Genomic DNA, 57,671 nt, shown 5'->3' with positions numbered 1-57,671 from the left:
AGAGCGGTGAGGAGGAGTTTTTTCATAGTATGAGGTCTTCTAGCGTTGTGGTTTGGTATGGAGTTTCGGTTGGTGTGGTGGGATCGAATGCATCAAGCGCTTCAAGTGACACGAAGGCTATAGCTCCATGACGTCGCCCGCCCCATGCATCCGTGCGTACTTCATTCGAAGCTGAAGCGGAGGTCCTTGACAATCTGTTCGTTACCCCACTTGAACGAACAAACGCGAGCCACCTCGACCCTGACCGTTTTTGATCCCGTGGTCTGCTTTTCACTGACAGGCACGCATCCGCCCTGAATGGTCACAATTGGGGTGCCTTGGTTCGACAGCGGGAATTCGATGCCCGCGTCCTCGGGAATCGTGTGGGTGAGCGAGACATTCTCAATGTAGTCGTCGGGCGCGGAAAGAATCACGGCGTTGTCGACTGATAGCGTGTAGTAGTCGTGCTGAAACGGCACCTCAGTGATACAGATCTTCGAGGTGTGCTGACCAATAGTTTGTGTCTGGCATTTGGGCGCTGCAGCGAATGCTGGTAGCGCGCCAAGCAGGAGGGAGAGAGCAAAGAGGTTTTTCATATAAGCTTGGTTTTCAGGAAAATGGTGAAGTACGTCCAGCGAAGACGGTTCGTACCGCCGGTGTTCTGCTGAATCAGGTCTTGCAGCGCCCGCGAAGGCGTCGCGAGCATCGACGGATCCTGCACAAGATAGTTACCCAAACTGTCGCTTACCGTCTTCATGCCGGTCGTGTCGTAGACCGCGGTGGCCGGGGTGTTCGCGTTCAACGGCACCACGACGCCCGTCGCGACAATCTCTCCGTACTGGCTGTTGTTGGCCGCACGCATCGCGCTCTCAATCTGACCCGCTGTAATCGGCGATTCATCTGGGTTCGTGATACCTTGAGCTGCCGCATTCGCGGCTATCTGTTGTGCCTTGGTCTTTTCTTGTGGGTGCAACTGCCGGGTATACAGGTTCGACCGGCGTTTACTGAGCGTCCAGTTGAAAGACTGGAAAATCGTCAGGAAAAACGTTCTTCTCTGGAACGATGTGCAGGATCATCAGCTTCGCTATTTCCGCTTCTTCTTCTCGGGTTAATGCTACAAGACGGACATTGCAATTTGTGCCGCCGACCGATTTGTTGGCCGCTAAGGTGACGAAAATGTCCTCGCCGCCACGCCACCACTGAATCCCCAGCGGCAATTTTTCTTCTTGAATGGTCTGCAGAGAATCGGCGTCGATCTGACGACACTCCCCTTCGCCATTCCAAACATGGCACATCCCCGACTGAGGATTCTTCATTGAGAAATTTCGCTGATCGAACAAATGCTTCAACTTCTCAAGCAATTGCGTTGCAGATCCATTTGTCCAAGCTGTGTAGGTAAAGGAAGCCATATCGTTCAGTTAAGGAATTGGTTTCACAAAATTCGAACCGAGTACTTTTGTTGCGGCATTGATAACTGACTGCGGTGTGCCTTCCGCGTAGTAGAAGTAAGCGTCGCAAAGCTGTTCGCCGCCTTGATCGTGCCGCTGTTGGCGACCGTTTGCGCGTTCTGCAGATCGATGTTCGTCGCCGCGATAACCGGGCCGTTATACGTATTGTTCGAAACCCCAACGACGGTCGGCGCGATATTGACGGTTTGATGGCCATTTGCAGCGGTTGAAATCTTGATTGCCGTTCCACCGTCGACCGATATGCCAAATGCATATATACCGCACGGCACGGCAATAAGCGCGGCGACAATCAACCTGATATGAAATTGACGCAGACGCAGGCTCCCGTGGCCTGCGCTGCTTCCCCGTGTGCGGCTAGACATTCCTGTTTTCATGCAACTGTTCGTTGCGGGTTCTCTTGGTCGATTCGTTCAATACGCGCGACTTCTGCGGTCGCAGAATTCGTAAGACGAATAACGACGTTACTAACGAGTACTTTAGAAATATTTGGAAATATTTTTATTACGTTTTGTTTTCATTCATGGCGTGCATTTTGTGGAAGTCCGCTGGGATCCCGGCATTTCACGCCTGCGCGTGGCGCGGGTCGTCAGTGCAATAAACGTCGGCAAGGTGGTCAATCCGCTCGCGGCGCGCAATCAGGTTGAAGCTGGCATCGTGATGGGGATCGGCATGGCGATGTTCGAAGCGGCCGAATTCGATCCGCGCAGCGGGCTGCCCGCGAATAACAACTACGCCGAGTATGTGGTGCCTGTGCATGCGGATCAGCCGGAAATCGACGTCATTCTGCTGGACTACCCTGACTATCACCTCAGTGAGTTTGGCGCCCGCGGCATCGGCGAAATTGGCGTGACGGGGCTGGCGGCAGCGGTGGCGAATGCGGTCTATCACGCTACCGGCAAACGGGTCCGCAGCCTCCCGATCACATTGGACAAGCTGATTTGAGGAGTTCGCCTCACGCAAACAAGTTTGGCCGCAGCGCTTTTCGTAGTGGGTTACGGTCCAACCTTCCGCTGTGCCATGTACGCAAGATAAGCGATGATCAGATCGATCTCGCGATCGCTCAGTTGATCCTGCGGGAAAGCGGGCATGGTCCGGCCGGGCCAGTCTCGAACCGATGCGGGATTGCGAATGTAGCGGCGCAATGCAGCGGGCTGGAAGTATTCGACTGGATTCATCGGCACGTTGAGGTCGGGGCCGGTGTCCGCACTGCCCGCATGGTTGAGCCGATGACAGGCAAGACACTGGGTGATGAACAGGCTTTGGCCCGCGCGAACCGGATCGGTTGCCGGCAGCATCGGATCGACGCCGAGCACCGGCCAACGCGCGGATGGCGAGGGTTGCGTAGCAAGTTGCGCGATCTGGTAAGGCCACTGTTCGCTGCGCACGGATGCCGCTTCCCTGCCGATCCATACCAGGTAAAACGGTCCGGCGCTGACCGGCTTGCCCGGCAGCTTCGGCCACGGCTGAGCCGGGTCCTCGACCGCGAGCCATGCGACGGCTTTCGCAGGATCACGATTGCGCACGAGGTCCATCGGCAGTTGCGCGGCGAAGCCGTCAGTCGCACGTGCCTCGAGCACGCTGTCCGTGGGCAACGTCGCGCCGCCGAGCAGGTCGGCCAGCGGCACTGCGCGATAGGTCGTCGACGTACCGTAGGCCACATCTACCGGAACGTGAATCTCAGCGGCATCCGGACGCGCCAGCAGCGCCCCTTGGCTAAACGACTGGGTCTTGCCGCCTATCCTGAGTTCGATCATGGACTGCGCGGCCGCACACTGCCCGATCACGCCGAGCGTCAGGAGCAAAACCGCAAACAACACGCGCTTCGACATTTGTCCTCCGTGCATTGTTGTTGCCGACGGCGTCGAAGGCAAAATCGCCAAAGTCGTCGGGAAAGGCAAGCCAGCCTTCGTTTTAAAACTCTCAGTATCCGCCCAAGTACCTGGCGAATTGTATTCGCCTGGACGGTTTACGTCGGACATAAACGAAGCGGTGAAGAAAACGTCTGCAAGAACAGCCACACGGAAAAACATTGCGCTTCGGCCGCGCCACCGTTTTTTCATGCCGACCGATCTAAACGATGCCCGCGTGCAATCGTAAGAAGCTTTTTGCTACGTCCTCAACGAGTAATGAAAGTCACTTGATAGTCGTCGTGAGAGGTTGACGTTGATAAAAGGGATCTTGCCCAGCACCGCGAAGCGGAGAAACCAGACGCGGCAGCGGCACTCGGGAACGCATCAGAACTGGGCGGTCAGCTGGAATCCCAACGTGACGCGCGCTGTATTGAAGGTGGCTGGCTTGTACAACGGTGTCCCTGCGAACACGTCATAACCGAGCGCACCGAAATGGCTCGACACACTGCCGCGCAAACCGACGACGGCGCCCGCGAGCTGCGTGCCTGCCAGGAATGCCGTGTTGGGACCGAACACGTGACCGTAGTCAATCCCTGCGTACACGGACTGCCCCGTCTGTCCAATCGGAACCTGCATCTCGTTGCGCCAGTAGAAGCCACGTTCGGCCGCGAGCATCGTCTCACCGTCGAAACCGCGCACGGTGTAGCGGCTGCCGATGGTCAGGTCGTCAATATAGTTCAGCGTGTCGTTGGTGAACTGCCCATGAAAGGTCGTCACGTAACGCAGGTTCTGGTTCGCGATCGCAAACGGCACCGAGAGGTTTGCGTCAAGCACCGCCATGTGAAAACGGTACGTCGGACCGTCGCCCGACGTGTCGGGCATCGCACCTAGCCAGCCGATGCCCTGCCGGTACGCGAGTGTGCCGTCGAACTGCGCCGCCCCGAAGTAGTGACGGTCGGTCAGTCCGGCTTCGACGAACGTGTTGTCGCGGTGCTGCTGCGGAATTTCGGTGTCTTCGATGAAGCTGGCGCCCCAACGTTTGGTCAGTTGGGCCTCGAAGCCGAACACGTCGTCCTGGCTGCGGCGAAGCACGCGCGTGAGCCTGAGTCCTGCCGTCTGCGAATTGCCGCTCGAGACGAAAGTCTGGTTCGCACCCGCGATCTGCTGGTAGTAGGTGTTGGAGTTAGCCGATAGCGTGGCAGTCCAGTAACCCCACGGGATCGAATACGAACCGTTCCAGCCGTGCGAACCCAGGCGCTTATCCCCGAATTCAAGATCCTGATTCGCCCCGACGTTGAATATGTCGTTCAGCCCGAGCGGGTTGTCGATGCCAAGCGACAGATTCCCTTGCAGTTTGCCCGTCGCGCGTTGGCCGGAGTTGTCGATCGAGGCGACGGCCGTCCACGGCTTCGTGCGCTTCACGGTAATTACGACATCACTCTCACCAGGCGTTTCGGTCGGCACGACCTGCATATCAACGTCCTGACTCGCGACGCGCTTCATCTGCTCAAGCCCCTGTTCAAGATCGCGCAGGTTGAGCAGGTCGCCGCCGCGTGCCGGAAATGCCGACTTCCACGTGCCACGCGTCGCGGCGTCGGCAAAGCGTAATTGGTGAATGACACCGGGCACGAGCGAGAGGCGCAACGTTCCTTTCGACAGGTCCTGCTCCGGGACAAGCACGCGCGTGGTGATGTAGCCTCGGCTGAGAATCACCTGCGAGAGGCCCTTGACGATCAGATCCACCCCCTGTTTGCCGACGCATTGACCGCTATAGTGATCAAGCCATTCACGGGCAAAGGCAAAACGGTCCTGCGGCAGCGCCGAGTCACCTTGCGCACGAACGGCATCGGGCAACGTCGCCGGTACGTCCAGGACGAATGACTGGATGCGGAAGCACGGCGCCTCGATCGGCAGATCAGGCCAGCCTGTGGCATTGGGTGTGCCTGATCGGACGGCAGGCGCATTGACGGTCTGAGCGCGTTCTTGCGCCTGACGCTGCTGCTCGATGAGTTGCTGTTGCTGTGCCGCGCTGCGTGCGGCATTTGCGAAATCGGGCGAAGGCGGCGACGTTTGCGCCGAAGCGCCGAAAGCTGTCACCGTCAGTCCTGCCGACAGTGCTATCGCAACGCGTAAGTGTTGCATTGGTCTTTTTCTCTACTGGTTATTATTGATCTGACTGCTTGGCGCTTTTTACGGCCCCCGTTTTGTCGCGGCCTCTGCGTCAGACGACGGACATTTAGGTGCGTAATGCGTTTGCACTGGTTCGTCCAGTCCACTGGCATCGATGTGGTGAACCTCGATCGAACAGCCATGTGACTTGCGTCCTTCTTCCTGCAAAGCCAAGTACACGTCGTAATCCTGCCCTGCGATCGGCGTGAAGGTCATCTCGTGCGGCTTGCAGGACCACGAATAACCACCGTACTTGCTGCTGCCTACGTCGCCGGCTGTACTCAGCGATAACGTGATCGGCTGCCCAGCCGGAACGACGTATTCCCGGATCATGTCCTTGAAACGCAGACCCTCGATCCGCATCCATGGTCGGGGACTCTGTGGCATGCCAATCACAACGCTGCGTGACGAGTATTTGTAGCGCGCCCAGAAACCGTCGTCGACGCTGACCCGCTGCGGGTCGCCCTGCCAACCATTCGAATAGCACGCACCCACTCTGAACGAAGCAGCTTGCAGGTCATTGCCCGACTGGATACGCACACGAGCCGAAACTTGCGGCTGATAGTCTGGAGCCGCAGTTGTGACGTAATGTGAGGGTGTGCAACCGGCAGTGAGGGCGAAGATGCCGCCTGCCGTCAGAACACGGATGAAGAGTGACAAGTTACGTGTCATCGTGCTTCCACAATTTTCAATAGCTCCCTCGATGCGACAGATAAAGTACCGTTGAAATCCAACCCCTCGTACTGCGCGAAAACGACGGTCATTGCCTCGTCATTGATGCCGCTCACTCACATGAAACGCCCTCTCGCCACTGAGTTTTTGGGTCCGTTTTCCATGCCAAAGTCTCTTCCACTCAGAGACTGATGCCATAGCTGCGCGACCTTTGCGCTTCCGTCGGGTGCAATTGACGGCTATACAGATCCGAATTATTTTCCTTCGAGCAAGATGCCTAGTCGTACGAAGAACGCCGCAAGGGAGCCTGGAACAAAATATAGCAAAAAGACCATTCCGAATGATCGATGGTGAAAATCAAGGGTCCGCTCGGTAACCAAAATCATAATTGCCGTTCCGACGACGCCAGCAAAGATCAGCTTGATTGTTAGCCATAACCATCCAAGCAAGAAGACTCTTATGACTGTCTTTGTCATTTCTTTGTCTTAGCAGTGGGTGGAGATAGCGCACTCGTCGCACCGTTATAGCCACCGCTCAGCATTTCCTGGACGCCATCTGCAGCGATTGGATTAAACCATTTGAAAAAGCCACGCCAACAGCAGAACAGCGATTAGGCGCAAGTGAATACATAAAACGACCAAATATATTCGCTCAGCACTGTCAATAGTCGACAACGATCAATGCCTGCACCCCACGCATGTCGATGACCGAGGAGATCTTCCCCCACGAAAACGCCCACCCCAAAGAAGCCGGAGATGTTTCAAGGACACTCTTCCCGAAACATGCGACCATCAGAAATTCATCATGAAACTTCTTTCTTGCTTTTTCGTTTCCTATGTCCCAAGCGTCAGGATCAACGCCATCGGCGTTAAGACACTGAAGCCAAATTTGCTTTAACCGTTCACGAAAAAAAATCGCGCCCACCCCCCAAGTTCTCTGCCCGGAAATGTGGGCACCGATGCTTAGCTGGGTATGGTCTGGTGTCGCCGGCGACCGCTTCGTTGAGACAGAGCGTTCAAGCTGCGCGATTGTCGTCGCACACGAGACTTCAAATCCGTCATCGAACCTTACTTTCCCGGATTGAAGATCGATCATGGCTTTACTCCTGGTATCTTGCTGACAAACGGAATCGCTCTGACTCGTTCTGGCTCGCCCGCGGACGGGTTGTCGTACACGGTACCCGCATTAGCGACATTCACGGTCGCAATCGAATCCGGTGTTATCGAGTTGCCTTTGACACCCGCCAGCCACAACATATCGGCCATCTGTTGTACGGTGCACTGGCCATTGCTCGAGCCTGCCAGCTTCCTAGCAAGGGCCTCCTTCTTGCCAGGAAGCTGGCGGTTGTACATGTTAGTCATCCTTGCGCCCGAATCTCGCGCGGAGCGGGAATTTGTCCGGCCAAAACCAGTTACCAAGCACGATAAAAAAGGAAACTAGGCCAGCCAGTAGCACAAGTTCGCCGAGCAAAGACAACACATCGCGGAACGAAAGAGCAGCCAAGTTAGGCCACGGGTGGCCGCCCAAATAGTGGCCCGCGGCGATTTTTAGCGGCAGTAACAAAAGGACCGCGATAGAAATCGCGCTTGTTAGAAGACACCAGATGGTCAAACGTTTTCGCATAGATCTATTTCCTCTCTGTCTTCGACGGGGAAACATAATTCTGCATAGCACCACTTCCCCAGTTAAGGAGTTCTGATACGCCCGCTCCCACAAACGGGCCAGCCGTCTCCCCTACAGCATCGCCGATCGCATAGCCAGCAGCACTCGACACCGCGTTCGTGCCGGCATTTGCAATTGCGTCTCCCTTACTAGGTGGATTGCTGTTCGTCACAGGCTTAACCAACAGGTCGGCTGCGACAGACGTCGCTACAGTAGCGCCGACAGTGACTGCGACACTGGTACCGTACGTGGCATAGTTGGTCGCGAACGCGCTGCCCGTATCAACAAAATCAAACTCCTTAGTGGGGTCTTTGAAGATCTGGATGCCCTGAGAGGCCGCATTGACCGCTGCACCAGCGGCGCCCGAATATGTACGCATGCCATTGTTTGCCGCGGCGATCACAATAGCAGCTTCCGGCGCAACTAGACCTGCTACGCCGGTCAAGACCGTCCCACCGACGAGCAGCGCAGTATTCTCACTCCGATACATCGCCTGCGTGCCCGGGTTATTCGGATCAACGTTGGCGTTATAGACCAGACAGTCAGTGCTCGCACAGGAGAAATATCCTGCTCCATGCGGGCCAATTTGTGACCCATAGTCGATCGGCGTGCTCGAGTACACGGGCGCTGGAGTCATATCTGCCGTGCTCCAGTAGTACGGGGAATTCTTGCCCCCCGTCTGGCCGATGATGAACTGGATCGCGTCCGCGTTGGCGGTCGGTAACGCCTGCGTGCCAATGGTTGATTTGCCATCGTACATGAACTGCGAGCCCGAATCACCCGTCGACGGATTGTCGTACACGGCACCCGCATTAGCGACATTCACGGTCGCAACCGAGTCCGGTGCAATCGAACTGCCCTTGATCCCCGCCAATCGCAGCATGTCGGCCATCTGTTGTACGGTGTACTGGCCATTGCTCAAGCCTGCCAGCTTCCTGGCAAGAGCCTCCTCCTTGCCTCGCGAATCGAGTTGGCGGTTGTACATATCCGAATTCGACGCGGAGAATGCACCGGCATTGCCACCGACCAGCCCGCCAGCCGCGCCGGCAAGCGCGTTCGTCAGGATGTTCCCAAGCATGTTGTTTGCAATCGCATTACCGGTCGGGTTCGCATCAACGATGGACTGGCTGAGATCGTTCAGCTTGCCTGCCATCGCCGATGACACACCCGCACCGGCTGCACCGCCGAGCGCACTGCCAAAGCTGCCACCACCGAGTCCACCAAGCACGGCACCCGCCACAATGTGCATACCGACGCGATCCGCGCCCCCTTCCGCCCAGTCCGCTGCATCTTGCTTGTATTGCGCCGCCGCATCAGTGTCGCCAAGCGCGTTCGCCGCCTTCGCGCCGTCAAGCGCGGCATTGTGCTTGTAGTCGGCGTATGTACCGACGTCCTTCGCGACCGCTTCCGCTGCCGCAGTGGCCGCGTTCATCACATCAGTCTGATTGCCAAGCACCGTGTTCACGTCAGGCAGCTTCGACACGGTCCCATTCAGGTTCGACGTGTCGCGATTCAGGCTCGCGACGTCTTGCTTCTGGCTCGCAGAATCGGTAACGGCAATCGTGCCCGTGCTCACGCCGCTCTTCGTCGTTGCACTGGAACTGCCGCTCGCCGACTGGCCCAGCATCGGCATCACACCCGACGTACCCGCGCTGAAGCCGCTTGTCGACGAGCTGTAGTCCGAATGATTCTGGATGTCAGAGTACGTCAACGTACCCGTGGTGAGCGTGTTCTTCGACGGATCGGCATCGCTAGCGATGTACGCGCCCTTCAGGTCCGTGTTGCCCTTCACGTTGACGTCGAAACCACCGGAACCCGCCTGAATCCCGGCCTGCTCGGTCACCGCCGCATAGTTGCCGTTCGCACTGCCGTGCTGGCTGCTGAAGCTTGCGCTGCCACCGCCCTGGCTGATGCTGAATCCGCCGCTCGTGCTTTCCTGATGCGCGCTGCTCACCGTGGTGTCCTGCACGCTCGCGATGTTCAGATTGCCGCCAACGTTGGCTGACACGCGGTTGGCGCTTACATCCGAGCCGACGATGTTCGTATCGCCACCCGAGACGATCGACACACTGTTCGTGGCAGTGACGTGCGTATTGTTCTGCGTCGCGGCATCCGAATTCGCATCGCCATGCGCCTTGCTCATCGACGCCGACACGCCGAAGCCTTTGGTGCCGTACGAAACGCCCACACTCGCACTGCTCGATTCGTTCGTGCTGCGCGTCGTATCGGTATTCGTCGTGTTGACCAGATTGACCTGGTTCTTCGCATTGAGCACCACGTTGTTCGCGGTCACGTCGGAGCCGGCAATCGTCACGTTGCCGTTGCCAGCCTGGTTGCCCTGGTCACCTCCACCCGTCGCAATAAAAGTCGCCGTGCCGCCAGCCTTCACGGTCGAGCCGGTCTGCGTCGTCTGGTCTTCCGTGAAGGTATTCTTCGTCTGGCTCGTGCCATAGCTCAACTGCACGCTGACGTCCGGGGCGCCGCCGCCGGCAAGTGAGCCAACCGCGCTGCCGGCGTTACCCACGGCGGCAATCGCGTGCAGGGCCTTCGCGCGTCCATCCTGACTGCTGCTCGCCGCCTGGGTCTGCTGGATCGCACTATTGATCGCATCGCCGACGCTGCCGCCCAGCCCGAGCGTGAAGCCACTCGTCTTCGTCTCTTGCGTGTCGTCGTGATGACTAGTGCCGGTAGCCGCGTCGATTGTGACATTGGCCGCCTTGCCCGTCACATCCTGCGCCGCGATCACATCGCTGCCTGTGATGTGCAGATTGTTGCCCGCCGTCATCGAGACGCTGCCGTTCGTGCTGCCGACCAGACTGCCGTTCTGCGTCACCGAGTTGTCGTGTGTCGTGTCCTTCGTATCGTTGCTGCCGTACGAGATACCGGCACCGCCCGTGCCGCCCAGGCCTGACTTCTGCTCCTCATGGAAATGGCTGCTCTGGCTGGTGTCCTGCGAAGTCGTAACCGTCAGGTCGTGACCAGCCGACAGCGTCATGTCGTTCGTCGAGGCGACGGTCGAGGCGGCCACCGTCAGGTCGTGACCAGCATTCGCGCTCACCGTATCGCCCGCGACTGTCGAACCGACCGAATTCACCTGATGCGAGGACTTCTGGTCGGTGGTCTTGTCGTTCGACATGAACCCGGAGTGGTCGTTGTGCGACCAGCTCTGCGAATCGTGCGTTTCGGTCACCGCGCCGATCGTCACATTGCCCGTCGCGGCGAGCGTGGTGGATCCACCGTTCACACTGCCGTCAGCGGCCGTCGAGCCGGTCGTCGCGCTCGAACCCAGCACCGCGAGATTGCCGCCGCCGGTCGGCGCACCCGCTGCCACGCTGACCTGATACTGCGACAGGAGCGCGCTGGCGGTCGCCGTCTGCCCGGCGCCGAGGGTCAGGTTATTACTGGCGTTCAGGTTGCTGCCCTGTGCGGTCTCGTCGTAGCTTGAGCTCGTGTACTTTGCCTGTGGACCGCCAAGCGACTGCTCGTTGTGCGAATGCGTGTCGGTTGCCGCCGTCACCGTCAGGTCGTTGCCCGCGATCATCGCCGCGTTGCCACCGGCTTTCACAGTCGCATCGGTGAGCGTCGTGTTGCCACCCGATACCGTGGTCAGATTACCGCCCGTCGTGACGGAACTGCCAACATTCTTCGTCACGCTGTCGTGGCCGCCGTTCAGCCCGTCGTTCGTGCCCGCATCCTGTGTCGCGGTGAGGGTCGTCGTGCTCAGGTTGATGTTGCGGCCGGCCCCAACGAACGTGCTGTTGCCGGACTGGATCGCAGCGCCGGCCAGATTCACGTCGCGTTGCGCGAGCACCACCGCGTTGTTCGACGCCGAGATCGTGCCGGTCGCCAGTGCGCTCTGGGAAGACGCGCTTGATGTAAAACCGCCTTCATGCAGCGTGTTCGAGACACTCGACGTCGCCGTTTCGTTGACAACGTCGCGCCCAGCCTGCACCACCGTGTCCACACCGCCGATGCGGCCGCTTACATTGCGCACATCCTGCACAGCGGATACCACCGTCGTGCCGCCGCTGCCGATCACGCCGCTATTGACGATGTTGTTGCCGAGCACTGTCGTCGCCACATCGCCGACGATGTGCCCGCTGTTGTTCACGTTGCCTGTGGCGTTCAGGCTCACCGAGTTGCCCGCGACGATCGCGCCGCTATCCTGCAGGTCGACGGTGTCACCCTTGGCCAGATACAGCTTGGGCACGAGCACGGTCTGCTGCGAACCATCCGGCAGCGTCACGGTTTGCGATACGAGCCACACCATGTCGGTCGTGAGCTGCTGCATCTGCGCGTCGGACAGGCCAATGCCGGGTGTGAGGCTAAAGGACTTCGCATACGCGACGCCGTTGTTCATCAGCGCCGTGTACTCATCCATATTGTCCGAGTAACCCGCAAGGAAGGTACGCCCGGTAAGCTGCGTGACCTGGTTCATCACGAGCTGCTCCTCATAGGAGCCGTCACCCAGGCGTTTTTCCGTGGTCTGCGGGTTCAGCCCGAGCTGTCCGAGCATGTAGTCGCTCGAAACGAATTTCGTGTACGTCGTCAGACGCGGATCGGTTGCGACAAGATACGTCGCGCCCGGCGCCGTCTGGTATGTGAACAGACCGTTCACTGGCAGCTTCAGATTCGGGATGCCTCCCGATGTGCCACCGAGCGTCTGCGGACGCACGGTGAGACCGCCCACGCCGGTCGCCGTATTGACGCCCGCAGTCTGCCCGTTCACGCCGCCCAGTTGCGTACCTGTCGCGTCGCCACCCGTCACGCCCGAACCAGCAACTGTTTGCCCCACACGGTTCACGCTGCCGACATTGATCGTCTCGGCCGTCGTCTGCACTGCGCAGTTCGACGTCGCGATCGCAGGCAACGCGGCCACGGTTGTCGTGCTCTGCGTGATGCCGTCGTCGACGACCTTCGTGTCGGTACTGTTACCGGTCTTCTGATGCCAGAAGTAGGTCGATTGCGTGTCCGCCGTGACGGCCTGCTGCAGCACCGTGCCGGTGTCGTTCACGCTGCCGCCGGTAGCACGCCGCACCAGATTGCCACCCGCGGCCATCGTCGACGATTCGTTGTTGATGGCCCCGCCATCGGCGTTGATACGGATCGCGCCCTGCGCCTGGATGGTACCCTGCGTGCCAGCGTTCAAAAGCCGGTCGGTCGAAGTGGTCGTCGTCGACGTGCGCGACATCTCGACGTAGTCGTGACTGTCCGTACCGAGATCGGTACGCACTTTCACCTGATCAGGACGGATGTTCGTGTTCGGGTTGTAGTCCGGCCAGAGAGTGATCGAGTACGTGCTGCCATTGTCAGTAATGCTGTTGTAGTACTGCGTCGCATTGTTCGTGATGTTGCGCGTCTGCGGGACTCCCTGGTAATGGCAGAAGTCGTGGGAGTTGCACACCTGAACCTGCGGGCTCGACGCGGCGACGTACGTATCGGTCAGCGGCTGCGTAAAGGACAGCGTTTGTGCGTTCGTATCGAGGTTCGTGACCTGCGATTTCGGGACGGTGACCGTGAGCGGCGTGCTCAACCTACCGATGCTCTCCCCACCGATCGCCCCGGCGCTCCAGTACCACTGCGGATAAACCGAACTCTGGTAGTAGGCAAGGTCGTCGACCGACAGACCCGCGGTCCAGAGTGTCAGCGTGGTCGTGCCGCTGTTCTGTGCCGTGCCCGCCTGCGTCGCGACGCCCGTGCGCACGTTGTTGACCGTATGCGCGGCGATGTCGATGTCGCCCGCCGCCTCGATCGTCGCGGCACTGTTCGTGAGCGTTCCCGTCTGATTCGCCAGCATCCCCGATCCGTCGCGCACGCCATCTTTCGCGATCGCGAGACTGCCCCCGCTGTAGATGAGCGCGCCGTCCGAGTTCGTGACCGAATTCGACGCGTAGATGTTCAGGGCCTGCGCGGCCGCAATCGCCGCCGCGGCGCCGCTGTTCTGCACGTCCGTCGCATTGACCTGCACAGTGTTGCCGATCACCGTCCCGGTGTTCGCGAGCGTCGCGCTGTTCGTGGTGACCGAATTGCCCTCGATGCGCCCCGCGTTAGTGAGCGTGCCCGCTGCAGTCACCGTAGTTGACGATGAGTTGATGTCCGCACCGGCCGCGTTGACCACGTTTGCGCCGCTTGCCGTGAGTGCGCCGGTCGCGGCGAGCGTGCCGGCGTTCGTCAGCGTACCGGTTGCGGACACCGTCATGTTGCCGTCCGCGTGCAGGCTGTTCGCCGCATTGTTGGTGTAGTCGCCCGCGACATTGAGCGACAGGTTGCGGCCGGCGGTCATCGTACCGTCGCCTGTCATCGCGCCGCTTGCGGTGACGTCCTGGTTCGCCCGGATCGTGCCGCCCTGGTTCGACAGCAATGCCACCTGCGCCGATACGTTCTGGCCGCCTTCTATCATGCCGCCGTCGTTCGTGACAGTGGCGCCGGACTGGTTGACGTTCAGCGCGGTGCCGCCATAGATCGTGCCGCCTGCGTTGTTCACGCCGTTCGTTACGTTCAGGTTCGTGACCCCCGCGCCGACGAGCCGTGCGCCTGCCGTGTTTGTGAGCTGCTGTGCGTTCACCGTCACGTCGCCATTGCCGCCGAGCGTGCCGCCGGTGTTCGTGATGCCGCTCGAGGACGTTACCGTGGTTGCGCCGTCCCCCGCGTTTTTGAGCTTGCCGGAGGTATTGTCGATGGACGAGGCAGAGACAGCCGCCGTGCCGTGCGCGTCGTTGGCAGACATCGTGCCGTTCGCATTCGAGAGTGCGCCCGCCGTCACCGACAGGTTGCCCGCTGTCTGCGCTGAGCCCGACGTGTTGTCGAATGCACCCTGAGTCGTCGTCGCGAGCCCCGTCTGACCATACAGTGTGCCGCTGCGGTTGACGATGCCCAACGCCGCGTTGATCTGCGCAACGCCTTGTGCGCTCAGCTTGCCGTTGGTGTTATCAACGCTTCCCGACTGTGCGATGAGCGCGCCATTGGTCGCAATCTGCCCATTGGTGTTCGACAGAGATCCGGACGTGACGACGCTCAGTGTGCCGGCGCCCGCGTGCTGAATCGAGCCGCTGTTGTTCGTTAGCGTCTGTGCCGAAACATTGAGATTCGCTGCGTTAGTGGCAATCGTGCCGCCCGCGTTATCGAGCGTGCCGCCGACGGAAACAGTCTGATCGGTGCTGCCATACTGGCGGATACTGCCGCCACCGCGATTGATGAGGTTCCCGGTGGTGGAGAGGGCAAGCTGGTCGCCTTCGATCGTGCCGTCCGTGTTGTCTGCCGACGCGGCCGACACGGTGGTGTTCGCCCCCGAGAGCGTGCCGCTCTGGTTATTCAGCGCGCCGATGACGGTCGCGCCCAGGTTGCCGCCTGCGACAATACTACCGGCATGGTTGTCGAGCGACTGGGCGGACACCGTGGCGTTGCCCTTTGCACTCATCTGCCCGTGGTTGGACACAGTGCCGCCGGTTACAGCGAGCGCACCGTTCGTGACGAGGTTGCCGGCCGTGTTGGAAACGCTCCCGCTACTCGTCACGTTGAGGGTACCGGTTCCGGCGTGCTTGATCGTCCCGCTGTCGTTCGTGAGCGACTGTGTCGAGACGCTCAGGTTCGTCGCGTTGGACGCGATCGTGCCGCCGGTGTTATCGAGTGCACTGCCTGCAGAAATACGCTGATCGGTGCTGCCGTACTGACTGATCTTGCCGCCGCGATTGACAAGACTGCCGGTCGTGGACAGCGCAAGCTGGTCCCCCTCAATCGTGCCGCCCGTGTTGTCTGCCGATGCAGCCGAGATGGTGGTAGCGGAACCCGAGAGCGTGCCGTTCTGGTTGTTGAGTGCACCGCCTATCGTCGTGCCGAGGCTGCTGCCCGCGACGATGCTGCCGGCGTGGTTGTCCAGCGACTGGGTCTGCACGGTCGCACTGCCGGTCGCATTGAGCTGCCCCTGATTCGAGATCGCGCCCGCCGACACGTTGAGTGCGCCGTTGCTGCCGATCACCCCGCCTGCCGCTCCAGTACCCGTTGTGCCCGCCGCGTTCACCAGCGCACCGGTCGTAGTGACCGACAGGCCGTCGCCGTTCAGCGACACGATGCGGCCCGCAGTGTTGTCGAGCGATGCTGCGCTTATTCCAGCATGGCCCTCGGCCTGCATCACACCCTGACGGTTATTCACTGAGCCGCCCGACTGCACATCGAGCGTGGACTGCGACACGATCTGCCCACCAACATCCGAGAGGCTCGCCGAGGCCAGTTGCATTACGCCCTGGCTGGAAAGGGTAGCCGCATCGTTGGTCAGCGCGCCGCTCGCGTTGGCCGACAGTGCGCCACCCGCCGTCGTCGTCGCCTTCGTGAGATTCAGGTCGCCAGCGCTCGCCTTCAATGCGAGGGCGCATTGGCCGACGTCTGGCTGCCTGCCAGGTTCAGCGCTGCGCCCTGGAGGCTCGCGTTGCCTCCGGCGGCGTTCTGGCCGGTTGCCGAAAGGGAGCCACCCGCGATGACCGTCAGGTCACCAGACTGAGCAATCGAGCCATCGGAATTGATCCCCGCGCCCAGTGTGCCGGTCGACACGACACTGCCGGCGTTGGCGGTGAGACCCTGCTGTGCTGCGAGCGTCCCGCTGTTCGACAAGGTGCCACCGGTGCTGGCCGTGACGGACTGCTGTGCATAGGTGGTGCCGCTATTGCTGATGCCGCCCTGCGCGGACAGCACCATATTGCTGCTCGCATTCGTTTTGCCGGAGAGCACGAGCTGGCCTTGGGCCGTGAGCGTCAGGTCGCCCGCCTGCGCAGCGATTACGCCCGCGTTCGAGACACCGACGCCGTTTTCATTGGATGCCAGAAAAATGCGATTGGCGTACATGCCGCCGAGCTGGCTCACGTCAATTGACACACCCGGGGTCGCACCATTGCCAGCGATGGGCGTGGCGGCGAGCGTGCCGTGATCGACCTGGTTGGCGCCCGTCACGACGTTCAGGTTGTTCGCGTAGATCGACGCATTGACCGCCACCGCGCGAGCGATGAGATCCACCTGGTCGACGTTCGTCGCGTTCAGTCCAGCGCCCTGCACCGTGATCTGGCCACCGGTGACATTGAAGCCACTCAGGCTGCCGTTTGCGCCGATGATCGGCGAACCGGTTGTCAGGATGCCTCGTGAGGTGTTGATGAATCCCGCGCCATCCACAATGAGGCCCGAGGAATTCGCGATCACGACTTCGGCCTTGCTACCCGCGACCTCAACGTAGCCGCGCAACTGGCTCGGTGAGTTACTGTTGACCTGGTTGAGAATGATCTTCGCCGCCTGGCCCGGCAGGAGGTTCGAATTGCCGTTGACGTAGCCAGCCTGCTGCGTCTGGACGATCGTCGGTGAGTTGTTCAGGATCACGCCGGCCTTCGGCACATCGAACTGCGTATAGCCGTTGATCGACACCCCCGCGCCAGAGGGACGGGTAATGTTCACCTGCCCGATGCCATTCGCGGTCTGGATCACCGTCGGGCGATTCGCGCCGGCATTGGGGTCCGCCACCACCTGCGCGTCGACAAGTACCGGCAGCGCACCAAGCAGCATCAGCGCCGCAAAGGACGCATGCCGCAGCGCAAACACGCAGATGGTCCTCCGGCCGCATGCAGCGGAAACGGATGTTTCACCATTCTTCGCTTTGCCGGTTCCCGTAGCCGTTTCCGCAACGGCCACCAGCATTCCCCGCGGCTTGCTATATACAAGCCGGTATGCACGATTATTCATTTGTATTTGTCTGATGTACTCGAACGCGCACGCAATTTATCAGAAACAATTGGTAACCAATAGTTTGATTTTGTAACGTGACGTGAATGGGCAACACTGATGCAGAAAGCATCTTCAGCCTATCGACCAGAAGATTTACTGATGTGGCATTGCGAGGCAAAAACTGGCAAGCATGATCTGCCGGCAGCAATCACTCGTCTAGGCGAGTAGTGACAAGGACGCTGCGGCCAAATCACTGAAACCAGCGTTTCGTGAGGTCAAAGTCGCTGGTTAAATGCATGTTATATTCCGGATTAACTGACGTTAATTTCAGTCACTCGCAACACCATCGGGCATGGCCGCGGCAAACGCCGCATGGACATAGTGCGAACGCTGAAATGGTCTGGCCTCCAGCTGAACGGCGCCGTCCGGCAGTAGATTCCCCATGATTGGCCTTGCCCGTTCCAGCCGTAGTTTCTTCGACCGCGACTAACATCCCTCAAAGCTTGTTGTACGCGAACCGGTACGTCTGGTTATTCATTCCTCTTCGAACACCGTATTAATACCGTAGTCAAGGATATCGGAAACGCACCGTGAGTATTGTCAAGACGTGTCAGGTGCGCGACGTCTTAACAAGAATTCACAATCCTCGATAATTATCTGGTTGTGCTGAGCAAAGAGGCTTTGCGTTCGCGAATCAGGACTGAATAGGTGACTCCTAACGCGAGAGACAATGCCAGCGAGTTTTCAGCACAGCATCGGGTGCCTTTATGGCTTCCGTGTTGAACATAATTGAGGTGGTACGATTTCTTGCAGGCAGTCACGCCCGCTAATCGACGAGAAAGGGGATGACGACGGCATTCCTCGTGGCTGGATGCGCGTCGACATCGCGCTAAACGGACCTTGGGATATTTCGGATTGGCTCGATCTGGGAACAGGGGCGTTTGCATACCCAATGCCTGACGATGGGCCTAAAAAGCCAAAAGCCGTTGAATTCTTTTAAATTCAACGGCTTCTCATTCAATTCGTGGCGGAGAGACGGGGATTCGAACCCCGGATAGGTTATTAACCTATACACGCTTTCCAGGCGTGCGACTTAAACCGCTCATCCATCTCTCCGGCGGGGAGCCGAATTATAGCAAACTTCGGGCCCTGCGCCAGACCCATGCGCAAACCGGCCTAAGGATGCCGGATGTAGTCCACCAGCGCCCTCGTATAAGCGTCCGGTTTCCGGTCCACGAGGCTCACCCCGATCGCCACCAGAAACCCCGCCGGCACGCCGAACACGCCCGAACTGATCGGCTCGATGCCAAACCACCGAGCTCCAGCAAAGCCCGTCATCTGCGTGAAGAACGGATACGTCGACACGATGTAGTAAATGCACACCACCAGCCCCGCCACCATGCCCGCCACCGCCCCAAGCCGGGTCGTGCGCTTCCAGAACACGCCCAGCACCAGCACAGGAAACAGACTCGAAGCCGCCAGTGAAAACGCCGCGCCCACCAGAAACAGAATATTCCCCGTATTCAACGAAGCCACATACGAGGCGAACAACGCCACCCCCAGCAACAAAATCTTCGAAATCGTCACGCGCCGCTGGCTCGATGCCGTCGGATCGACCATGTGGTAGTAGACGTCGTGCGATAACGCGTTGGCGATGGTCAGCAGTAAACCATCTGCAGTCGAGAGCGCCGCGGCCAACGCACCGGCCGCGATCAACCCGGACATCACATACGGCAACCCCGCGATCTCGGGCGCGGCGAGCACCACCATATCTGGCTGCATCTGGATCTCGCTCCAGCGCACAATACCGTCGCCGTTCGTGTCAGCAAGACTGATCAGACTCGGCTCGACCCTGCGCCACTGCGTGAGCCACTGCGGTAAATCGGAAAAGTGATGACCCACCAGGTTGGTCAGCATCTCGTACTTGATCAGCACTGCCAGCACAGGCACCGTCAGATAGAACAGCGCGACGAAGAACAGCGTCCAGCCGACCGAGCGTCGCGCGGACGCCACCGAGGTCGTCGTGTTGTAGCGCGTCAGGATATGCGGCAGGCTCGCGGTGCCAAGCGAAAGACACAGCAGCAGCGACAGAAAATTGCGCTCGTGTGTTCGCCTGTCTTCTTCGCTCGTGACGGGAAACGGCTCGTGCATCGGCACCGGTGCGGCCGCGCGCATCAGCATCTCATCGCGGCGTTGGGTCCAGACGATCTGTGCGGCCGCGGCATCGCGTGGAAATTGTTCGATCGCCCGCTCACGCTCCTTGATCTCGCGAAGTGGACCATTGTGGCGTCGCAAGTCCGCGACTTCCTGCGTGAGGCGCAGCTTCTCGTCGACGAACGATTGCGGCAACGTGTCGAGCCGCATCTGCATCAGCTCGGCGCGCCGTCGATAGTCATCGCGTACGGTCTGTTCGAGCGGCGCGTCACGCACCTGCTTCTCCAGGCCTTCGACGCGCTCCATCAAGCGCCCGTAGTTGAACTGCGGCACCCAGCCGAGACCATCCTTATGCGCGATCATCGACACGGGAATCAGAATCGCCGCGATCAGGATGATGTATTGCGCGACCTGGGTCCACGTCACCGCACGCATGCCGCCCAGAAAGGAACACACGAGAATGCCCGCGAGTCCGCAGAAAATACCAACCGCGAAATCCACGCCGATAAAACGCGTCGCGATCAAGCCGACGCCCTGAATCTGCGCGACCAGATAAACGAACGAACACAGGATCGCCGCTAACGCAGCGAGTCCACGCACCGCGTTGCTCGAAAAGCGCGTGCCGAGAAAGTCTGGAATCGTGTAGCGCGCGAGTTTACGCACATATGGCGCGAGCAGGAACGCGACGAGGCAATAGCCGCCGGTCCAGCCCATCAGATACGCGAGACCGTCATATCCGGTCGCATAGATCGACCCGGCGAGACCGATGAACGATGCGGCGGACAACCAGTCGGCCGCAGTCGCCATGCCGTTGAAGACGGACGGCACGCGCCGCCCCGCTACGTAGTATTCGACGAGGTCGGACGTGCGCGACAGCAACCCGATCACTGCATACACCGCGATCGGCACGAACAGGAACACATAGCCGATCCATACGCCAGGGCCAGTGGTCCGTTCGATGCGCCACATCACATAGATAAAAAGCAGGAAGCCGAGCGTATAGAGCGCGTATGAGCGGATCAGCCGGTTCGTGAGCTTCATCGGCTCAGCTTCCGCGCGCAGTGGGCACGGTGGAATCGGCACTGGCACTGGCACTGGCACTGGCACTGGCACCGGCACTGGCATCCGCATCGAAAGCGCGTTGCAGACGGCGGTCGGCGCGCTGCATCAGCAGGATATAAACGACGATCAACGCTACGTAGATCAGAATCGCCCCTTGTGCACCGAAGTAGAACGGCAACCTGAAGCCGTTGAAGCGCATCTGATCCAACGCCGGCGCCACCAGCGGCAACACGAACGACACCACGAAGCCCAACGTCATCAACGTCGCGATCAACGCGAGATTGAAGCGCCAGTATTTCTGATGCGCGCGCGCCATCGCTGCCGAGACCGGAGGGGGTTCGGGCGCGGGATTGAGCGTAGCGTGAGAGGAGTGGTGTGGCGCAGCCATGCGCCTATGTATCAAAAAGCCACCGGGCAGGCAATCGGGATTGTCCGCGCGGTGGCTTTAACTGCCTGACGTGAGTGGTCGATACCTGGGTCCAGCCAAGGGCATATCGTTCGACATACCCTTGCTGCGAACCCAGGCAAACCTAAGCTCAGAGCGACTCGCCGAGCTGATCGAGAATCGCCGGGTTCTCCAGCGTGGACACGTCCTGGGTGATTTCCTCGCCCTTCGCGAGCGAGCGCAACAAGCGGCGCATGATCTTGCCCGAACGCGTCTTCGGCAGGTTCTCACCGAAGCGGATGTCCTTCGGCTTGGCGATCGGACCGATCTCCTTGGCGACCCAGGCGCGCAGTTCGTTGGCGAGCTTCACTGCTTCTTCGCCTTCAGGACGCGCGCGCTTGAGCACCACGAATGCGCAAACGGCTTCGCCGGTGGTCGCATCAGGACGACCCACCACAGCAGCTTCAGCCACGAGCGGGTTCGACACCAGCGCCGACTCGATCTCCATCGTGCCGAGGCGGTGGCCGGACACATTGAGCACATCGTCGATGCGGCCCATGATCGTGAAGTAGCCGGTTTCCTTGTCGCGTACCGCGCCGTCGCCGGCGAGATACAGCGTGCCGCCGAGTTCTTCGGGGAAGTAGCTCTTCTTGTAGCGGTCCGGATCGCCCCATACGTTGCGCAGCATCGACGGCCATGGACGCTTCACCACCAGAATGCCGCCCTGCCCGTTCGGCACGTCCTGGCCGGTTTCATCGACCACTGCCGCCATGATGCCCGGCAGCGGCAGCGTGCACGAACCCGGCACCAATGGCGTCGCGCCTGGCAGCGGCGTAATCATGTGGCCGCCGGTTTCGGTCTGCCACCACGTATCGACGATCGGGCAGCGACCACCGCCGACGTTCTCGTGATACCACACCCACGCTTCCGGATTGATCGGCTCGCCGACCGTGCCGATGATGCGCAGCGTCGACAGGTCGTAGCTCTTCGGATGCACTTTCTCGTCCGCTTCGGCAGCCTTGATCAGCGAGCGGATCGCGGTCGGCGCGGTGTAGAACAGCGTGACCTTGTGCTTGGCGATCATGTCCCAGAAGCGGCCGGCGTTCGGATAGGTCGGCACGCCTTCGAACACGAGCTGGGTGCCGCCAAGCGTCAACGGGCCATACGTGATGTAGCTATGGCCGGTGATCCAGCCGATGTCTGCGGTACACCAGAACACATCCGTGGGCTTCCAGTCGAACGTCCACTTCATGGTCTGCGCGGCCCACAGCAGATAGCCACCGGTGCTGTGCTGCACGCCCTTCGGCTTGCCGGTCGAACCCGACGTGTACAGGATGAAGAGCGGATGCTCGGCGCCGACCCACTCGGGCGCGCATTGATCCGATTCAGCCTGCGCGAGTTCATGCATCCACAGATCGCGGCTTTCGTTCCATGCGATCTTGCCGCCGGTCCGCTTGTAGACAATCACGCTCTTCACAGCATCGCAGCCGCCCATGGCGATGGCTTCGTCGGCGATGTTCTTCAGCGGCAATGCTTTACCGCCGCGCATCTGTTCGTCGGACGTGACGAGCGCGACAGCGCCCACGTCGACCAGCCGTTCATTGAGCGACTTCGACGAAAAGCCGCCGAACACCACCGAATGCGTTGCTCCGATCCGCGCGCACGCCTGCATCGCGACGACGCCTTCGATCGACATCGGCATATAGATCACGACGCGATCGCCCTTCTTCACGCCGCGTTTTTTCAGCGCGTTCGCAAAGCGCGACACACGTTGCAGCAGATCCTGATAGGTGACGTTGGTGACGGTGCCGTCGTCGGCTTCGAAGATGATCGCGACGCGTTCGCCATTGCCGGCTTCGACATGACGGTCGATGCTGTTATACGACGCGTTCAACTGGCCGTCTTCGAACCATGTGTAGAAAGGCGCTTTCGATTCGTCGAGCACTTTGCTGAAAGGCGTGTTCCAGCTTAGCGTCTCGCGAGCGAGGCGCCCCCAGAAACCCTCGTAATCGCGCTCCGCTTCGGCGACAAGCGCCCGGTACGCATCCATGCCGGAGATCGACGCGCCAGCCGCTGCTTCAGCGGAGGGCGGGAAAACACGGCGTTCCTGAAGAACCGATTCAATCGCAGACATCGACAACCCCTTGGTGAAGATGAAACGTAAAACCTGTACCGGCGCGCCTATGGCTCGCCATGTCATGATGGCGCCGCCATCCGTGATCGATAGGCCGCGCGCTGTCTCCAACCCTCGCGCAGCGATCGCCGATCGCTGCGCCGCGGCCCGTTCGCCTTTCACTTTCATTTATGCCGCACTGCAGCACAAATGACTGGCCGACGTTCCGCTCTCACGTTCAAACATAAACTTTGCAACTTACCGGCCACTTACGCGAGGTGCATCGCGTGGCGGGCGAAAACCCTAACTGGATCAGACTAGCCACGCACGGCATGCTACGCGCTACGGTCCGGTCATGCGTGCTGATCGACATACCGATACAAGCGATCCATGCCGAAATCGGGTACATGGGAAGCATCGCGTACGCCGCACCGGCGCCGCACCGTTACGCTGGTTCACACGCCCTCTTACAATGCTAACTGAACTAGCCGTCTGGATTCCAGCTTGAATCGTTACTCCCTGCTTCTCATTACCTCGCCTGCGCAGTGGCAGGGATCTGGCTGGCGAGCCTGAAGGTCAAGCGATGCCGCCGGTGGCCTCGTCAGCGCCGCACTGCCCTCCGCGCCGCAGCAAATTTAACCGACGCTGTACAATAGCGCGCCTGACGCGAGCTTTTCCGGCCTTCCCTGGCCGCGTACCGCGCCGTCTGCGCCTCGTTTGCGTGCTTGATCCGCGCGTCTATTTGCGCTGCGGATCAGCGCATTTAGTCCGTGTTCCGTCACCTGCGTTTCATCTGACTCTTGCCTATGTCCGCTCCGCGCCCCGACTCAGCCCGTCAGCGCCGCCCGCTGCGTCCGCTCCCCGCCCTCATCTTCATGAGCCGCTGGCTGCAAGTGCCGCTCTACCTCGGCCTGATCGTCGCGCAAGGCGTGTACGTCGTCCTGTTCCTGAAAGAAGTCTGGCATCTGGTCAGCGCCTCCATGACGCTCGACGAAACCAACATCATGCTGGTGGTACTCGGCCTGATCGACGTGGTGATGATCTCGAACCTGCTGATCATGGTGATTATCGGCGGGTATGAAACCTTCGTGTCGCGCCTGGGCGTAGAGGGTCATCCGGACGAACCGGAATGGCTCGACCACGTGAACGCCGGCGTGCTGAAGGTCAAATTGTCGATGGCGCTGATCAGCATCTCGTCGATCCATCTGTTGAAGACCTTCATCAGCCCCGATCAGAATTCGACGCACACCATCATGTGGCAGGTCGTCATCCACGTCGCATTCCTCGTGTCGGCGCTGGTGATGGCTCTCGTCGACCGTCTGACCACCCATACACATCCGAAACATTTTCAGGAACCCACGGCGCTGCATGTCGTGAGTTCGACCGGTTCCACTCCCCTGAAGGCGCACGACTGACCGCACTGCCCTGCGAGTCTGATAACAAGCGCCATTGTCCCCACTGAGCTAGCCATCATGACCGTCATCAAACAGGAAGATCTGATTCAGAGCATTGCTGATTCGCTTCAGTACATCAGCTATTACCACCCGCTCGATTACATCCAGGCCTTGGGCCGCGCTTACGAGCTCGAAGAGAGCCCGGCCGCGAAGGATGCGATCGCGCAGATCCTCACCAACAGCCGCATGTGCGCCGAAGGCAAGCGCCCGATCTGCCAGGACACCGGCATCGTCACGGTGTTCGTGAAGGTCGGCATGGACGTGCGTTGGGACGGTGCGACGATGGGCGTCACCGAGATGATCAACGAAGGCGTGCGCCGCGGTTACCTGAACCCGGACAACGTGCTGCGCGCATCGATCGTCAGCCCGCCGGAAGGCGCGCGCAAGAACACGAAAGACAACACGCCGGCCGTGATCCACTACGAGATCGTGCCGGGCGACAAGGTCGACGTGCAGGTTGCGGCGAAGGGCGGCGGCTCGGAGAACAAATCGAAGTTCGCGATGCTGAACCCTTCGGACTCGATCGTCGACTGGATTCTCAAGACCGTGCCGACCATGGGCGCAGGCTGGTGCCCGCCGGGCATGCTCGGCATCGGCATCGGCGGCACCGCCGAGAAAGCGATGGTGATGGCGAAGGAATCGCTGATGGATCCGATCGACATTCAGGACGTGATCGCGCGCGGCCCGCAGGACTGGATCGAAGAACTGCGTGTCGAACTGCACGAGAAGGTCAACGCGCTCGGCATCGGTGCACAAGGTCTCGGCGGTCTGGCTACGGTCCTCGACGTCAAGATCATGGCCGCACCGACTCACGCTGCGAGCAAGCCGATCGCAATCATCCCGAACTGCGCAGCGACCCGTCACGCGCACTTCACGCTGGATGGTTCGGGCGTGGCGAAGCTCGAAGCGCCGTCGCTCGACGCATGGCCGAAAGTCCAGTGGGAACCGGACACGGAAAAGAGCCAGCGCGTCGATCTGAACACACTGACGCCGGAAGAAGTCGCAGCCTGGAAGCCGGGCCAGACGCTGCTGCTGTCGGGCAAGATGTTGACGGGCCGTGACGCTGCACATAAGCGCATCGCCGACATGCTCGCGAAGGGCGAAAAGCTGCCGGTCGACTTCACGAATCGCGTGATCTATTACGTCGGCCCGGTCGATCCGGTGCGTGACGAAGCAGTCGGCCCGGCAGGCCCGACCACCGCCACGCGGATGGACAAGTTCACCGAGACGATGTTGTCGCAAACCGGTCTTATTTCGATGATCGGCAAAGCCGAGCGTGGCCCGGTTGCAATCGAGGCGATCAAGAAGCACAAGGCCGCGTATCTGATGGCCGTGGGCGGCGCTGCTTACCTCGTGTCGAAAGCAATTCGCAGCGCGAAGGTTCTCGCGTTCGAAGACCTCGGCATGGAAGCGATCTACGAGTTCGACGTGCAGGACATGCCCGTGACGGTCGCCGTCGATTCGAACGGCACCTCGGTGCACCAGACTGGCCCGAAGGAATGGCAAGCGAAGATCGGCAAGATTCCGGTCGCGACGGTTTGATCGGCGTTTGATCGGCGGTAACAGCTGAAAAAAATGGAAGCCGGGGCCTCGAACCCCGGCTTTTTTATCATGAAATGAGAACGGTACGCATCACGCACAAAACCTTGCAAATCAAGGCAAAAAACTGTGTTTTTGCCTTGGCTTTTTGTCCTTCGGCGTTTATTGTTCTGGGAAATTCAAGTCTCTAATAAGGAAACCCCATGCAAGGCGACAAGAAAGTTATCGAGTATCTGAACTCCCAGCTCAAGAACGAGCTCACCGCCATTAACCAGTACTTCCTGCACGCACGGATGTACAAGCACTGGGGACTCGAGAAACTCGGCAAGCATGAATACGACGAATCGATCGGCGAAATGAAGCACGCCGACTGGCTGATCGAACGCATCTTCATGCTCGACGGCCTGCCGAACCTGCAAGACCTGCACAAGCTGCTGATCGGCGAAGAAACCAAAGAAATCCTCGAATGCGATCTGAAGCTCGAACAGATTTCGCAAAGCACCTGCAAAGAAGCAATCGCGTATTGCGAATCCGTACGTGATTTCATCTCGCGCGAAATCTTCGTGAAGATTCTCGACGACACTGAAGAACACATTGACTGGCTCGAAACGCAACTGGATCTGATCGACAAGGTCGGCATCCAGAACTACCAGCAAAGTGCGATGGGTTCGGTCGAGTCCTGATCGGACCACGTTGGAACGGCCCGCGCGCCGGTTCATGGGCCTGCTCGTACGCCGTCCCGGTTGGCAGCTCATTTGTCAGGACCGGCGCCGCGCGGGCGGTATACTTGCGCACTTCCCCGTTTTCGTGAGTTTTCCGTGACCGCTGTGCCGCGCGTGTCCTCATCGCCTATGACCGCAGAATCGCCGTCCTCAAGTGCCAGGATTGCCACCTCAGGCGGCGGTTCGCGAGCGCCGGTCGGCATATTCGATTCGGGTCTGGGCGGTTTGTCGGTGCTGCGGGCGGTTCGGGCGCAACTGCCCGGCGAAGCGCTCATCTATGTCGCCGACTCGCTCTACGCCCCCTACGGCGAACGCGACGACGACTTCATCGCCGACCGTACCCTCGCAATCGGACAATGGCTCGCCAGCCAGGGCGCGAAGGCGCTGGTGGTCGCATGCAACACGGCGACCGCACAGTCAATCGCGCTGGTCCGCGAAAAGCTGGCGATTCCGCTGGTGGGGGTCGAGCCCGGCATCAAACCGGCCGCGCTGCAGTCGAAAACACGCGTCGCCGGCGTGCTCGCCACACAAGTGACCTTGCGCAGTGCCCGCTTTCAGGGGCTGCTGGAGCGCTACGCTGCCGATTGCCGTTTTCTTTGCCAGCCGGGCCACGGGCTCGTACAGGCGGTGGAACGCTGCGACGTAGGCTCCGCCGAACTGCGCGCGCTGCTGCGCAGCTACCTGCAGCCCATGCTCGATGCCGGCGCCGACACCCTGGTGCTCGGCTGCACCCACTACCCGTTTCTCTATGCGGCGATCCGCGACATCGTCGGCGACCGGCTAATGCTGATCGATACGAGCGTGGCCATTGCGCGCCAGCTCGAACGGGTACTCGACCAGCACGGGTTGCGCGCCGTCCCGGAAAGCGCCGGCGCTGTTCTGCCCCGCTTTTATTCGACCAGCGACGGCACCCATCAGCAACAGCTCGCCGCGACCCTGCTGCAAATCGATGCCGCAGTCGACCAGGTCGTGATTCCGTCGCGCCGCACGGCAGCGCCGGATTCCCAAGCCGCATAAAACCCCTCGCCACCGCGTTTTTGGGCCGCCGCGCGGCCTTTTTGCACGCTTTTTAGGCGTTTTCGCACCTTCTCCGGCGCTTGCCCGGGATTCCGCTCTTTAGGCGAAACCCTTCTAAGAGTCTGGTTTTGTTACAAAAAATCATGCAGGACGCTTGCCAAACGAGCCAATCAAAATGATAATAGTTCGCATTAACGTTAGCTATGACGCCCTGCCATGATTGTCTGTGTCTGCAAGTCTGTTTCTGACCGAAAGATCCGTGCCTCGATCGCGGATGGCGTCGATTCGTTCGACGAACTCCAGTTCGAACTCGGCGTCGCTTCCTGCTGTGGCAAGTGCGCGGATTCCGTGCGCGGCGTCATGATGGAAAGCGGCGTGTGCGCGAGCCGCTGCGGCTTCGATCATCACTCGCAGGCCATGCCGCTGACGTTTTACGAACGCAAGGCCGCCTGAGTCGCGGCTTGAGGGCGCGGCCCACGCGGCGCGCCCAGAGTGTTCACTGCCTCTCTACCTCATGCTCTGATTTACGCGCGGTTTCACGCGCTGCTTCACGCGTTATCCCACTGCCGTCAGCAAGCCAGTATCCGTACCAGCCAGCTACCCGCTCACCCGTCAAAAGGAGTTCGAGATGGAATTGCTGATTGGTTTCGTGACTACTTTGTTCATTTCGCTGTTGATCTTCCGAACATGACGATGTCTTGTCTGACGTGCCGCATCGACGGCACGCCGCCACGCTAACATGCAGGCCTCGCATCCCGTTTCAGCCGGCGCCACGTCGGCTTCGTCCCCCCGAATGAATGCCCGTGCGTTGGCCGCGACTGCCGCGGTCGCGGCAATTCACATCGCTTTGCTTGCAGTAATCCTGACGCTGCGTCATGAACCGCTGCAACCCGTGATCGAATCGAAGGTGATGACCGCGCAGTTGCTGGCGCCGGCACCGGTCGCCGCGCCCGTCGCGCTGCAATCGATCGCCCCGCCGCCGCCCAAGCCGACACCGCCGGTTCACACCAAACCGAAGGTCCAGCCGAAGCCGACACCTACGCCAACACCCACGCCGTTGCCGGTCGCCGCGGCCCCGTCGCCGACGCCTGTCGCCGCGCCCGAGCCGGCGCCCGCGCCTGCCGCACCGGCGGCGCCTGCCGCTCAGGCCGCGCCGGCAATCGGCCGTCCGACCATGGACATCACGGCGCCGAAGAATGTCTCGCACATCGAGTGCAGCATGATCACGCCGGACTACCCCGCGCTGTCGAAGCGCCGTGGCGAAACCGGTACAGCCTATGTGACGTTCGTCATCGGCCCGACGGGGAAGGTCGAAAGCATCTCGCTCAAAAAGAGCAGCGGCTTCAGCCGTCTGGACGACGCCGCCATCGCCGCCGCGCATGCGAGCTCGTGCAAGCCCTATCTCGAGAACGGCCAGGCCATTCGGGCCACGGCCACCCAGCCTTACAACTTCAATCTGAACGATTGAGGCAGATTTTAAAAACAAGGAATTGCAATGCAAAACTACGGATTGGCGCACGTGTGGGCGCAAGGGGATTTCGTGACGCGCGGTATCGCGCTCGCGCTGTTGATCATGTCGGTCATGTCGTGGAGCGTGATCGTCATCAAAGGCTGGAATGTGATGCGCCTGAAGCGTCTCACGAAGAATGCCGAGCAGCAGTTCTGGCATTCGGACGATCTCGCCGACGGCGTGAAGAAGCTCGGCGCCGAATCGTCGACGCCGCAGGACAATCCGTTTCTCGCGCTCGCGCTGTCGGGCCAGGAAGCAGCCGATCACCATCATCAGACGCAGCCGCATCTGCACGATCGCATGGACGTGTCGGATTGGGTGACGCGCTGCCTGAAGGACACGATGGACGAAAGCGTCGCGCGCATGCAAAGCGGTCTGGCGATTCTCGCCTCAATCGGCAGCACGGCGCCGTTCGTCGGCCTGTTCGGCACGGTGTGGGGCATCTATCACGCACTGCTGGCAATCGGCGCAAGCGGCCAGTCGTCGATCGATCAGGTCGCGGGCCCGGTGGGTGAAGCACTGATCATGACCGCGTTCGGCCTGTTCGTCGCGATTCCGGCTGTGCTCGGCTACAACGCACTGACGCGCGCCAACAAGGCGATCGTCGCCAAGCTGAGCCGCTTTGCACACGGCCTGCATGCGTTCTTCGTGACGGGCGCCCGTCTGTCGTCATCCAAACGCGGCGACGGTTTGCGCCTCGCGCGCGCCAACTGATCGACGAGGCATTCCGATGGCAATGAGCCCCTTCGCCGGCGACGATGACGACGGCCTGATGAACGAAATCAACATGACGCCGCTCGTCGACGTGATGTTGGTTCTCCTGATCGTCTTCATGGTGACGATTCCGGTGATTCGTCACGCGGTCAAAATCGATCTGCCGCATGCGAGCAGTCAGAAGGAAGACACCAAGCCCGCGCAAGTCACGGTCTCCGTCGATGCGGACGGCAACGTCTTGTGGGACGACAAGAAAGTCGACGACGCAGCGCTGCGCGCGAAAATTGCAGAGGCTGCGCAAGCGAATCCGCAGCCGGAGCTGCATCTGGATGCGGACCGCAAGGTCGCGTACGAGAAAGTGGCGGAAGTGATGTCGGCGGCGCAGGCCGGCGGTCTCACGAAGATCGGCTTCGTCACGCAGCCCAAAGGCAAATAATCGCAAGTGATCTGAGCGCAGCAATGCGCCCTTGTTAAGCAGCGTCTGCCGAAAAAACAGAAAAGCCCTTGAAACAAGGGCTAAAAGTAAAAGGCCTTCATCGTCAGATGAAGGCCTTTTTTTTGCGCACTCGGCGCCTTCGGGCGGCGGGATCATTTACCATCAGAAGATGACTGATAGCTCGAGTCACCGCATGCGACAGCCGTGATCGACACGGACAGCGCGGTCAGCCCTATCAGGCCCACTATCATAGAGGCCATGAGTTTTCGCATAAGAGACTCCTTAGCGAAGGGATTTCACTATAGGCCTGTGAGCGCGCGCATTCAAGCAAACCGCCATTGAAAGTACTCATGACAGGCGGCGCTTAAATGCTAAAAGCGATGTTGCCGTGCGTAATAAGTGCTATGAGGCAACCGCAAAAGCGGGCTGCGCGGCGTCTTGCTCGGTGCGCGTCGGACACTCGCCCATGATGTGCTTGCCTTCGTCCGGATCGAGCATTTCGACCAGATAATCGACGAACGCGCGCACAGCCGGCACCATTCCCTGCCGCGACACGAATACCGCGTACAACTGCGGCGTCGGAAAGGTCCAGCCCGGCATCACCGGCGACAATTGCCCCGCGCGCAGCGCGCTGCCGTACATCATCTCCGGCAATGCGGCGATACCCACGCCGGACAGCACCGCTTCACGGATCGTCATCAGATCGGCGGTGACGAGGCGCGGCTCGTGTTCGTGCGCGTGGCGCGTGCCGTCGGGGGCGATCAGCTCGAAGACATGGCGTCCGTCGCCGGTTGGCACGTCGAGCGTTTCGAACCGGCTCAGATCGGCAGGCAACAGCGGCGGCGCATTCTGCTGCAACAGGCTCGGTGCGCCGACCAGCATCTGCTGCGTGCGCCACAACGGCCGCACGACGATGTTGGCGTTCTCCGGCGGAGCGGAGCGCACGCGCAACGCGATATCGATCGAATCTTCAAACAGATCGACCACACGGTTCGTGACGCGCATTACCACACGCACTTCCGGGTAGCGATGCATGAATTCCGGCAGGATCTGCGACAGGATGGTCTGCGAAATCGTCACCGGCACGCTCACGCGCACCGTGCCACGTGGCGACGACCGCAATTGCTGCACGACGTTGACGGCCGCCTGTGCTTCGCTCAGCATCGCCTGACAGTGCTGGTAGAAGAGCTGGCCGGCTTCAGTGAGCGCCAGCTTACGGGTGGAACGCTGCAGCAAACGTACGCCTAGCGACGCTTCCAGCTCGGTGAGCCGGCGCGACAGGCGCGACTTGGAAATGCCCAGCACGCGCTCGGCGGCAGAAAAACCACCATGTTCGACGACCTGCGAAAAATACATCAGGTCATTCAGATTGTGTGAATCGATCTTCATCTCATCGTTCCAGTAATAGAACAATCCATTGCGTGAGGGTGGCTGGCGCCTAGGAAAACGGTCCCTATAATAGCTCTATGTTTCAAAAATAACGCTATTCCCCATTTTTCAAGGTGACTTTTGATGAGCACGACACGCACGATCGAACGCACGTTTCCCGCCGTTCGCACGACCGAAGGCGGCGGCTTTATCGTCCACCGTCCGTTTCCGACCCGTTTGCTGATGGATTTCGATCCGTTCCTGCTGCTCGACGAAATGGGGCCGATCGACTACGCGCCGGGCGAGGCAAAAGGCGCGCCGGATCATCCGCATCGCGGCTTCGAAACGGTCACGTACGCGCTCGAGGGCCAGTTCGGCCACAAGGATTCGGCGGGCCATTCGGGCACGCTGCATGCCGGCGACGTGCAATGGATGACTGCGGGCGCAGGCGTCGTGCACAGTGAAATGCCGGACCCGTCGTTCATGCGTACGGGTGGGCGGGTGCATGGCGTGCAACTGTGGGTGAATCTGCCGCGCCGCGACAAGATGATCGCGCCGCGCTATCAGGAGATACCGTCGGCCAGCATTCCGGTCGCAACGTCCGCGGACGGCAAGGTCCGCGTCAAGGTGATCGCGGGCGAAGCGCTCGGCGTGAAGGCGGCGATCGAAACGCGCACGCCGATCCTGTATCAGCATTTCTCGCTGCAACCGGGCGCGACGATCCAGCAACCGGTGCCGGCCGACTATCGCGTGTTTGCTTACAGCCTGTCCGGCAAGGGCTTCTACGGCGAAGGGGAAGCACGCCAGGAAATCGACGCACAGAAGATGGTGGTGTTTGGGAACGACGGCGACTCGATCACGCTCACAGCTGGCGCCGAGCCGCTCGAAGTGCTGCTGCTGGGCGGCGTGCCGCTGAAAGAGCCGGTGGTGCGCTACGGTCCGTTCGTGATGAACACGGAAGACGAAATCCGTCAGGCCGTGACCGATTACCAGGCCGGGCGCATGGGCGCGATCACCCACTGATTTGCCACATCGGCACGCGCCGCCGCTCATGATTGCGGTGGCGCGGCGCTCATCACCCCGCCCGCGCCGCCGCTGCGCATGGGCACGAAGGCCGGTGAATTCGTTCACAATAGCAATTCATGCCGCGCACCACGCTGTCCAACCGTGATGGATCGTAGTGCGCGGCGATTTCCGTCCCTGCTCAGGAGCGCGCATGGCAGAGTCCACCGTCACCGCCCACATCGGTTCGACGAATTTCCAGGTCCTTTTCGATGACGGCAAGCACACGTGGCTCGCCGACGAACCCGAGTCGCTTGGCGGCGGTGATCGCGGGCCGACGCCCGTCGCGCTGTTGCTGTCGAGCCTCGGCGCCTGTACGTCGATCACGCTGAAGATGTACGCTCAGCGCAAGGGCTGGCCGCTCGCCGACGTGCGCGTGGCGCTGTCGCTTGAAACCGGCGACGCGGGTTCGACCATCGACCGCAAGATCATGCTGGAAGGCGATCTGTCCGACGAGCAGCGGGAACGGCTCTTGCAGATTGCCAATGCGTGCCCGGTTCACAAGATCCTCACACATTCGATCACGATCCGTTCGGGTCTTGCCGTCGCCTGAAGCCATGCGAGCCGCACGCGTCGGCACATTGGCGCGATAGCTCGCCGAGCGCGACAATGGTGTGATTGGCTCAGCTGGGCTGAACGTTATGCAACGCTTTCATAGGAAGCCGTCGTTTTGAATTTCGAACACCTTATCCAGATCAACGACCCGTTGAATCCGTTTGTCGACTCGATGACCCGCGAGCAGTTGTGGGAAGGCCTCGTGCTGCGCGCCGAACAGCCGCAACTGTTCGTGATCGGACTCGATAGTTGCACCATCCTTTCGCGCGAAGGCGACACGCTCGAACGGGAGCTGCACTACGGCAAGGCCACCGTGCGCGACCGTGTCACGCTGCAGGATCGCCAGAGCGTGCGTTACGACATTCTGCCGACCGCGGACTATGTCGGCGGCTCGCTGACCATGACGATCGAGCAGCCTGACGAATTGCAATTGTTCCTGCGCTTCGAATACACGACCACCCTGCCGGTCTCCGACGACCAGGACGCTGTGACGACGCAAGAGATCGTGAAGTCAGCGTATCGCGAGAACGATATCGATACCGTGCGACTGATCCGCCAGTACGTGCAGGCGAGGCAAGAACCCGGTTCATTGCATTGATGCGTGTGCGGGCGCTGCGCCCGCACCATTCAACTATCGAAAGTCGAATCCGATGAATTTCTCTTGCTTGTAAATGGGAATAGTTATCATTTAGAATTAATCCATCGAATCGACCAACAGCAAAAACGAATGACCGATCTCAACCGCTCTTCCACGCTCAGCCTGCGCCGCCCGGCGGCCGCGCTGACCAGCCGTCCGAAAGCATCGACGGCGACGGCAACCGCCGCGAAGCCGGCAGCGGATCACGCCAACGGGACGAGCGAGAAGTCGGATCGGGTCGTGCGCAGCGACGCGCTGCTGCAAGGACATAGCCACGTCAGCATCCTGCATAACGGCGAGACCTACCAACTGCGTGCAACGCGCTTAGGCAAGCTGATCCTGACGAAGTAACATGCAACAACGAGTAGCAGTACGTACCGGGTATTGTGGGGACCACCTCCTCGAGAGGTGTTAGGCATTAGCCAGCCACGACGGCTTGCACGTGAGAACTAGACCCCTTCGTGCAGACACCAAGCCAGTCGTCGCAGCCAGCCAGGCCGCTTTTTTGGTTCTCACCCAATGCGGATACACGAAACGACGTGTGTCGCACATGCAGAAAATGAAAAAGCCGTGGGATGCTGTCATCTCCACGGCTTTTGTTTCGCACGGCGCCGATCGAGTCTCGGCAGCGCATTGAAGCAGCGCATTGAAGCGTTAAGACTTACTTCGAAGCCCAGCCCCAGAACATCAGCCACCATGCGCTATCGACCACCGCCAGCGCCGCCGCGAACCACACCATCGCGAGGCCGCGTTGAACGAAGCGCTCGCTATAGCGACGTGTGACGAGCCAGGCGAGCCACGCGCTCCACAGGTTGGCAATCGCCAGTATCGCGATACGCATATCCGACGCCCACCACAACGACAGATGCTCCGCGCGCAGCAGCGACAGCGTAGTCGCCGACAAGCCGAGGAACACACCTGCGCCGGCAATCGGAATCAGGCCTTGCGTCAAATGATGCAGACGCACGAAGCTGAAGCGCCCCAGCATGCGCGACGCGCCCATCAACAGCACCAGCAGCACCGTGCCGTACACCAGCGCCGTGGCGAGGATGTAGCCGATCACCATCGTGCCGTCGAGCCACGAGAACACGTCGTTCTGCTCGGGGTAATGCGTGAACAGGAACCACGGCGCGTTGGTGTCGAGCGGCCACGAGATGTCATGATCGACCAGCCAGGTGGCGAAGAACATCTTCAGGTCGACGAACCAGCGCGAAGCGGTCCAGTGGAATGCGCCGATCGCGATGCCGAGCAGGCCGTACAGGATCAATGCGGTGTCCCACGGGTTCGCCTGTTTGTCGCCGAGCTGCACGACTTCCGACGACGGCGCACGCCACGTCAGCGCGATCGCGTCGCGATGTCCGCTGCAACGGCCGCACATATGACAGTCCGACGCGCCCTTCATATTGCGCAGCGGCACCAGCGGCGCGCAGTTGATTGGAATCACGCGATGCCCATGTTCGCCGTTCTTGTACGAACGGCGCCACGCGTCTTCATCGACTTTGTAATGGAACGGCGCGAGACGCGCCAGTAGCGAAAAAACCCCGTTGACGGGGCACAGGTACTTGCACCAGACGCGCTTCTCGCGTCCGTACAGCAGGCCGATGATCATCGCCGCGAAGGTCGAGCCGCCGAGCACCAGCAGCACCGCTTTCGGATACTGGTAGACGCTGACCATCTGCCCATAGATGGTGGTGATGCCGAACGCGACGAACGGCCAGCCGCCCCAGCGCATCCAGCGCGGAATCGCCCAACCGCGGCCATATTTGCTGGCAAATTCGGCGAGCGCGCCTTCCGGACACAGCACGCCGCACCAGACACGACCGAGCATCACCATCGACAGCAGCACGAACGGCCACCAGATGCCCCAGAACACGAACTGCGCGGCAAGCGTCAGGTTGGTCCACAGATGCGCGGTGTCGTCCGGCAGCGGCATCACTGCGGGCACGAGAATCAGGAACGCGTACACCGCCACCACAACCCACTGAATGCCGCGGATCAAACCGCCGTGACGCTGCATCCACTGCCCGGCCGCGGCAAGGCGGCCCGGGCGGGTCATAACGGTACTCATGCCGCGCGCCCCGCGGCCTGCTGCGCCGGTTTGCGATTCGCGCGGCGCACCAACAGATAGACAACCAACCAGTACACGGCGTAGGCGACCAGATTCATCAGCGCAGGGTGGGCGCGATAACCGGTAAGCGTCGCGACCAGCGAACCGAAGGTACTCGAGTCGTCGAGGATGGCCGACGAGTTCCACATCTGGTCGATGATCGTCGGCAGAATTTCCTTGTCGATCAGCTTGTCGACACCGGTCTGGAACAGACCCGCGCCGAGGAACAGCAGCATGATTTCAGTGACACGGAAGAAGAGCCGCCACGAGAAATACTTGCCGCCCAACTGCAGCACATAGAAGGTCAGCAATGCGAGACCGAGGCCGATGATCACAGCGAGCATCTGGCTACCATCCACGTGACCCGATTGGCCAAAGCCGAGACCGTACAGGAAGATCACTGTCTCACTGCCTTCGCGCGCGATTGCCAAGGCGACCAGCAAGGCGACACCCCACCAGTTCGAATCGCGCTTGCTCTTTTGCAGCGACTGTTCCATGTCGCGCTTGAGGGACCGGCCGTGCTGCTTCATCCACAGCACCATCTGCACGATCAGCACACACGCAACCAGCACCATTGCGGTCTGGAAATAGTCCTGCGCGTCACCGGAGAGCACTTCGGTGAAACCAACCAGCGCCGCGCCGAGCGCGACCGCCGCGACCACACCGGCCGCGACGCCGCCCCACAGGTACGGCAAACCGCGGCGCGCATCGTCGTCGCCATTTTTCAACCACGCGTACAGGATGCCGACGACCAGCAAGGCCTCAACGCTTTCCCGCCACACGATGAACAGAATCTGACCCATCCAAGCTCTCCCTTCTACCCTGCTACTGCTTTGGCGAACGCGTAACCCGGTTGCTCAAGGCATGCGCTCGCACCCCAAGCCATGACTATTACTTCGCGACGATCACGCCCTGCGCCTGCTGATGGAAATCGTCGAAGAACTTGTACTCGCCCGGCGAGAGCGGAGCGATGACGACGAACGAATCCCCGCCCGGCGCCAGCACTTTCTCTTTACGCAACTGCACGCTTTCGAATTCGGCCGCGCCCTTGCCGGTGTTGCGTATCGCGATCTTGATGCGCTGCCCTGCCGGCACTTCGATGCGCGCCGGATTGAGCTTGCCGTCGTTCATTTCCAGGTTGAAGGTCGGCAGATCCGCTGCGTGCGCGGCCCCCACCGTCAAAGCGGTCATGGCGAGGATCGCGATTTTTCGGTTAATTCTCATTAGCCTTTCCGGAAAACGCGGCGCCGAGGTTCATGCCTGGCGCCGTCTGCTGCATTCATTCATGCGGTTCGCTCCGCGTTTGGCGCGGCAAACCGTGATGATTCGCGTTGATCCGCGTTAATCAGTACCCGCCCTTCTTGCCGATGCCCGCGTACGTGAAGTCGTATTCGAGCGTGATCGGCTTGAACCACGGACCCACGCCGGTTTCCTTGTCGACGTGACGGCCGAAAGCCATGTGGCCGGTTTGCATCGGCGCTTCGACCACCAGCTTCAGGTGGTATTTGCCGGGGCCCTGCAGCTTGACGTTGTCGCCGTAATGCGGACCGTCGTTGGCGACCATCGCCATCATGTCGCCCTTCTGAGTCTGATTCGAACCGGCTTTGGTCAATTCATAGCGAACTTGCAGATACGGCATCCAGTCGCCTTCGGCGAAACCGGTCGGATTGTTCTTGACTGCGTGGATGTCGGCTTCCAGGTGGACGTCCGAATCCGACGCCTTGCGCATCATGCCTTCGGGTTCCATCGTGATCGGCTGCAGATAGACCGCACCGATTTCCATGCCGCCCTGAATCTGGTGCTTGCCGATCGGGTATTCCGCTGCCGTTGCGGAAAGCGCCGCTACCGCGGCCACCGCTGCTGCGCCACCACGCACAAATGAAGAAATCCGCATTGAAACTCCTTGTTTTTATCAGACTGGAATCGAACTCATTGGAACAGTGCGGTGCGCATGCTTTTTAAGCCGCGGTCCCCACGTCCACTGACAGGGGCGACAGACCGCAGACAATCGCATTACGAACGTTAATGCGAACCATTCTCAATATTGGTCGAGTTTATCATTGATCGGCAGGGAGAACAAACGAGGAGACACCCAAAGCCTTATCGGAGCAGGGTCTTAAGGCGGTGTTAAGGGAAGCGCAGGGACGGTGTTGGCGGGGTGCAATGCGCTGGAAAGACAAGGCGCGGCACATTGCCGCGCCTTTCTTCGCGCCTTCCTTGATAAGCAGGAAGAATTTATTCGACGCCGGGCACGTGGTCGCCGACGTTCGCGCCAAATACGCGCTGCCGCAGCAGCGCCAACTGGTCGCGGGTTTGTGCGGCCTTTTCGAACTCGAGATTCTTGGCGTGCTCCATCATCTGCTTTTCGAGGCGCTTGAGTTCCTTGGCGAGCTGCTTCTCGGACATGTCCTCGAATTTCGCCCGAGTCTGCTGTTCCTTCAGCTCGGCGCGAGCGTCGTCGACGTTGTACACCCCGTCGATGATGTCACGAATCCGTTTGACCACGCCGCGCGGCGTAATGCCGTGCTCCAGGTTGTAGGCGATCTGCTTGGCGCGCCGCCGCTCGGTTTCGTCGATGGCGCGGCGCATCGAATCGGTCACCCGGTCCGCGTAGAGAATCGCTTTACCGTTCACGTTACGCGCCGCCCGGCCGATGGTCTGGATCAGCGAGCGCTCGGCGCGCAGGAAACCTTCCTTGTCCGCGTCGAGAATCGCAACCAGCGAGACCTCCGGGATATCCAGCCCCTCGCGCAGCAGGTTGATCCCGACCAGCACGTCGAACGTGCCCAGCCGCAGATCGCGGATGATTTCGACCCGCTCCACCGTATCGATGTCGCTGTGCAGGTAGCGCACCTTGACGCCGTGGTCGGCCAGAAACTCGGTCAACTGCTCGGCCATCCGCTTGGTCAGCACCGTGACCAGCACACGGTCGCCCACTTTGACACGCTCGTTGATCTCGGCCAGCACATCGTCGACCTGGGTACGCGCCGGACGCACCTCGATTTCCGGATCGACGAGGCCGGTCGGACGCACCAACTGCTCGGCCACCTGCCCCGCCGTTTTCTTTTCGTAATCGGCCGGCGTGGCCGACACGAACACGACCTGGCGCATCTTGCGCTCGAACTCGTTGAACTTGAGCGGGCGATTGTCGAGCGCCGACGGCAAGCGAAAACCGTAGTCGACCAGATTCTCTTTCCGCGCCCGGTCGCCGTTATACATGCCGTTCAACTGGCCGATCAGCACATGCGACTCGTCGAGCAGCATCAGCGCGTCGGGCGGCAAATAGTCAACCAGCGTCGGCGGCGGCTCGCCGGGTGCTGCGCCCGAGAAGTGCCGCGAGTAGTTCTCGATGCCCTTGCAGAAGCCCAACTCCTGCAGCATTTCCAGATCGAAGCGGGTGCGCTGCTCGAGCCGCTGCGCTTCGACGAGCTTTCCGTTGCTATAGAAGAACTCGAGCCGGTCGCGCAGTTCGGTCTTGATCGTTTCGACCGCGCGCACCACGGTATCGCGCGGCGTCACATAGTGCGACGACGGGTACACGGTGAAGCGCGAAATCTTCTGCCGCACGCGGCCGGTGAGCGGATCGAACAGTTGCAGCGTCTCAACCTCATCGTCGAATAACTCGATGCGCACCGCCATTTCGGCGTGCTCGGCCGGGAAAATATCGATCGTGTCGCCGCGCACGCGGAACGAACCGCGCTGGAAGTCGGCTTCATTGCGGTTGTACTGCATCGCGATCAGCCGGGCGATGATGTCGCGCTGGCCGAGCTTGTCGCCGGTGCGTAGCGTCAGAATCATCTTGTGATATTCCGACGGGTTGCCGATACCGTAAATCGCCGACACCGTGCCGACGATGATCACGTCGCGCCGCTCCATCAGGCTCTTGGTGGCCGACAGCCGCATCTGCTCGATGTGCTCGTTGATCGACGAATCTTTCTCGATGAACAGGTCGCGCTGCGGCACATACGCTTCCGGCTGGTAGTAGTCGTAGTACGAGACGAAGTACTCGACCGCATTGCGCGGAAAGAACTCGCGAAACTCCGAATAGAGCTGCGCGGCGAGTGTCTTGTTCGGCGCGAACACGATCGCCGGCCGGCCGAGCCGCGCGATGGTGTTGGCCATCGTGAAGGTTTTGCCGGAGCCGGTCACGCCGAGCAGCGTCTGGAACGACAACCCGTCCTCGATGCCTTCGACGAGCGTGTCGATCGCCGTGGGCTGGTCGCCCGCGGGCGGATACGGCTGGTAAAGCTGGAACGGCGAGCCTTCGAACGCGACGAATTTGGATTCGTCAAGCGTCTCGTCGACTTCAGTCAGATGTTGTTCGGACATGGGGGCGGCACCGGGCCTTGGGCAAAGAACTATTCTAACGGGTTGCGGGAACCCGGGCTGAGCGGGTCTGCGTAGGGCTTGCGGGGGTGGAGGGAGGCACGCCAGGCGGTCGATGCAGAGGCGATTTCCCGTCGGCTCTAGGCCGCTGTTCGGCCTTCGGCGGCTTCGCCCCACGCAAATCCGCTACGACGACATGACACCGGAGTGCCTGTTTTTCAAGCAAATAATTCAGTCCAGCAGGCTTTGTCGCCCGAAAAACGCCCGTGAATTCGCTACAATGGCAAGTTGCGCTCGCTCGCCGATGCCCGCCCGCCGTCTGAATTGTCCGTCAGACACCGTTGGCCGGGCCGCCCGCGCTTGAAGCCGCCCTCTTTTCACAACTGCTGCCCATCCATCATGTCTCTGTTCTCCGCCGTCGAACTTGCTCCCCGCGACCCGATTCTGGGCCTGAACGAAGCCTTCAACGCCGATGCGCGCGCCACCAAGGTCAACCTTGGCGTTGGTGTGTACTTCAATGAAGAAGGCAAGATTCCGCTGCTGCGCGCCGTGCGCGACGCGGAAAAGGCTCGCGTCGAAGCCGCGCTGCCGCGTGGCTATCTGCCGATCGAAGGCATCGCTGCCTACGACGCTGCCGTGCAGAAACTGCTGCTCGGCAACGACTCGCCGCTGATCGCCGCAGGCCGCGTCGTGACGGCGCAAGCACTGGGCGGCACGGGCGCATTGAAAATCGGCGCGGATTTCCTGAAGCGTGTGAACCCGAACGCCAAGGTCGCGATCAGCGATCCGAGCTGGGAAAACCACCGCGCGCTGTTCGAAAGCGCCGGCTTCGAAGTCGTGAACTATCCGTACTACGACGCGCACACGCACGGCGTGAACTTCGAAGGCATGCTGAGCGCGCTGAACAGCTACGCCGCGGGCACGGTTGTCGTGCTGCACGCGTGCTGCCACAACCCGACCGGCGTCGACCTGACTGTCGACCAATGGAAGCAGATCGTCGAAGTCGTCAAGGCGCGCGATCTCGTGCCGTTCCTCGACATCGCTTATCAGGGTTTCGGCGACAACATCGAATCCGACGCTGCAGCAGTCCGTCTGTTCGCGGCATCGGAACTGAACGTGTTCGTGTCGTCGTCGTTCTCGAAGTCGTTCTCTCTGTACGGTGAGCGCATCGGTGCACTGTCGATCATCACGGAAAGCAAGGAAGAATCGGCTCGCGTGTTGTCGCAACTGAAGCGCGTGATCCGCACGAACTACTCGAACCCGCCGACGCACGGCGGCTCGGTGGTTGCTGCGGTACTCGCATCGGCTGAACTGCGCGCCATGTGGGAAAGCGAACTCGCCGAAATGCGTGACCGTATCCGCGCAATGCGCAACGGTCTGGTCGAACGTCTGAAGGCCAGTGGCGTGGATCGCGATTTCAGCTTCGTGAACGCACAACGCGGCATGTTCTCGTATTCGGGTCTGACGGCGCCGCAAGTGGACCGTCTGCGCGAAGAATTCGGCATCTACGCTGTGAGCACGGGCCGCATCTGCGTGGCTGCGCTGAATACGCGCAACCTCGACGTGGTGGCTAACGCGGTCGCTCACGTGCTGAAGTAAGGCGTTTTGGAGCGCGAGCGTTTGTTGCCCGCGCTTTGCTTGGCTGTTGCTGCTCGAACTTGAATTGCTTGAGCTGCTTGTAGAAACGGCGCCCTTTCGGGCGCCGTTTTTTATTGATGGACTGTTGCTGGACGTGTGAGTGTCACCTGCCGATTGCGTCCCGCTACCGGCACTACTTTGGCACCTACGGCCGTTTCAGCGGGAATCCCGATGGATATCGTGCGTGACAAACCCTGCGTCGTTATCAGGCATGTCGAGCCAATCGGGTTGCGCGAGCGACTGCCGGATATCGTCCAGACCGCTTTTCCAATGCTCACGCATTGTAGAGAGGCCGAACTGGAAGTCCTTGAAGTGCCCTTCGTATTCCTTCTCCCGATAGATGAGGTGGATCACGTTGTAGCGCTTCGAACACGATAGATCATCCGCCAGCTTGCACCACGGATCGTCGCGCTGGTCGGACGGCACGCGATCGAGCACCTCGCGCAGCACATGCCGGAAACGCTGCGAACGTTGCAGCATATCGGTCACGAGACGTGTGCGGCTCGAGTACTGGATGTCTTTCATGCGGCCTTGAACATCAGTGATGTTGTCCGGCACCGGCCCGACTGCGCTCCACAGATCGACCTGGAACGCGAGCGTATCGCGACGCGGCGTGGTCTGAATCACCTCGTAGAGCGGCGTGTTCGACATCAAACCGCCGTCCCAGTAGAACTGGCCGTCGATTTCGACCGCCGCGAAACCCGGCGGCAACGCGCCTGACGCCATGAAATGCTCAGGCCTCAGTTTCGTATGCGTGTTATCGAAGTAGGCGAAGTTACCCGTACCGCAATTCACCGCACCCACCGACACACGCGTCTCACCAGAATTGATGCGGTCGAAGTCGCAGAGCGCTTCAAGCGTGGCCTTGAGCGGCGTGGTGTCGTAGTAGCTCGCCGTTTGCGGCGGGCCGGAGACGGTGGGCAACGGTGGCGGGAAACGCGGCACGAAAAAGCCCTTTTGCCCTTCCATGATCGCGCCCATCGCCTGAGTCGCCGTGAAGGCCTTGCGAACGGCTTCACTGGAATTGAACAACGCGTGCTCGATAAAGGCCGGCAACGGCGGCCCGAATGCCGGCTGGCAGATCGTCTCCCAGAATTGCAGCAGCCGCTCGACGCGTTTCTCCGGCGGATTGCCGGCAATGATGGCCGTATTCAGCGCGCCGATCGAAATGCCGGCGAGCCAGTTCGGCTCGATGCCGGCTTCGTAAAGTCCCTGAAAGACGCCGGCCTGATAGGCGCCGAGTGCGCCACCGCCCTGCAGCATCAACGCGACGGTTTCGTAGTTCGGCAATTGGAGATTCTTGCCGGGATGCACGGCGGGCGCCGGACCGGCGCCCTCGCCTTCCCCGCCGCCGGGCGCGCCGACGCGCGCCCGCTTGAGATTGCGTTGCGCCATGGGCGCCTCCTTATTGCATGTACCAGCCGTGGCTCACAATAAAGGACTGGCCGGTCAGCGCCGCAGTCGGGAACGTTGACAGGAACAGCACCGTCTGCGCGACGTCTTCAACCGTGGTGAAGATGCCGTCGACCGTGCCACCCAGCATCACGCGCTTGATCACGTCTTCTTCGCTGATGCCGAGCTCCTTGGCCTGCTCGGGAATCTGCTTGTCGACCAGCGGCGTACGCACGAAACCCGGACACACCACATGCGAGCGCACATTGTGTTTCGCGCCTTCCTTGGCCAGTACGCGTGAGAGCCCCAGCAGCGCATGCTTGGCCGTCACATAGGCGGACTTCAGCGGCGACGCTTCGTGCGAATGGACCGAACCCATGTAGATCACGATGCCGCCGCGATCGTCTTTGTACATGTGCTTGAGCGCGGCCTTGGTGGTGAGGAAGGCGCCGTCCACATGGATGGCCTGCATCTTCTTCCAGTCGGAAAACGAATAGTTTTCGATCGGATTGACGATCTGGATGCCGGCGTTGGAAATCAGAATATCGATCGAGCCGAGTTCCGCCGCGACTTTATCTATGCCCTGGTTGACGGCGTCTTCGTTCGTGACGTCCATTGCCACGCCGATTGCCTTGCCGCCGCCCTGTTTGATTTCTTCAGCGACGGCATTGGCGCCGTCCTGGTTCAGGTCGGCGATCGCGACCGCCGCGCCCGCGGCGGAAAGCGTGAGCGCAATCTGCTTGCCGATGCCGCTCGCGGCGCCCGTAACCACCGCAACCTTGCCATTCAGATTCGTGTTCAGTGACGACATCCAGAACCTCCATGCAGTTGATGAGCAATGAGACCACGGACCGCAGGCGGCGTGAAGCCAGCCAAACGGCATAGACCGTTCAGCCGAATGCTGCACTGCGGCCAACGCTGCTATTGTGCATGAACCGTGTGAACTGCATCCGTAAACTGCACATCGAGCCTTATCTCTTTAAACTGGACGTTTCAGCGGGATTCCGGCGGCATCACTACCAAGGAGGAATGCATGAATTATCGACGTCTGGGCCGTTCGGGCCTGCAAGTCAGCGAACTGTCCATCGGCTCATGGGTCACCTACGGCAATCAGGTAGATCATCGTGCAGCGCGCGAGTCGCTCGCAGCCGCGCGCGATGCGGGAGTCAACTTCTTCGACAATGCCGAGGTGTACGCCGCCGGCCAATCCGAAGAAATCATGGGCCAGGCGCTCAAGGAATTGGCATGGCCGCGTGTGAGCTATGTGGTATCGACGAAATTTTTCTGGGGTCTCAACGAAGCGCCGAACCAGTACCACACGCTGAACCGCAAATATCTGCTGAACGCCATCGACACATCGCTCAAACGCCTGCAACTCGATTATGTCGATCTGGTGTTCTGTCATCGTCCTGACCCGAACACGCCGGTCGAAGAAACCGTCTGGGCCATGAGCGACATGATCACGCACGGCAAGGCCCTGTACTGGGGCACATCCGAATGGAGCGCCGACGAAATCCGCGCCGCTTACGAGATTGCTGAACGCCATCATCTGCACAAACCGGTCATGGAGCAGCCGCAGTACAACCTGTTCCACCGCAAGCGCGTCGAGCAGGAATACAAGCGGCTTTACGAGGATATCGGCCTTGGGCTGACCACCTGGAGCCCGCTCGCGTCCGGCCTGCTCACCGGCAAGTACCGCGACGGCGTACCTGCCGATAGCCGTGCGCAACTGCAAGGCTACGACTGGCTGCGCAAGCAGGTCACCGATGCCGGCAAAAACAACGTGGTCGGCAAGCTGGGCGAAGTGGCCGACGAGCTGGGTTGCACGATCGGCCAGTTGGCGATTGCATGGATTCTGAAGAATCCGAATGTGAGCACCGTGATCACCGGCGCGTCGCGCGTCGAACAGATCGGCGAGAATATGAAATCCGCCGAGGTGGCGGAACGGATCACGCCGGAGATCAAAGAGCGGATCGAGGCGGTCATCGGCGACGCCTACGACTGAGCGGGCGCGCCGGACCAGTCCAGACCCGATTGGACCGGTCCGGTCCGCGGAGCATGGCCCGCGCACCATCGGGGCTATGTCACGCGCAACGCACTAAGGAGTGCGGCGCGGCGTCGCGTACAATACGCGACCGCGCTGCACTTCAGTTGTGCTGCCGCATTGCACTCGCATCGCCGAATCCGCCGTGGACCGGCACGCCCTCTTTCAGTGTCTCCTCATCATGCTCAGCTACCGCCACGCCTTTCATGCAGGCAATCACGCCGACGTTCTGAAACACGCCGTCGTGTTGCAGCTACTGCGCTACCTCGGCCAGAAGGACAAAGCCTACTGGTATATCGACACGCACGCGGGCGCCGGCGTCTATTCGCTGAAGGAAGGCTATGCGACGAAAACCGGCGAGTTCCAGACCGGTATCGCCAAACTGTGGGAGCGTAACGACCTGCCGTCGGTCTTCGCGGAGTACGTCGACGAAGTGAGCGCGCTGAATCCTGACGGCCAGTTGCGCTTCTACCCGGGCTCGCCGTATATCGCGTGGCGGCAGATGCGCGAGCAGGACCGCATGCGCCTGTTCGAGCTGCACACCACTGAAATCGACGTGCTGCGCCATAACTTCCGCGACGCAGGCCGCCGTGCAATGCTTTATGCAGGCGACGGCTTCGACGGCATCCTCGCGTTGCTGCCGCCGGCGCCGCGCCGCGCGCTGGTGCTGCTCGATCCGTCGTACGAAGACAAGCGCGACTACACGCGCACGCTGCGCTGTGTCGAAGAAAGCCTGAAGCGCTTTCCGACCGGCACCTACGCGGTCTGGTATCCGCAGGTAAGACGCCTTGAATCGCAGCGCTTCCCCGATCAGTTGAAGAAGCTGCAGGAGCGCAACTGGCTGCATGTGAGCCTGACCGTCAGCAATCCGCCGACCGACGGCTTCGGGTTGTTTGGCAGTGGCATGTTCATCCTGAATCCGCCGTATACGCTGGCGAAAACGCTGAAGGACCAGATGCCCTGGCTGGTCGAGGCGCTCGGCGAAGACAAGGCCGCGCAGTTCAAGGTCGAATATCGCGGCGATTGAACAACGCCCCAGGCCGCACGTGGACGCCTTACCCAGCGGTATGACACGCGCGCGCGGGTAAATCATCCCGCCACCAGTCCGCTTACTTGAGTTGCGCCGCCTTGTGGGCGAAATCGTTGGTATAGGTTGCGTTCAGGTCGATCTTTTTCGGATCGAGGCGGTTATCGAACGACGACAAAGCACGCAATGAGGTCGCCGGACCATCCGCGGGCATCAAGCCATCCGGCGAATACGCGTCGCGCACGTTGTGGAATGCCTCCACGTAGAGTGCCGAATCGTTGAGCAAATAGGCCGGCGGCACCATCTTCAACAAATCGGCGTCGCTCACGGTCTGCAACCAGTGGTCCGCGCGCACGATCGCATTGGCGAGCGCCTGTGTCGTCTTCGGATACTTCTGAATGAAAGTCTCCGATGCGTAGAGCGTCGCCGCCGGCATCGTCCCGCCGAATACCTCCTGCGTGCCTTTCACGGTACGCGTATCGACCAGCACTTTGATCGCGCCGCTACGCTCCAGCTTGGTCATCATCGGGTCCACGTTGGACAGCGCGTCGAGCTGACCGCCGCTCACCGCAGCCAATACCGTGGCGCCACTGCCCACGCCGATCGCCGAAATCTCGTTGCGCTGCACACCTGCCTTGCGCAAAGCCACGGTAAGCACCAGATCCGTCGACGAACCCGGCGCGCTCACGCCAACTTTGGCCCCCTTGAAGTCCGCCAATGTCTTGATCTGATCCGCCTTCGACTTCAGCACCGCGACAACGATCTGCGGCGCGCGGCCCATCAGCACGAACGCGCGGTAGTGTTGCCCCTTTGCCTGCATGAACAGCGTGTGCTCGAATGCGCCGGCTCCCACGTCGGCGCTGCCCCCCACGACCGCTTCCAACGCCTTCGACCCGCCCGCGAAATCTTCGAGTGTGACGTCGAGCCCTTCGTCCTTGAAGTAGCCCAACTGCTGGGCGGCGAGTACCGGCAAATAGTAAAGGCCCGGCAAACCGCCAACGGCCATCGTGAGCGTGGGCTTTTCCGGTGTGTCTTTGGCAAGCGCGACGCCGGGCAGCGTCGCGGGTACGATCAGCGCAAGCAACGTGGCGCAGGTACCGACGGCACGCCGCATCCAGTGAGTAGGCATTTGATGTCTCCTTGTTCTGTTTTCATTGACGCGATGGCGCTGCGTACGATGCATGATCCACATCGTTGGCGAGAGAGTGCGCAACGATTGTCGTCGGACGGTGTCGCGCACGCCATGCATCGAAACCCGAATGGCGTATGTAGTGTCTCGCGCGTTAGCTGAAGACGCGCATGCACATGCGGCAGCACGACAGAGAACCCGCCGCTCGAAGCGTCAACGGATGGGTGGAAAAGAACTACCGGGAGATATCGCGCCGGAGACCCTTATTGCGGCTTATTGCGACCGGGGCACGGGACGAGTTTGCGGCTGCGGTTGTGGCGACGGCGTGCCGCCGCCGACAGGCACCGGGATGTAGGGCGCGACAACGAACGGTATCGACGAATTCGGCGCCAGCTCCGTGGGCGTTGCGATAGGCTGCGCCCCTACGATCGGCTGCCGCGAGAGCGGCGCGGTCTGCAGCACGGTGCCGCTCTGCCCGTCGCTGATGCCGCTCTGCGAGTCGAGTATCACGGGCTTGCGAGCGGTATTGCTCGACGCGGCGAATGTAGCCGATACGGCAAAAACCGTTGTCAGCGAGGCTGCGGCAGTCATGGCCAGGACGGATTTGAGCGAGTGGACAGGAAGCATGGGCGGACCGGTTGAGTTTGAGAATGCCGGATTGCGCAGAAAGCGCCTTACCTTACCGCGACGGCAACCGTCAGGCTAGTCGTTATTGGCCATGAGTCGCCTTGAAGCGCCACTTGCCGTGAAATTCTTGTGGTTCAGATGTGACAAAGCCCCGTCTATACGGGGCTCAACACTTTACTGCAATGGCTGCGCACGAGCGCTGCCGGGTCAAACTTGATGCAGTTGAAACTTACAGCGAGTAGCCGTTGGTTTCGAGCGAGCGGATGCGCTGTTCGAGCTGAACGATATCCGACGACGACGCCAGATAGGCTTCACGACGGCTGCGTTCTGCAGTTTCAAACCAGGTGCTCAGCTTTTCAAGTACGTATGCAAACATGATGTTCTCCAAGGATCAGATTGAATCCCCGGTGAGTTCTGCATCAGGGATTTCCCGTAAAAGGGTTAACCCGGATTATAGCCTTATGGTGCAACCTTGCTAGTGAAATGCCCGCATGACGTGCATTCCGTTTTGGAATGGTGCACGCTCGTGGTGCACTTAAGTCGTTGATTTATCTAAATTCAAGACGGCTTTTTTGCGACGATTGATACTGCCCCATATTAATTTGCACCATTCAGGTGCTTTTTGAGGCTCGGTTGCGATAACGCCCTCGACAGGTTGCACTTCGCGCTTTCAAATCGAGTGACAACCCTTCCCCGACACCAGATCGGTATCGGCGAGCCGCTCGATAATCGGGCAATCCGGGCGCTCGTCGCCGTGACAATGGTCCGCCAGATGCGCCAATGTGTCGCGCATGTCGGTCAGTTCGGCGATGCGGCGATCGAGCTCCGCAACGTGCTCCAACGCAATCGTCTTCACTTCGGCACTGGCGCGCGACCGGTCGTGCCACAGCGCCAGCAAGCGGCGGATGTCTTCGACCAGAAAACCAAGACGGCGCGCCTGCCGGATAAAACGCAGCGAATGGACCTCCTGCGGCCCGTATACGCGATAGCCGGCGCTCGTGCGCGCCTTCGCTGCCAGCAGGCCCACGCTTTCGTAGTAGCGAATCATCTTCGCCGTGACGCCCGACGCACGGGCCGCTTCACCGATGTTCATGACTGTTTCCCCAGGGTGTGCGTCGATCGTACACCTTCCCATAGTGGGAAGGTCAGCCACTCAATTGCGCATCGGCAGGCATAATTCAAGCATCGCAACATTCATTTTTTCAAGGCAATCCCGATGACGATCGAATTCCAGGTAGAAGGCATGAGCTGCCAGCATTGCGTGGCGGCGGTCACGAACGCAATCCGTGAACACGATGGCGCCGCTAAAGTCCAGGTCGATCTGGCATCCGGCCGCGTGGCGGTCGAATCGGCACAACCGGTTGACACGCTCAAAGCCGCAATCGACGAGGCCGGTTACACGGTGACCGGCGTGACCAGCGGCCCAGCCCGCTAAGCGAGCGACCGTCATGTTCAAAGTTGCGGTCATTGGTGCTTCCGGACTGCTTGGCCGGGCTCTCGTCGACGAACTGGCACAGCAGGCAGATTGGCAAGTTGTCGCCACGGCGTTCAGCCGGCCGGGGCCGAACACGGTCGCGCTGGATATTCGCGATGCGCGGGCGGTCGAGCAATTTGTCGAGCGCGAAGCACCGGACGCGCTCGTGATTGCCGCGGCGGAGCGTCGGCCTGATGTATGCGAGCACGATCCGGCGCTCGCCCGGGCGTTGAACGTCGATGCGGTGCGCACCCTGGCCGCGGCGGCAAAGCGGCGCGGCGCTTGGGCGCTCTCGATCTCAACCGATTACGTGTTCGACGGCACGCACCCGCCCTATCAGTACGATTCCGCGCCCGCGCCGCTCAATGCCTATGGGCGCAGCAAACTCGAAGGCGAGCGAGCGCTGACGGAATCCACCGATCTCGGCTGCATACTGCGTTTGCCGCTGCTCTATGGGCCGATCGTCGATTGGGCAGAATCGGCGGTGACGAGTCTCGTGCCGGCGATTGCCGCGTCGGCTTCACGCGAGGGCAAGGCCGCCGTCATGGATGCATGGGCGATTCGCTTCCCGACCTTTACACCGGACGTCGCGTTCGTGATCCGGCAGATGCTCGAACGGCATGCGCGTGGCGATGCGATCTGCGGCATCGTGCAATGGTCGGGGGATGAGCCGATGAACAAGTATGAAATCGCCGTGCGGCTGGCCGAAGCGCTGCAACTCGATGCGCAACTGACGCCAAAACATACGCCCACCGACGCGACGCCGCGCCCGCATAACTGCCACTTGGCGTCGGACCGGCTCGAGGCGCTCGGCATTGGCCGCCGCACGCCGTTCGACGTTGCGATCCGGCAAGTGCTGGCCGCATTTCCGTGGCGGGGCGAGACGGCGGCGTAGCTGCCCGGCAACGAGCTTGATAACGACGGCAGGTACTGCTCGCGTTTCTACGGCCCGGCGACACGCCAACCTGCCGTCGGGTCCGCAAGCTTAACCACAGTTGGTCCGCATCAATGAAAATCGCGGCTCGCCGTAGCCAGTTCGCCGAGCCAGTCGCTGTGATCTTCAAGTCGATGCGCGACGAGATGGATCACCTCGCCCTTCTGTTTCCGTTTCGCGTTGCCCGCTTTATTTGCGTTCATCACATTGCCGGCGCTGTCACCGCCGGTAGAAACGCCATCGTCACGCTGCAAGACGCCATACACCGCCAGCAATGACGAACCCAGCAGCACCTTGCGTTGCTTTTCCACCAGCGCCGGCCAGACGATCACGTTGATCGAACCGGTTTCGTCTTCGATGGAAACGAACACGGTGCCGTTTGCCGTGCCCGGCCGCTGCCGCACAGTGACGATACCGCAGGCGCGCGCCAGCGTGCCGTGTCCGCACGCGGCAAGTTCTGCCGCCGTGCGAAAACGCTGTCTGGCAAGACGCTCGCGCAATAGCGCGAGCGGATGACGATTGAGCGTGAGGCCGATGCTCGCGTAGTCGTCGACGATCTCGCGACTTTCGGCTGCCTGCGGCAATGCCAGCGGCGCTTCCGCGATCGGCGCATCGCGCAGCAGCTTGGGTACCGTGTGCTGCGCGGTCACCTGCCACCACGCTTCGCGCCGATGGCCCGCAATGCTGACCAGCGCGTTCGCCGCGGCCAGCGCTTCGAGATCGCGCCGCGTCAATGCCGCGCGACGCGCCAGATCGTCGACGTCAGCAAACTGTGCGTCGCTACGAGCCGCCATGATGCGTTCGGCCGCTACCTGTGAAAGACCTTTGATCAGATGCATGCCGATGCGTACTGCCGGACCGCGTGCACCATAGGTTTTCGAAGATTGAAATACGCGTGCGGTCAGCTGTTTTGCCGCACGCCTGATCGTCCGGGCTAATGTGAAGCGCCGCAACGACAAGTCACGGAATTGCTGTGCGGACAATGCGCCCTGCTGACGACGCAAACAGGCCTCGCTCGATGAAATCCGCTGCCCTTCGCGACCACGTTGTTCGAAGGTCGACTCCCAATCGCTCAAGGTCACGTCAGGCGGTAATACCTGGACACCGTGACGCCTGGCATCCTGCACGAGTTGCGACGGTGAATAAAACCCCAACGGCTGACTGTTCAGCAATCCTGCAAGAAAAGCGGCCGGCTCATAACGTTTCAACCACGCGCTGAGATAGACGAGCAAGGCAAAGCTTGCCGCGTGGCTTTCAGGAAAGCCATATTCGCCGAAGCCTTCGATCTGTTTGCAGATGCGCTCGATGAACTCTTTTTCGTAACCGCGCGCCGACATGCGGTCAGTCAGATCCTGCTGATACTTCGCCAGATTGCCGCTGCGCCGCCATGCGGCCATCGCGCGCCGCAATTGATCGGCCTGCTCACCAGTGTAGAGCGCGGCAACCATCGCGAGGTGCATCACCTGCTCCTGAAAAATCGGTACGCCGAGGGTGCGCTCGAGCACGGGGCGTAACTCCTCCTTAGCGTAGTCCACCGCCTCCAGACCCTGCTTGCGGCGCAGATACGGATGCACCATGCCGCCCTGGATCGGCCCGGGCCGCACGATCGCGACTTCGATCACAAGATCGTAGTACTTGTTCGGTTTCAACCGCGGCAGCATGCTTTGCTGCGCACGCGATTCGATCTGGAATACGCCGATCGTATCGGCATGACCGCACATCTCGTAGACGGCGCGATCCTCGCGCGGAATATCCTGCATCCTGAATTTCGGCAAGCCGCGCCGCAAGGCGACGAATTCCAGCGCGCGCCGGATCGCCGACAACATGCCGAGCGCCAGTACGTCGACTTTCAATAGTCCGAGCGCATCGATATCGTCCTTGTCCCACTCGATCACGCTGCGGTCTTTCATCGTCGCGTTCTCAATCGGCACGAGTCGCGACAGCTTATCTTTCGCAATCACAAAGCCGCCGACGTGTTGCGACAGATGACGCGGAAAGTTGCGCAACTCTTTGGTAAGGCGAATCAGATTCTGCGTGATGTGCGAGTTGGCAGCGAAGCCCGCTTCGGCCAGATATTTGGCGACCGCATCCGTGCCGTCCCACCATTGCTGCGATTTGCTCATCCGCTCAATCAATGACGCTTCGAGTCCCAACGCCTTGCCGACGTCCTTCAGCGCACTGCGCGCATGATAGGTGATCAGCGTTGCAGTGAGCGCAGCGCGATGGCGACCGTACTTCCCATAGATATATTGAATCACCTCTTCCCGACGCTGATGCTCGAAATCGATGTCAATATCAGGCGGTTCGTTACGCGCGCGCGAGATGAACCGTTCGATCAGCATGTTCATGCGCACCGGATCGATTTCCGTCACGTGCAGGCAGTAACATACGATCGAGTTGGCTGCCGAACCACGGCCTTGGCACAGTATGTTTCTGGAGCGCGCGAAGCTCACGATATCCTGTACCGTCAGGAAGTACTTTTCGTATTTCAGGTCGGCGATCAGTTGCAGCTCTTTTTCGATCTGATCGATTCGTTTGAGATCCATTCCTTTCGGCCAGCGCTCCATCGCGCCGGCCATGACCAGTTTGCGCAGATAGCTTGATGGCGATTCACCGGCGGGCACCAGTTCTTCCGGATACTCATACTTGAGTTCGTCGAGCGAGAAGCGACATAGGGCGGCGATACGCAGCGTTTCTTCGAGCGTGTCGCGTGGATACAGTTTGCCGAGCCGCACGCGAGTGCGCATATGCCGTTCGGCATTGGCCTCGAGCGCGTGACCACACGCCGATAGCGGTGTGACGAGGCCGATCGCGGTCAAGGTGTCCTGTAACGGCTTGCGCGATCGCACATGCATCAGGACGCCCCCTGCTGCCACCAAAGGCAAACCACTCGTTTTTGAAATCATTCGCAATGCGTCGATCTGAAGATCGTCGCTGCCGGTTTGCCAGAGTTCGAGTGCGATCCATGAGCGTTGCGGCGCGAACGATGCCAGCCAGTGCGCACAACGCAATGTGTGCGAGAGCGTCGCCGTGCGCTGCGGCACTAGGATCAGGACGCAATCGGGCAAGGCTTTGAGATGCTCTAGATGCGGTAGCGAGTCGGTGAAATCGGATGGACCGAGGCGATAGCTGCCTTTGTCCGCACGCGAACGGGCCAGCGTGATCAGTTCGGAAAGATTGCCGTAGCCATTGCGGTTGGTTGCGAGCGCAACCAATGTGCAGAACGGTTCGCCTGCATCGTCGGTCAGATTGAGTTCACTGCCGATGATGAGGTGAGGGATTGGTTTTAGTACCTCGTGGTCAAGGGTTTCTTGTTTTGAGGCTTCCTGTTTTGAGGCTTCCTGTTTTGAATCCGCTGGCGTTGTAGCCGCCGGCTCTGCTACTTCTTCTAATGACGTTCCTGCCTGCGCGGCTTTCGCTTTGTCTTCGCGCTCCTTCTGCTGGCGGTCCCGCTCCTGCCTGATTTCTCTCACCGCAGTGTGTGCGCGTACGACGCCCGCCAGTGAGCATTCATCGGTGATCGCGAGCGCGCTATAGCCGCACGACATCGCCTGCTCGACCAGTTCATGCGGATGCGAAGCGCCGCGCAGAAACGAGAAATTAGTCAGGCAATGCAACTCCGCATACGGCGGCAATTGGGCCGCAAGCGCCTGCTCTAACAAGAATGATGGCTGAGAATTTTCCATGATGCTCAGCCGAATAAACCCTGCAGATACCACTCGCCACCAAGACGTTCCCGGTACACCCAGAACATATGGCCACGATCATCTGCCGCAACGTAGTAATCCCGCTCAACGAGGTTACCGTCCCACCACCCTGCTTCAATCCGTTCGGTACGCGTGAGCATTTTCAGCGGCCGACGATAGATCGGCCGCTGGTCGCGCATCATCAGGCGCAGCGGTTTGTCGAGCATCCAGACGGGGCGAGGCTGCGATGGCAATGCACTGTCGGGCAGATCGAGTGAGGTTTGAGCATCGGCCGGTTGTATTACGAATAGGCGGCTGCTTTTAGCGTCACTCGCTTTTTCGGACTCGCGGGATATGTACTCTGGGTGCTCTGGATGTGCTGTGCGTTCCGCCTGTTCCGCTTGTCTCGCCGCATCGTCGTCTGCGCGCACGCTCTCCAATGCAGCGTGCTGCAACTCATCGGTCAGCCAGGTTTTATCCGCTTTGATTTTTGTCTTAGTCTTCGCAGACGAACGCTTCTTGCGCGAAAACGCTTGCGCCTGGTAGGCCTCGACGCGCATTGCCCGCTCGGGCCGATGATCGTCCTGCACCGACATCTGCAACACGTTCTCCGGCCCCAAACGCGCGCTCAAGCGTTCAAGCAGACGTGCAATCGAATCGCCGTCTGATTCGGGCATTGGAAACAAAGTGTCCGACCGCCCTGCATACTCGCCGATCTGATCCGCGACCAGCTTCAACTCGATCACGGGCGCCACCAGAACCGTCTGATTCAACTTCTCACGCAACAGCCAGATCAGATGCTCGGCATCACGCGACGGTATGGCCCAAGCGACCTTCAGACTCGACGTCTTCGGAGCATGGCGGGATGCCAATTCATGTTCGAGCAACAACGTATATCCACTGAGCGCTGCATGATGCGCGCTCAACCATCCGGCCAGTTGCACAATCAGCCGACGCGCGGCAAACAGTAATGCATCGGCACTATCGACCCGCGACGGCAACTCCAACTGAGCATGAAACGATGCCGGCGCGCGGAACGATTCGCGCGGATCCGGGCGCGCACCATACGCCTGCGCCAGCAGATCCAGAATGCCGCTGCCGAAACGCCGCACGACACCCGACCTTGGCAATTGCCGCAAATCGGCCAGCGTCGCGCAACCGACATGCGTAAACGCATCGCGATCCGCCTGCGAAACCGGCAACAACAACACGGATAAGCGGTCGAGGACCCGCGCAAGCGACGTTTCCTTTATCACATGCCAACGATGCCCCTGCCGATCGGCGTGCGCCTGAGCCAACAACCACGCTCCCCAGGCTGTCGGTGCACACGCGATGCGCGCCGTATAGCCGAATTCAGCCACCGTCGCGGACACCCGAGACAACAACGCGCGCAAGCCGCCAAACAACCGCAAGCCGGAGCCGACTTCCAGCAACAAGGTATGCGCGTGCCCGAGCGACACCTTCGGTGTGTACGTCAGCAAAGCGAGCGCCATCGCTTCGAACGCCTGAGTTTCGCGGGCTGTGTCTGCGGCAAGCATCTTGAGACCGGGCGCCAAGGCCAATGCGTACGAGCGCGACTGACCCGCATGCACCCCGGCACGCAATGCGTCGAAATCCGGCATCAGGATGTGCGCGTGGTCGGCCAGCGCATAGCAACGCGCCTCGGTGACGCTGTCGACCCCCGGAGGTTGGCTTGTCTCGCCGGATTCACACCGATTCGGCTTCGCGGGCGAACCATCCGGAAGCGGTTCGAGAGGCTTCACCGCTTCCAGCGACAAGAGTGGCAATGTGACTGCGATCCACAACATGTTTGATCTCTCGTCCTTGATTGCTACCGATTCCGCTTTCCGGCAACAAGACGCTTTGTAATGGCAAAATGAGACGCAGGGGTTCCGCTAGCGGCGGGCCGCGGCGCTTGAAGATGTCGATCGAAATACCAATCTCCTGCAACCATTGACGACGATTGATCGTCTGCGCATTGGCCGGCAAGAGCGGCTCGCAGATCATCCGCAATGGCGCCGGCGAAGATTGCGTGGCTGCCTCGACAGGCCGGATCAAAAATGCCAACGATGCCGACTCCTGAGCCGCCACCTGCAGACGCCGAACCTTATCGGCGCGCGCATTCGGCAGCCATACCAGCACTGCGCCGATGCCATCCTGCTTCAACGCTTGAGCAGCGGCCCACAGAGACTGGTCTTCACTCGAGCGCACCCATAAGACGCGTTCGACATCGATACCCCAGGCCCTCAATGCCGAAGCACAGGGCTGGTAAGGGGGCGCCACGAGCATGACGTGCCGTTCGGCTTGTGCCGTAAGATGCCGAAGCGCGCGGGCCAGCAGGCGCAGTTCGCCGACTCCTCCGTGCTCAATCAATAACTCTGTCAGGCCGCCGGCCGACCAGCCCTGCCCAGGCAGCAGTTGATCCAGCGCAGCATAGCCGCTGGAAATCACCCGCGAGTCCGCCTCGGCAAGCTCATTGCCCTGCCACACCTGACGCCGCAATTGCGACGACAACGCTGTCGTCGCCAGATGAATCGCTGCTGCCATAGACACGCTCGTTCAATAGGGAATACTCCACCCTGCCCGGCATCGGGCACGCATGGGGTGACGAGTTTTCACTGTATATTTATACAGTATTCTGTGGCGGATGTTAAGGCAAGGCGATGCGACGAAGCGCGCGCAGGAGGGAAATAAAAAGGGGTGGTGAAGCTATTTTTGTTGCAGATTTTTCGCCTGCGGGAGAGCTACCTTTTGGCGCTGCCGCTAGGCAAAGGGCCCGATTTCACGTGCTCCGGGAGGGATGAGAAGAGCAGAGAGCCTGCGCATGCATGCCGCGGAATGGACAAGAGCCAACTGGTTACGCGACCGCGCTGCGGATCGGGAAGGAGTGATACCGGCAGGACAGGAGCCGCACCGGACAGGGTCTCACGGTGGCGATGTTTTCAGATGGCTGGTTTTTGCCGCGTAAACGCAGAAACCCCACCTTTTCGGGGTGGGGTTTCTGGTCTTGCAGGGGAGCCTGACGATTACCTACTTTCACACGGGAATCCGCACTATCA

The 57,671-nt window shown here is 60.5% G+C and carries 50 protein-coding genes and 1 tRNA gene (1 of these 51 running past the window's edge); 18 read left to right on the top strand and 33 right to left on the bottom strand.

Going from position 1 to position 57,671, the window contains the following annotated elements; genetic code table 11:
- The 5 genes from P3T25_RS39040 to P3T25_RS39020 form a co-directional block, all read right to left on the bottom strand.
- A protein-coding gene (locus P3T25_RS39040) for a hypothetical protein (protein ID WP_171928127.1) crosses the window boundary here: on the bottom strand, positions 1 to 26 show its 5' portion. 535 nt of this gene lie to the left of the window's left edge; the window shows 26 of its 561 coding nt (coding positions 1–26); its start codon is at positions 24 to 26; its stop codon lies beyond the left edge, outside the window.
- Between the two features lie 135 nt (positions 27 to 161).
- On the bottom strand, positions 162 to 575 hold the full coding sequence (locus P3T25_RS39035; protein WP_154565546.1) for a hypothetical protein: 414 nt from the start codon (positions 573 to 575) through the stop codon (positions 162 to 164).
- Complete coding sequence (locus tag P3T25_RS39030; protein ID WP_154565545.1) at positions 572 to 841, bottom strand: hypothetical protein; 270 nt, start codon at positions 839 to 841, stop codon at positions 572 to 574. Before P3T25_RS39030 ends, P3T25_RS39035 begins: the two co-directional genes overlap by 4 nt.
- Positions 842 to 980: 139 nt before the next feature.
- A complete protein-coding gene (locus P3T25_RS39025; protein WP_154565544.1) occupies positions 981 to 1,388 on the bottom strand; it encodes a hypothetical protein in 408 nt (135 codons plus the stop codon).
- A gap of 23 nt (positions 1,389 to 1,411) precedes the next feature.
- Entirely contained in the window at positions 1,412 to 1,822 is a 411-nt protein-coding gene (locus tag P3T25_RS39020; protein WP_171928105.1) for a hypothetical protein, read from the bottom strand.
- Positions 1,823 to 1,934: 112 nt separating this feature from the next.
- On the opposite strand from P3T25_RS39020, the gene P3T25_RS39015 reads away from it, so the two are divergent.
- Complete coding sequence (locus P3T25_RS39015; RefSeq protein ID WP_233468981.1) at positions 1,935 to 2,390, top strand: molybdopterin cofactor-binding domain-containing protein; 456 nt, start codon at positions 1,935 to 1,937, stop codon at positions 2,388 to 2,390.
- A gap of 50 nt (positions 2,391 to 2,440) precedes the next feature.
- Here the strand turns inward: P3T25_RS39015 and P3T25_RS39010 are convergent, their stop codons facing one another.
- The 12 genes from P3T25_RS39010 to acs form a co-directional block, all read right to left on the bottom strand.
- On the bottom strand, positions 2,441 to 3,277 hold the full coding sequence (locus P3T25_RS39010; protein WP_171928126.1) for a c-type cytochrome: 837 nt from the start codon (positions 3,275 to 3,277) through the stop codon (positions 2,441 to 2,443).
- 405 nt (positions 3,278 to 3,682) lie between these two features.
- A complete protein-coding gene (locus tag P3T25_RS39005; protein WP_171928125.1) occupies positions 3,683 to 5,440 on the bottom strand; it encodes a ShlB/FhaC/HecB family hemolysin secretion/activation protein in 1,758 nt (585 codons plus the stop codon).
- A 48-nt stretch (positions 5,441 to 5,488) separates the two neighbouring features.
- A complete protein-coding gene (locus P3T25_RS39000; protein WP_429362458.1) occupies positions 5,489 to 6,139 on the bottom strand; it encodes a hypothetical protein in 651 nt (216 codons plus the stop codon).
- Positions 6,140 to 6,799: 660 nt separating this feature from the next.
- Complete coding sequence (locus P3T25_RS38995) at positions 6,800 to 7,234, bottom strand: hypothetical protein (RefSeq protein ID WP_154565539.1); 435 nt, start codon at positions 7,232 to 7,234, stop codon at positions 6,800 to 6,802.
- Positions 7,231 to 7,491 carry a hypothetical protein gene (locus tag P3T25_RS38990; RefSeq protein ID WP_154565538.1) on the bottom strand — a complete coding sequence of 87 codons (261 nt, stop codon included), beginning with the start codon at positions 7,489 to 7,491 and terminating at the stop codon, positions 7,231 to 7,233. The genes P3T25_RS38995 and P3T25_RS38990 overlap by 4 nt, the downstream gene beginning before the upstream one ends.
- Before the next feature lies 1 nt (position 7,492).
- Complete coding sequence (locus P3T25_RS38985; RefSeq protein WP_171928124.1) at positions 7,493 to 7,762, bottom strand: hypothetical protein; 270 nt, start codon at positions 7,760 to 7,762, stop codon at positions 7,493 to 7,495.
- Between the two features lie 4 nt (positions 7,763 to 7,766).
- On the bottom strand, positions 7,767 to 16,157 hold the full coding sequence (locus P3T25_RS38980) for a hemagglutinin repeat-containing protein (protein ID WP_429362455.1): 8,391 nt from the start codon (positions 16,155 to 16,157) through the stop codon (positions 7,767 to 7,769).
- Complete coding sequence (locus P3T25_RS38975; protein ID WP_429362453.1) at positions 16,154 to 17,518, bottom strand: filamentous hemagglutinin N-terminal domain-containing protein; 1,365 nt, start codon at positions 17,516 to 17,518, stop codon at positions 16,154 to 16,156. The genes P3T25_RS38980 and P3T25_RS38975 overlap by 4 nt, the downstream gene beginning before the upstream one ends.
- 1,007 nt (positions 17,519 to 18,525) lie before the next feature.
- Positions 18,526 to 18,616, bottom strand: a tRNA-Ser gene (locus P3T25_RS38970).
- 60 nt (positions 18,617 to 18,676) lie between these two features.
- Positions 18,677 to 20,695: a sodium:solute symporter family protein gene (locus tag P3T25_RS38965; RefSeq protein ID WP_171928122.1), complete on the bottom strand. Its 2,019-nt coding sequence runs from the start codon at positions 20,693 to 20,695 to the stop codon at positions 18,677 to 18,679.
- A gap of 4 nt (positions 20,696 to 20,699) precedes the next feature.
- Positions 20,700 to 21,104 (bottom strand): DUF4212 domain-containing protein, encoded by a 405-nt coding sequence (locus P3T25_RS38960; RefSeq protein WP_171928121.1) that lies wholly within the window; start codon positions 21,102 to 21,104, stop codon positions 20,700 to 20,702.
- Positions 21,105 to 21,252: 148 nt separating this feature from the next.
- On the bottom strand, positions 21,253 to 23,235 hold the full coding sequence (gene acs, locus P3T25_RS38955; protein WP_171928120.1) for an acetate--CoA ligase: 1,983 nt from the start codon (positions 23,233 to 23,235) through the stop codon (positions 21,253 to 21,255).
- A gap of 785 nt (positions 23,236 to 24,020) precedes the next feature.
- On the opposite strand from acs, the gene P3T25_RS38950 reads away from it, so the two are divergent.
- The 8 genes from P3T25_RS38950 to P3T25_RS38915 all read left to right on the top strand — a co-directional run bounded on the left by P3T25_RS38950 (position 24,021) and on the right by P3T25_RS38915 (position 30,606).
- Entirely contained in the window at positions 24,021 to 24,629 is a 609-nt protein-coding gene (locus tag P3T25_RS38950; RefSeq protein WP_171928119.1) for a TIGR00645 family protein, read from the top strand.
- A gap of 57 nt (positions 24,630 to 24,686) precedes the next feature.
- Complete coding sequence (locus P3T25_RS38945; protein WP_154565531.1) at positions 24,687 to 26,210, top strand: fumarate hydratase; 1,524 nt, start codon at positions 24,687 to 24,689, stop codon at positions 26,208 to 26,210.
- 200 nt (positions 26,211 to 26,410) lie between these two features.
- On the top strand, positions 26,411 to 26,890 hold the full coding sequence (gene bfr, locus P3T25_RS38940) for a bacterioferritin (RefSeq protein ID WP_154565530.1): 480 nt from the start codon (positions 26,411 to 26,413) through the stop codon (positions 26,888 to 26,890).
- 168 nt (positions 26,891 to 27,058) lie between these two features.
- The gene (murI, locus tag P3T25_RS38935) at positions 27,059 to 27,946 is read left to right on the top strand and encodes a glutamate racemase (RefSeq protein WP_171928118.1); all 888 of its coding nucleotides are present in this window, start codon (positions 27,059 to 27,061) and stop codon (positions 27,944 to 27,946) included.
- A gap of 216 nt (positions 27,947 to 28,162) precedes the next feature.
- A complete protein-coding gene (locus P3T25_RS38930; RefSeq protein WP_097391932.1) occupies positions 28,163 to 28,399 on the top strand; it encodes a (2Fe-2S)-binding protein in 237 nt (78 codons plus the stop codon).
- A 286-nt stretch (positions 28,400 to 28,685) separates the two neighbouring features.
- Positions 28,686 to 29,414 (top strand): energy transducer TonB, encoded by a 729-nt coding sequence (locus tag P3T25_RS38925; protein WP_429362449.1) that lies wholly within the window; start codon positions 28,686 to 28,688, stop codon positions 29,412 to 29,414.
- Between the two features lie 27 nt (positions 29,415 to 29,441).
- The gene (locus P3T25_RS38920; protein WP_054042128.1) at positions 29,442 to 30,170 is read left to right on the top strand and encodes a MotA/TolQ/ExbB proton channel family protein; all 729 of its coding nucleotides are present in this window, start codon (positions 29,442 to 29,444) and stop codon (positions 30,168 to 30,170) included.
- 16 nt (positions 30,171 to 30,186) lie between these two features.
- A complete protein-coding gene (locus P3T25_RS38915) occupies positions 30,187 to 30,606 on the top strand; it encodes an ExbD/TolR family protein (protein ID WP_054042130.1) in 420 nt (139 codons plus the stop codon).
- 402 nt (positions 30,607 to 31,008) lie between these two features.
- Here the strand turns inward: P3T25_RS38915 and P3T25_RS38910 are convergent, their stop codons facing one another.
- A complete protein-coding gene (locus P3T25_RS38910; RefSeq protein ID WP_154565527.1) occupies positions 31,009 to 31,995 on the bottom strand; it encodes a LysR family transcriptional regulator in 987 nt (328 codons plus the stop codon).
- 123 nt (positions 31,996 to 32,118) lie between these two features.
- Between P3T25_RS38910 and P3T25_RS38905 the strand changes: the two genes are divergently transcribed.
- The 4 genes from P3T25_RS38905 (at position 32,119) to hemP (ending at position 34,579) form a co-directional block, all read left to right on the top strand.
- A complete protein-coding gene (locus P3T25_RS38905) occupies positions 32,119 to 32,997 on the top strand; it encodes a pirin family protein (protein WP_171928116.1) in 879 nt (292 codons plus the stop codon).
- 193 nt (positions 32,998 to 33,190) lie between these two features.
- Complete coding sequence (locus P3T25_RS38900) at positions 33,191 to 33,589, top strand: OsmC family protein (RefSeq protein WP_154565525.1); 399 nt, start codon at positions 33,191 to 33,193, stop codon at positions 33,587 to 33,589.
- A 117-nt stretch (positions 33,590 to 33,706) separates the two neighbouring features.
- A complete protein-coding gene (locus P3T25_RS38895) occupies positions 33,707 to 34,189 on the top strand; it encodes an SRPBCC family protein (protein WP_154565524.1) in 483 nt (160 codons plus the stop codon).
- Positions 34,190 to 34,318: 129 nt separating this feature from the next.
- Positions 34,319 to 34,579 carry a hemin uptake protein HemP gene (gene hemP, locus P3T25_RS38890; protein ID WP_171928115.1) on the top strand — a complete coding sequence of 87 codons (261 nt, stop codon included), beginning with the start codon at positions 34,319 to 34,321 and terminating at the stop codon, positions 34,577 to 34,579.
- 310 nt (positions 34,580 to 34,889) lie between these two features.
- On the opposite strand, the gene P3T25_RS38885 is transcribed toward hemP, so the two are convergent.
- The 5 genes from P3T25_RS38885 to uvrB form a co-directional block, all read right to left on the bottom strand.
- Positions 34,890 to 36,296 carry a 4Fe-4S binding protein gene (locus tag P3T25_RS38885; RefSeq protein ID WP_171928114.1) on the bottom strand — a complete coding sequence of 469 codons (1,407 nt, stop codon included), beginning with the start codon at positions 36,294 to 36,296 and terminating at the stop codon, positions 34,890 to 34,892.
- Complete coding sequence (locus tag P3T25_RS38880) at positions 36,293 to 37,138, bottom strand: FTR1 family iron permease (RefSeq protein WP_171928113.1); 846 nt, start codon at positions 37,136 to 37,138, stop codon at positions 36,293 to 36,295. Before P3T25_RS38880 ends, P3T25_RS38885 begins: the two co-directional genes overlap by 4 nt.
- Positions 37,139 to 37,226: 88 nt before the next feature.
- Complete coding sequence (locus P3T25_RS38875) at positions 37,227 to 37,559, bottom strand: cupredoxin domain-containing protein (protein ID WP_154565520.1); 333 nt, start codon at positions 37,557 to 37,559, stop codon at positions 37,227 to 37,229.
- Between the two features lie 121 nt (positions 37,560 to 37,680).
- Positions 37,681 to 38,229, bottom strand: a complete 549-nt coding sequence (locus P3T25_RS38870; protein ID WP_054042141.1) for an iron transporter — start codon at positions 38,227 to 38,229, stop codon at positions 37,681 to 37,683.
- Positions 38,230 to 38,570: 341 nt separating this feature from the next.
- Positions 38,571 to 40,664 carry an excinuclease ABC subunit UvrB gene (gene uvrB, locus P3T25_RS38865; RefSeq protein ID WP_154565518.1) on the bottom strand — a complete coding sequence of 698 codons (2,094 nt, stop codon included), beginning with the start codon at positions 40,662 to 40,664 and terminating at the stop codon, positions 38,571 to 38,573.
- Positions 40,665 to 41,060: 396 nt separating this feature from the next.
- Here uvrB and P3T25_RS38860 point away from each other — a divergent pair, with 396 nt between their 5' ends.
- On the top strand, positions 41,061 to 42,260 hold the full coding sequence (locus P3T25_RS38860; protein WP_171928112.1) for an amino acid aminotransferase: 1,200 nt from the start codon (positions 41,061 to 41,063) through the stop codon (positions 42,258 to 42,260).
- Between the two features lie 195 nt (positions 42,261 to 42,455).
- Here P3T25_RS38860 and P3T25_RS38855 read toward each other — a convergent pair whose 3' ends face one another.
- Both P3T25_RS38855 and P3T25_RS38850 read right to left on the bottom strand, forming a co-directional pair.
- Entirely contained in the window at positions 42,456 to 43,694 is a 1,239-nt protein-coding gene (locus P3T25_RS38855; RefSeq protein WP_154567269.1) for a DUF3734 domain-containing protein, read from the bottom strand.
- A 10-nt stretch (positions 43,695 to 43,704) separates the two neighbouring features.
- Positions 43,705 to 44,502 (bottom strand): 3-hydroxybutyrate dehydrogenase, encoded by a 798-nt coding sequence (locus P3T25_RS38850; protein ID WP_154567270.1) that lies wholly within the window; start codon positions 44,500 to 44,502, stop codon positions 43,705 to 43,707.
- Between the two features lie 222 nt (positions 44,503 to 44,724).
- Here P3T25_RS38850 and P3T25_RS38845 point away from each other — a divergent pair, with 222 nt between their 5' ends.
- Together P3T25_RS38845 and P3T25_RS38840 are read left to right on the top strand one after the other, a co-directional pair.
- Positions 44,725 to 45,696 (top strand): potassium channel beta subunit family protein, encoded by a 972-nt coding sequence (locus tag P3T25_RS38845; RefSeq protein ID WP_429362442.1) that lies wholly within the window; start codon positions 44,725 to 44,727, stop codon positions 45,694 to 45,696.
- 220 nt (positions 45,697 to 45,916) lie between these two features.
- The gene (locus tag P3T25_RS38840) at positions 45,917 to 46,762 is read left to right on the top strand and encodes a 23S rRNA (adenine(2030)-N(6))-methyltransferase RlmJ (protein ID WP_054042170.1); all 846 of its coding nucleotides are present in this window, start codon (positions 45,917 to 45,919) and stop codon (positions 46,760 to 46,762) included.
- Between the two features lie 82 nt (positions 46,763 to 46,844).
- On the opposite strand, the gene P3T25_RS38835 is transcribed toward P3T25_RS38840, so the two are convergent.
- From P3T25_RS38835 to cueR, 4 genes are all read right to left on the bottom strand, one after another.
- Positions 46,845 to 47,891: an ABC transporter substrate-binding protein gene (locus P3T25_RS38835; protein WP_171928109.1), complete on the bottom strand. Its 1,047-nt coding sequence runs from the start codon at positions 47,889 to 47,891 to the stop codon at positions 46,845 to 46,847.
- A gap of 273 nt (positions 47,892 to 48,164) precedes the next feature.
- Positions 48,165 to 48,518 (bottom strand): hypothetical protein, encoded by a 354-nt coding sequence (locus tag P3T25_RS38830; protein ID WP_154567273.1) that lies wholly within the window; start codon positions 48,516 to 48,518, stop codon positions 48,165 to 48,167.
- Positions 48,519 to 48,747: 229 nt separating this feature from the next.
- A complete protein-coding gene (locus P3T25_RS38825; protein WP_074284875.1) occupies positions 48,748 to 48,894 on the bottom strand; it encodes a DUF3563 family protein in 147 nt (48 codons plus the stop codon).
- A 294-nt stretch (positions 48,895 to 49,188) separates the two neighbouring features.
- Complete coding sequence (cueR, locus tag P3T25_RS38820) at positions 49,189 to 49,611, bottom strand: Cu(I)-responsive transcriptional regulator (protein WP_154567274.1); 423 nt, start codon at positions 49,609 to 49,611, stop codon at positions 49,189 to 49,191.
- 123 nt (positions 49,612 to 49,734) lie between these two features.
- Here cueR and P3T25_RS38815 point away from each other — a divergent pair, with 123 nt between their 5' ends.
- Both P3T25_RS38815 and P3T25_RS38810 read left to right on the top strand, forming a co-directional pair.
- Positions 49,735 to 49,953, top strand: coding sequence for a heavy-metal-associated domain-containing protein (locus P3T25_RS38815; RefSeq protein ID WP_154567275.1), 219 nt, complete (start codon positions 49,735 to 49,737; stop codon positions 49,951 to 49,953).
- Between the two features lie 13 nt (positions 49,954 to 49,966).
- A complete protein-coding gene (locus P3T25_RS38810) occupies positions 49,967 to 50,887 on the top strand; it encodes a dTDP-4-dehydrorhamnose reductase family protein (RefSeq protein WP_154567276.1) in 921 nt (306 codons plus the stop codon).
- Positions 50,888 to 50,997: 110 nt separating this feature from the next.
- Here P3T25_RS38810 and P3T25_RS38805 read toward each other — a convergent pair whose 3' ends face one another.
- The 4 genes from P3T25_RS38805 to P3T25_RS38790 all read right to left on the bottom strand — a co-directional run.
- Complete coding sequence (locus P3T25_RS38805) at positions 50,998 to 54,612, bottom strand: error-prone DNA polymerase (protein ID WP_429362438.1); 3,615 nt, start codon at positions 54,610 to 54,612, stop codon at positions 50,998 to 51,000.
- 5 nt (positions 54,613 to 54,617) lie between these two features.
- Entirely contained in the window at positions 54,618 to 56,420 is a 1,803-nt protein-coding gene (locus tag P3T25_RS38800) for a Y-family DNA polymerase (protein ID WP_429362436.1), read from the bottom strand.
- Positions 56,320 to 57,159, bottom strand: a complete 840-nt coding sequence (gene imuA / locus P3T25_RS38795; RefSeq protein WP_154567279.1) for a translesion DNA synthesis-associated protein ImuA — start codon at positions 57,157 to 57,159, stop codon at positions 56,320 to 56,322. Before imuA ends, P3T25_RS38800 begins: the two co-directional genes overlap by 101 nt.
- 310 nt (positions 57,160 to 57,469) lie before the next feature.
- Positions 57,470 to 57,671, bottom strand: a 202-nt coding sequence (locus P3T25_RS38790; protein ID WP_429362434.1) for a hypothetical protein, incomplete at its 5' end; no start/stop codon positions are given.

The organism is Paraburkholderia sp. GAS32, assembly GCF_050434225.1.
In the GTDB taxonomy this organism is placed as follows: Bacteria; Pseudomonadota; Gammaproteobacteria; order Burkholderiales; family Burkholderiaceae; genus Paraburkholderia; species Paraburkholderia madseniana.
This window is presented reverse-complemented; position numbering and strand designations above follow the sequence as displayed.

Excerpts from the sequence above, each read along its gene's own strand:
- P3T25_RS39035 (WP_154565546.1), bottom strand. The coding sequence starts at position 575 with ATGAAAAACCTCTTTGCTCTCTCCCTCCTGCTTGGCGCGCTACCAGCA.
- P3T25_RS39030 (WP_154565545.1), bottom strand. The coding sequence starts at position 841 with ATGCGTGCGGCCAACAACAGCCAGTACGGAGAGATTGTCGCGACGGGC.
- P3T25_RS39025 (WP_154565544.1), bottom strand. The coding sequence starts at position 1,388 with ATGGCTTCCTTTACCTACACAGCTTGGACAAATGGATCTGCAACGCAA.
- P3T25_RS39020 (WP_171928105.1), bottom strand. The coding sequence starts at position 1,822 with ATGAAAACAGGAATGTCTAGCCGCACACGGGGAAGCAGCGCAGGCCAC.
- P3T25_RS39010 (WP_171928126.1), bottom strand. The coding sequence starts at position 3,277 with ATGTCGAAGCGCGTGTTGTTTGCGGTTTTGCTCCTGACGCTCGGCGTG.
- P3T25_RS39005 (WP_171928125.1), bottom strand. The coding sequence starts at position 5,440 with ATGCAACACTTACGCGTTGCGATAGCACTGTCGGCAGGACTGACGGTG.
- P3T25_RS39000 (WP_429362458.1), bottom strand. The coding sequence starts at position 6,139 with ATGACACGTAACTTGTCACTCTTCATCCGTGTTCTGACGGCAGGCGGC.
- P3T25_RS38995 (WP_154565539.1), bottom strand. The coding sequence starts at position 7,234 with ATGATCGATCTTCAATCCGGGAAAGTAAGGTTCGATGACGGATTTGAA.
- P3T25_RS38990 (WP_154565538.1), bottom strand. The coding sequence starts at position 7,491 with ATGTACAACCGCCAGCTTCCTGGCAAGAAGGAGGCCCTTGCTAGGAAG.
- P3T25_RS38985 (WP_171928124.1), bottom strand. The coding sequence starts at position 7,762 with ATGCGAAAACGTTTGACCATCTGGTGTCTTCTAACAAGCGCGATTTCT.
- P3T25_RS38975 (WP_429362453.1), bottom strand. The coding sequence starts at position 17,518 with ATGAATAATCGTGCATACCGGCTTGTATATAGCAAGCCGCGGGGAATG.
- P3T25_RS38965 (WP_171928122.1), bottom strand. The coding sequence starts at position 20,695 with ATGAAGCTCACGAACCGGCTGATCCGCTCATACGCGCTCTATACGCTC.
- P3T25_RS38960 (WP_171928121.1), bottom strand. The coding sequence starts at position 21,104 with ATGGCTGCGCCACACCACTCCTCTCACGCTACGCTCAATCCCGCGCCC.
- acs (WP_171928120.1), bottom strand. The coding sequence starts at position 23,235 with ATGTCTGCGATTGAATCGGTTCTTCAGGAACGCCGTGTTTTCCCGCCC.
- P3T25_RS38950 (WP_171928119.1), top strand. The coding sequence starts at position 24,021 with ATGTCCGCTCCGCGCCCCGACTCAGCCCGTCAGCGCCGCCCGCTGCGT.
- P3T25_RS38945 (WP_154565531.1), top strand. The coding sequence starts at position 24,687 with ATGACCGTCATCAAACAGGAAGATCTGATTCAGAGCATTGCTGATTCG.
- bfr (WP_154565530.1), top strand. The coding sequence starts at position 26,411 with ATGCAAGGCGACAAGAAAGTTATCGAGTATCTGAACTCCCAGCTCAAG.
- murI (WP_171928118.1), top strand. The coding sequence starts at position 27,059 with ATGACCGCAGAATCGCCGTCCTCAAGTGCCAGGATTGCCACCTCAGGC.
- P3T25_RS38930 (WP_097391932.1), top strand. The coding sequence starts at position 28,163 with ATGATTGTCTGTGTCTGCAAGTCTGTTTCTGACCGAAAGATCCGTGCC.
- P3T25_RS38925 (WP_429362449.1), top strand. The coding sequence starts at position 28,686 with ATGCAGGCCTCGCATCCCGTTTCAGCCGGCGCCACGTCGGCTTCGTCC.
- P3T25_RS38920 (WP_054042128.1), top strand. The coding sequence starts at position 29,442 with ATGCAAAACTACGGATTGGCGCACGTGTGGGCGCAAGGGGATTTCGTG.
- P3T25_RS38915 (WP_054042130.1), top strand. The coding sequence starts at position 30,187 with ATGGCAATGAGCCCCTTCGCCGGCGACGATGACGACGGCCTGATGAAC.
- P3T25_RS38910 (WP_154565527.1), bottom strand. The coding sequence starts at position 31,995 with ATGAAGATCGATTCACACAATCTGAATGACCTGATGTATTTTTCGCAG.
- P3T25_RS38905 (WP_171928116.1), top strand. The coding sequence starts at position 32,119 with ATGAGCACGACACGCACGATCGAACGCACGTTTCCCGCCGTTCGCACG.
- P3T25_RS38900 (WP_154565525.1), top strand. The coding sequence starts at position 33,191 with ATGGCAGAGTCCACCGTCACCGCCCACATCGGTTCGACGAATTTCCAG.
- hemP (WP_171928115.1), top strand. The coding sequence starts at position 34,319 with ATGACCGATCTCAACCGCTCTTCCACGCTCAGCCTGCGCCGCCCGGCG.
- P3T25_RS38885 (WP_171928114.1), bottom strand. The coding sequence starts at position 36,296 with ATGAGTACCGTTATGACCCGCCCGGGCCGCCTTGCCGCGGCCGGGCAG.
- P3T25_RS38880 (WP_171928113.1), bottom strand. The coding sequence starts at position 37,138 with ATGGGTCAGATTCTGTTCATCGTGTGGCGGGAAAGCGTTGAGGCCTTG.
- P3T25_RS38875 (WP_154565520.1), bottom strand. The coding sequence starts at position 37,559 with ATGAGAATTAACCGAAAAATCGCGATCCTCGCCATGACCGCTTTGACG.
- P3T25_RS38870 (WP_054042141.1), bottom strand. The coding sequence starts at position 38,229 with ATGCGGATTTCTTCATTTGTGCGTGGTGGCGCAGCAGCGGTGGCCGCG.
- uvrB (WP_154565518.1), bottom strand. The coding sequence starts at position 40,664 with ATGTCCGAACAACATCTGACTGAAGTCGACGAGACGCTTGACGAATCC.
- P3T25_RS38860 (WP_171928112.1), top strand. The coding sequence starts at position 41,061 with ATGTCTCTGTTCTCCGCCGTCGAACTTGCTCCCCGCGACCCGATTCTG.
- P3T25_RS38855 (WP_154567269.1), bottom strand. The coding sequence starts at position 43,694 with ATGGCGCAACGCAATCTCAAGCGGGCGCGCGTCGGCGCGCCCGGCGGC.
- P3T25_RS38850 (WP_154567270.1), bottom strand. The coding sequence starts at position 44,502 with ATGTCGTCACTGAACACGAATCTGAATGGCAAGGTTGCGGTGGTTACG.
- P3T25_RS38845 (WP_429362442.1), top strand. The coding sequence starts at position 44,725 with ATGAATTATCGACGTCTGGGCCGTTCGGGCCTGCAAGTCAGCGAACTG.
- P3T25_RS38840 (WP_054042170.1), top strand. The coding sequence starts at position 45,917 with ATGCTCAGCTACCGCCACGCCTTTCATGCAGGCAATCACGCCGACGTT.
- P3T25_RS38835 (WP_171928109.1), bottom strand. The coding sequence starts at position 47,891 with ATGCCTACTCACTGGATGCGGCGTGCCGTCGGTACCTGCGCCACGTTG.
- P3T25_RS38830 (WP_154567273.1), bottom strand. The coding sequence starts at position 48,518 with ATGCTTCCTGTCCACTCGCTCAAATCCGTCCTGGCCATGACTGCCGCA.
- P3T25_RS38825 (WP_074284875.1), bottom strand. The coding sequence starts at position 48,894 with ATGTTTGCATACGTACTTGAAAAGCTGAGCACCTGGTTTGAAACTGCA.
- cueR (WP_154567274.1), bottom strand. The coding sequence starts at position 49,611 with ATGAACATCGGTGAAGCGGCCCGTGCGTCGGGCGTCACGGCGAAGATG.
- P3T25_RS38815 (WP_154567275.1), top strand. The coding sequence starts at position 49,735 with ATGACGATCGAATTCCAGGTAGAAGGCATGAGCTGCCAGCATTGCGTG.
- P3T25_RS38810 (WP_154567276.1), top strand. The coding sequence starts at position 49,967 with ATGTTCAAAGTTGCGGTCATTGGTGCTTCCGGACTGCTTGGCCGGGCT.
- P3T25_RS38805 (WP_429362438.1), bottom strand. The coding sequence starts at position 54,612 with ATGGAAAATTCTCAGCCATCATTCTTGTTAGAGCAGGCGCTTGCGGCC.
- P3T25_RS38800 (WP_429362436.1), bottom strand. The coding sequence starts at position 56,420 with ATGTTGTGGATCGCAGTCACATTGCCACTCTTGTCGCTGGAAGCGGTG.
- imuA (WP_154567279.1), bottom strand. The coding sequence starts at position 57,159 with ATGGCAGCAGCGATTCATCTGGCGACGACAGCGTTGTCGTCGCAATTG.